This window comes from Shewanella sp. Isolate8 (assembly GCF_022398495.1).
In the GTDB taxonomy this organism is placed as follows: Bacteria; Pseudomonadota; Gammaproteobacteria; order Enterobacterales; family Shewanellaceae; genus Shewanella; species Shewanella aquimarina.
Genome location: NZ_JAKEVI010000003.1, coordinates 805,354 through 863,024, shown reverse-complemented (window position 1 = coordinate 863,024; position 57,671 = coordinate 805,354). Strand labels below are relative to the sequence as shown.

The following is a 57,671-nucleotide window of genomic DNA, read 5'->3' as shown; positions in this document are numbered from 1 at the left end:
GCGCCAGGCTCTGCACTGCCAGCTTAGGCAGGCCGAACTTGAAGCGGATCATCTCGCCTTGTTCCGTTACCCTGATGCGGCCATCTACCGAACCCGGTGGCTGTGACAGGATCGCCTTGTGGGCTGGTCCGCCGCCACGGCCTATGGTGCCGCCACGACCATGGAACAGGGTTAGCTTGATGTCGGCTTGGTTGCAGACCTTAACCAGTTTCTCCTGCGCGCTGTATTGTGCCCAGGCGGCCGCCATGACCCCGGCGTCTTTGGCCGAGTCGGAGTAACCAATCATCACCTCCTGGCTGCCCTTGCAGTAGCCGCGGTACCAGTCGATGTCGAATAGCGCCGAGATGCAGGTGGCGGCGTTGTTGAGATCGTCTAAGGTCTCAAACAGTGGCACCACCCGCATCGGATGCTGACATCCTGCCTCTTTCAATAGCAGGAGCACAGTCAATACATCCGAAGGCTGACTGGCCATGGAGATGACATAGGAGCCCAGGGCCTTAGGCGACTGGCTGGCGATCAATCTGACCGTGCTGATCACCTCGGCGACCTCGGCACTCGGTTCCCAGTTATGAGGGATCAGCGGGCGTTTACCGCTTAGTTCCCGCAGCAGGAAGGCCTGCTTCTCATGCTCGTCCCAGTGGTCGAAGTCGCCAAGGCCCAGGTATCGGGTCAGCTCGGCGATGACATCGCTATGGCGCTGGGCATCCTGGCGGATATCCAGGCGCAGCATATGGATGCCGAAGCAGGCCAGACGACGCAGCATATCCAGCAGTAGGCCGTTGGCGATCAGGCTCATGCCCGATTCGGTCAGGCTGCGGTAGAGCAGGGTCAAGGGCTGTTTGAGGTCATCCTCATGCCAGATAAGGCTATCGAGATCCACCTCGGGTGAATGCCCCTCGAGGCGGGCATTTAGGTAATCTATGGTGTCACGTAGTTTCTGTCTTAGTTCCCGCAGCACCACGCGGTAAGGTTCGTGGCTGTTGTCTGTGAGGGCCAAAAGTTCCTCATTGGCCTCCTCCATCGACAGTTCGTTCACCAGCAAGACCACATCCTTGAGATAAAGGCGCGCTGCGGTGTGACGGTTGCGATCCAATACTTCCTGGGTGACCTTGGCGGTGACGAAGGGGTTGCCGTCGCGGTCGCCGCCCATCCAGCTGGAGAAGCGGATGGGGGCTATGTCGCTGGGTAGCTGCTTGCCGGTGCGCTCTTCGACCTGCTCGTTGAGCTGGCGCAGAAAGTCGGGAATGGCTTGCCAGAGCGAGGCCTCTATGGTGCTTAGTCCCCAGCGGGCTTCGTCCACCGGTGTTGGGCGCTCGTGGCGTATCTCGTTGGTGTGCCAGATCTGGGCGATAAGCTGTCTGAGTCTGAGGTGATTCTGTTTCTTCTCGCGCTCGGTGAGCTGCGGGTTTTCCATGGTGGCGAGACAATCGACCACGGCGGAGTATTTCTGGATCAGGGTGCGACGCGAGATCTCGGTCGGGTGCGCGGTGAGTACCAGATCGATATCCAGTGTCTGTAGGCACTCGAGCATCTTGTCTTGATCTATGCGTCCGTTGAGCATACGTCCGAGGAGCTGATCCACGGGATCGGGCACACATACCAGCTCGTCACAGTTACGGCTGATGGTATGGAACTGCTCGGCGATGTTGGCCAGGTTGAGAAATTGGTTGAAGGCCTTGGCAAAGGGGACCAACTCTTCGTCGGGTAGGGCCGCCAATAGGGTAAGCATCTGTTCCCTGGCGGTATCGTTGCCTTGGCGAGAGCTCTTGGCCAGGTGTCTGATCTGTTCAATCTTGTCTAAAAAGGGCTCGTCCATGTGTGTGCGAATGGTATCGCCTAATATTTGGCCTAACGTGCCCACATTGGATCGCAGCGACGCGTACATATCTGTCATAAATGCTCCATACCCACGAGTTAATCAATCACCTTACCTAGGCTATCAGGTTTAGGTCAATACGGCATATCTTCATATCGTATGCTTATGTGTTCTATATCACCCTGCGTGAATTTTTTAAGTGATCCTATGAGGTTTTGATGCAGGCGTGGTACATCAACTGTTTGAGTAAGTCGACGGTTTTGTTGATATAGGCGGTGTCCAGGTACTCGTCCGGCTGGTGTGCCTGCTCTATGCTGCCAGGCCCCCAGACCAAGGTTTGACACCCAAGTTGCTGAATATAGGGCGCCTCGGTAGCATAGTTGACCACCTCGGGAGCCTGGTTCGACAGTTCGGCGACCAGCTGGGACCATTGGGCATCGGCCTGCCCCGCGAAAGGTTGCGAGCCGGGATAGAGCTGGCTAATGCTGATGGCACCAGGATAGCGCTGGCTCAGCTCGGCCAGATATTGGGTCAGTAGTTGCTCCAAGGCCTCTAACGGCAGGCCGGGCAGGGGGCGGATATCCAGGTGCAGATCGCAGCAGCCGCAGATGCGGTTGGCGGCGTCGCCGCCGTGGATATGGCCAAAGTTCATGGTGGGATAGGGCACGCTGAAGGCTTCTTCGCGGTAGTGCTCTGCCAGGTGTTGCTTCAGCTTAAGGAGCTGGCCGATCACCTGATGCATGATCTCTATGGCGTTGAGTCCCTTGGCCGGATCTGAAGAGTGACCGCTGCGCCCCGTGATGCGGATGCCCTGTGCCAGGTGTCCCTTATGCATGTAGACAGGCTTTAGGCCGGTGGGCTCGCCTATGAGCGCATATTCAGGCGCGATGGCCTTAGACTGGGCGAAGGCCTTGGCGCCATTCATCGTGGTTTCTTCATCGGCGCTGGCGAGTATGTAGAGCGGCCGCACGAAATCTTGGGTCGGCATCTGGCGCACCGCCTCTATGACCAGGGCGAAGAAGCCCTTCATATCGCAGCTGCCTAGCCCATACCAGCGATTATCCTTCTCGGTCAGGGTAAAGGGATCCTGACTCCAGCGTCCCTCGTCGAAAGGAACCGTATCTGTATGTCCCGCCAGCAGCAGTCCACCGCGTCCCTGGCCGATCTTTGCCAACAGGTTGTGTTTACCACGGGTGTCGGGGACGGCCTGCATCTGGCAGTCGAAGCCCAGATCGGTGAGCCACTGGCTCAGAAGCATCACCACGCCTTGGTTGCTCATGTCGAGTTCGGCTTCGAGGGCGCTGATGGACGGCGTGGCGATCAGCTCGCGGAAGGATTGCTTGATATCGGGAAAGGTTTTCATCATTTGACTCAAATCACCAACTTTATTTAAAAATATCTATTCAATATTATTGCATAATTAGTTTGTTGTGTTAGTCTATCAAACAGCTAAAACGAGCGCCATTATTAAAGGCTTAACTTAGAGATAAAAAATGAACAATTTCTTCTTACTTTTTGCATATAAGGTTAGCTGTAATCACTTCCTGCGACGATAATCTTGTCATATTGGTATCTATACCAGGGCTTAAGCAGTGCCCCTCTCTTTTTTACCGTTAACACAATATAGAAGTCATAAAGTATGAAAAGCATAGCGATAATTGGCGCCAGTGGTTACACAGGTGCTCAGGTTACTTCACTGATCCAGGCCGATGATCAGCTTAAGATTCAAGGCCTCTATGTTTCTGAAAACAGTCTGGATAAGGGCAAAACTTTGGCTAGCCTGTATCCGGTTTACAGCCATATCGATCTTAGCCTGGCACCGCTAACAGAGCAGGCCAAGCAGACCATAGTCGATGAGGCAGATGCCGTGGTGTTGGCGACCGATCATGGTGTGAGCCTGCACCTGGCGGCCTGGTTTTATCAGGCGGGTCTGGCGGTGTTCGACCTTTCCGGCGCCTACCGTTTTGCCGATAGCGAACAGTATCCCAAATGGTATGGTTTCGAGCATATCTACCCAGAGGTGTTGGCCGAGGCTGTCTATGGTCTGGCGGAGTGGAACGCCGAGGCGATTGCCGCGAGCAAGATGATTGCCGTGCCAGGGTGTTATCCCACGGCTTCACTGACGGCACTGAAACCCCTGAAAGATCTGATGACAGACAGCCTGCCGGTGATCAATGCCATCAGCGGCGTGACCGGTGCAGGCAGAAAGGCGCAGCTGCACACCAGCTTCTGCGAGGTGAGCCTGACGCCCTACGGTGTCCTGGGTCATAGACATCAACCCGAGATAGCGACTCACCTAGGACAGCAGGTGATCTTCACTCCTCACCTGGGCAACTTTAAGCGTGGCATCCTGGCTACCATTACCGTGCAGATGAAGCCCGGAGTGAGCGAAGCCGATATTGCCAAGGCCTATGAGGTGTATGAGTCGGCGTCTCTGGTGAATGTGTACCATAATCAATTTCCTAAGGTTGACGACGTGGTGCATACCCCTAACTGCCTGCTGGGATGGAAGTACGATCCCCTCAATGGCTACCTGGTGGTGGCAAGCGCTATCGACAATCTGATGAAAGGTGCTGCCAGTCAGGCGCATCAATGCATAAAGATTCATTTCAATTATTAATATTGTCACCTGTGAGAGAGAAGTAGCTATGTCGGCAAATAAGAAAACCTTAGTGCTTAAAGTGGGTGGCGCCCTGATGCAGTGTGAGATGGGGCTGGCGCGCCTGATGGCAAGCGCGGCCAACATCATCAAGTCGGGCCAATCTGTCATCTTGGTTCATGGTGGCGGTTGCCTGGTAGACGAGCAGCTCAAGGCCAATGGCATGGAGACGGTCAAGCTGGATGGTTTGCGTGTCACCCCCGAAGAGCAGGTGCCGATTGTGGTGGGCGCGCTGGCGGGTACCTCTAACAAGATCTTGCAGGCCAGTGCCATCAAGGCGGGCATCACGAGTGTGGGCATGAGCCTGTGTGATGGCGCCATAGTCAATGGCAGCATCAAAGATGAGCAGCTCGGCTTCGTGGGTGAAGTGTCGCCCAATGACCCGACTTACCTGAACTTCCTATTGGCCCAGGGCTGGATGCCGATTGTCAGCTCGATTGCCGTAGATGATGCGGGCAACTTGCTGAACGTCAACGCCGATCAGGCGGCGACCGTGATCGCCAAGCTGGTGGAAGGCCAGCTGGTGTTGCTGTCCGACGTGAGCGGCGTGCTCGACGGTAAGGGGCAGCTGATCAAGACCCTGGATAAGGCCCACGCCGATGAGCTAACCAAGTTAGGCGTTATCGAGAAGGGGATGAAGGTCAAGGTCGAGGCGGCACTAGAGGTTGCGCAGTGGATGGGGCAGCCGGTACAGGTGGCCTCATGGCGCGACTCCGAGCAGTTGAGCGCGCTGGAGAAGGGCGAGTCTATCGGCACGCAGGTTATGCCACATTAATTAAACGGAACATGAGAAGAGTATTCATCTAGGAGTAGATATATGAATCACCTACTATCGATAAAAGAGCTTACCCAGCAGCAGCTGATCGACTTACTTGCCCTGGCGAAGACGATCAAGGCCAACCCAGAAGACTATCGCAAGGCACTCGACGGTAAGAGTGTGGTGATGTTATTCGAGAAGCCATCGCTGCGAACCCGCGTAAGCTTCGATATCGGTATCAATAAGTTAGGTGGTCATTGTCTCTACCTAGATCAGCAAAATGGTGCCCTGGGCAAGCGTGAGCCGGTATCTGACTTTGCCGCCAACATCTCCTGTTGGGCCGATGCCATAGTGGCAAGAACCTTCGCCCATTCGACCATAGAGCAGCTCGCCGAACATGGCACTGTGCCTGTGATCAACGCGCTGTCGGACATGTATCACCCCTGTCAGGGGCTGGCTGATTTTCTGACCCTGGCGGAGCAGTTCGATGATGTCAGTAAGGTAAAGTTGGCCTATGTTGGCGATGGTAACAACGTGACCCACTCGCTCATGTATGGCGCGGCGCTGCTGGGTGCCAAGATGACGGTGATCTGCCCGCAGGGCCACTTCCCCGACGGCAAAGTGGTGCTCGAGGCACAAGCCATTGCCGAGGCCCACGGTGGCGAGTTGGTATTGAGCTCAGATGTCGAGGCGATCGCCGGCCATGATGCCATCTATACTGATACTTGGATCTCCATGGGAGACAACGCCAGTCTAGATGAGATCAAAGCCAAATTTGCGCCTTATCATGTAGATACCGATATGATGAACAAGGCGGGAGCCAAATTCTTTATGCATTGCCTACCTGCTTACCGTGGCGTCGAGGTAGCTGCCGAGGTGGTCGATGGGGCCGGCTCACTGATCTTGCAACAGGCAGAGAACCGCATGCATGCGCAAAATGCCGTGTTGGTGACCCTACTGAGTTAACGAATCTTCCCAATGGTGATTGGGCCAACGAATTGAGTATTTAGGAAAACGAAATGTCTATCGAAAACAACAAAGCATCGGTGAAAAAAGTGGTACTGGCCTATTCGGGTGGTCTGGATACATCGGCGATCATTCCTTGGCTGAAAGAGACCTATGATAACTGTGAGATCGTTGCCTTCTGTGCCGACGTGGGTCAGGGCGAGGCCGAGCTTGAGGGGCTACATGAGAAGGCGATCGCCTCGGGCGCATCCGAGTGTCATATCGTTGATCTGAAAGAGGAGCTGGTGGCCGATTATATCTATCCCACCATAGCCACAGGCGCAATCTACGAAGGCACCTATCTGCTGGGCACCTCTATGGCGCGACCGATCATCGCCAAGGCTCAGGTAGAAGTTGCCCGCAAGGTGGGCGCCGACGCCGTATGTCACGGTTGTACCGGCAAGGGTAACGATCAGGTGCGTTTCGAGGGCTGTTTCGCCGCCCTGGCACCGGATCTTACCGTTATCGCCCCTTGGCGTGAGTGGAGCATGGTGAGCCGTGAAGATCTGCTGGATTATCTGGCGGAGCGCAACATCAAGACCACAGCATCGGCCACTAAGATCTATAGCCGTGACGCCAATGCCTGGCACATCTCCCACGAAGGTGGCGAGCTGGAAGATCCGTGGAACGAGCCAAGCAAAGAGGTGTGGACCATGACGGTCGCGCCGGAAGATGCTCCCGATGAGCCAGAGTATGTGTCGGTGGAGATGGAAGCCGGTCGTATCACTAAGGTGAACGGCGAGGCGCTGACGCCTTACGGCGCCTTGATGGCGCTCAACGAGATTGCCGGCGCCCACGGTGTGGGACGTATCGACATCACCGAAAACCGTCTGGTGGGCATGAAGTCCCGTGGTTGCTACGAAACCCCGGGCGGTACAGTGATGTTTGCCGCACTTAGGGCGATCGAAGAGTTGGTACTGGACAAGACCAGCCGCGAATGGCGTGAGCAGGTTGGTGCCAAGATGGCGCATCTTGTTTATGACGGTCGTTGGTTCACGCCTCTGTGTGAATCCCTACTGGGCGCCTCCAAGCCGCTGGCAGATCTATTGAATGGTGAAGTCGTGCTGAAGCTGTATAAGGGTCAGGCACAGGCGGTGAAGAAACGTTCACCTAATAGCTTGTATTCTGAAGAGTTTGCGACTTTTGGTGAAGACGAAGTCTATAACCAGAAAGATGCGGAAGGCTTCATTCGTCTCTATTCTCTGGCGAGCCGCATCCGGGCGCTTAACGTTAAGTAGAGTCGACTAGGTAATAAGGGGCGGCGAACGCCCCTTCATTTTTAGAACAGGTTTTAGAGCAGATTTTAGAGCTTATTTAAGAGGATAGTGAGATGGCATTATGGGGCGGAAGATTTAGCCAAGAGAGCAGCGCACTGTTTAAACTTTTCAATGACTCTCTGCCGGTCGACTATCGTCTGGTGGAAGAGGATATTGTCGGTTCCATTGCCTGGGCCGATGCCATCACGGGCGTGGGTATTCTCACTCAGGAGGAGTGCCAGGCGCTCAAACAAGCGCTACAAGCGTTGCTGGCCGAGGTGAAGGATCAGCCTGAGACCATATTGGCCTCGGGCGCCGAAGATATTCATAGCTTCGTCGAGCAGGCCTTGATCGCCAAGGTGGGCGATCTGGGTAAGAAGTTGCATACCGGCCGTTCGCGTAACGATCAGGTGGCGACCGATTTGAAACTCTGGTGTAAGAAGGAAGGCCAGGTGCTGCTTGAACTGCTAACGCAACTGAAAGGGGCGCTGTTGTCACTGGCCAGTCGTGAGCTGGATGCCGTGATGCCGGGTTACACCCATCTGCAGCGGGCGCAGCCTGTGGCCTTCGGTCACTGGTGTCTGGCCTATGTGGAGATGTTTGAGCGTGATATCAGCCGTCTGCAAGACTGCTTGCAACGTCTCGATACCTGTCCGCTCGGCACCGGCGCGCTGGCCGGTACCGCTTATCCCATGGACAGACATGCGCTAGCCAAGTCTTTGGGATTTGCCTCGCCAACCCTTAATAGCTTAGATACTGTGTCTGACCGTGACCATGTGGTCGAGTTATGTTCCGATGCCGCCATCAGCATGATGCACCTGAGCCGCATGGCAGAAGATCTCATCTTCTTCAACAGTGGCGAGGCGGGCTTTATCGAGCTGGACGATCAGGTCACCTCGGGCTCTTCGCTCATGCCACAGAAGAAAAACCCAGATGCACTCGAGCTGATCCGTGGCAAGACGGGCCGGGTCTATGGCAGCCTGATGGGCATACTGACCACCATGAAGGCCCTGCCACTCGCCTATAACAAGGATATGCAGGAAGACAAAGAGGGTCTGTTTGACGTAATGGACAGCTGGTCTATCTGTTTGGAGATGGCTGCGCTGGTGCTCTCAGGCCTAAAGGTCAACAGAGAGAATACCCTATCGGCGGCCCAGCAGGGCTATGCCAATGCAACCGAGCTGGCTGATTATCTGGTGGCCAAAGGCATGCCCTTTAGAGAGGCGCATCATGTGGTGGGTGAGGTGGTAGTCGAGGCGATTGCCCAGAAGAAGCCTATCGAAGAGTTCGAGCTGGCTAGCCTGCAGGCGTTCGCCGCTGTCATTGAGGAAGATGTATATCAATGTCTGACGATCGACTCTTGCCTGGCAAAACGTGAGGCCTTGGGTGGCACGTCACTGACTCAGGTGAAGGCGGCGTTAGCGGCTAAGGCCTAAAATGATAAGATCTGCTTAATCAATTGATTAAAAAACCTGCAGTCGCAGGTTTTTTTACATCTAAAGTTTTATCCGCTTCAAAAAATTGGCGCTATGAATTCACTAAAAAATGGCTTAAGGCTAGTGAAATTAACTGGGCTGGTGGCGAGTGGCACCAGCCCAATTGACCGTTATTGGAAGAGATCTTCCACCGAATCGTCGATAAAGATATCTTCCTGAGTCTGCGCCTCGGTGGCAAACTCCTTAGGCTCGGTACCCTGAATGAAATACTCAAACTTGGTGGTGTAGTCTGTCTTACGGCTCAACTTGCCTGTGCCCAGGTCGATACGGGCCGACACTATCCCTTCCGGTGGCGGAGAAGGTAGCTCAGGCGTGCCTTGGAGGGCATTCTTCATAAACTCGTTCCAGCCTGGGCCGGCTGTCTTGGCACCGGCCTCTGCACCCGAGATCTGATCTTTCGCGCCATTGGTGTTCCATGCGGTGCGGCCCAGTTCGATGCTGTGATCATCGAAGCCCACCCAAACTGTGGTGGCCAGCGTCGGCGAAAAACCACTGAACCAGGTATCTTTCGATTCGTTGGTGGTACCTGTCTTACCGGCGATATCGCGGCGGTTGACGACGCGTGCGGCGCGCCAGGCGGTGCCGTTCCAGCCCGTTCCTTTACTCCAATCGCCGCCGCCCCAGATAACACTCTTGAGCGCTTCGGTGATCAAGAAGGCGGTCTGTTTGCTGATGATCTGCGGCGCATGGCGAGCCGTGCTCGGACACCTAGGATTTTCAGAAGCTATCTTCTGGCTGGCGATCTCCTGACTCGCGTCCTCTTGGCTTGGTAGCTCCTGTGCCATGGCGGCAAACGGATCGTCCGCTGGAAGCGTCTGCGGTTCGACTAGCTCGGGTGTACAGGCTAGGGTTGGGTTGGCTTCTTCTATCGTCTGATCGTAGGCATTATCGATATGGTCGATAAAGTAAGGCTCTACCCGGTAACCGCCGTTAGCAAATACCGAGAAGGCGGTGACTACTTGTAGCGGCGTGACCGAAGGTGACCCCAGGGCCAGGGATTCGTTTTGCGGCAGATCTTCGCGGTCGAAACCGAATTTCACTAGGGTGTCGATTGCGCTTTCCAGCCCCGTATAGCGCATGGCGCGTACCGACATGACGTTGATCGATTGTGCCAGTCCCACCCTTAGGCGTGTCGGCCCCGTATACTTATCGGGGGAATTCTTTGGACGCCACGCCGTGCCCTGACGAATATCGGCATTGTTGATGGGAGCGTTGTTGATGAGCGTCGCCAGGGTATAACCTTTTTCCAGTGCGCCTGTGTAGATGAAGGGCTTGATGTTGGAGCCTAGCTGACGTTTGGCCTGAGTAACACGGTTGTACTGGCTGGTGTGGAAGCTGTAGCCACCGACCAGGGTCTTGATGGCGCCATCCTTAGGATCCAGTGAGACGATGGCGCTGGCCACCTCGGGGATCTGAGACAACTGCCAGATGTTACCATTGTTGCGGATCCAGACCTGCTCACCGGCTTTGAGGATCTCGCCTGCTGTCTTGGGGGCCTTGCCCTGGCGCTTGTTGCTGATGAATTTACGTGCCCACTTTAGTCCTTCCCACTCGAGGGTGAGGGTCTCCCCCTTGGCGTTGATAACCTTGACACTCTGCTCGGCGACCTCGGTGACGGCAGCAGGCTCGAGTCCCTGGAAGCCTTTAGTCTGCTTAAGCTGCGCAACGATTTGAGTCTCGTCTAGCTCGGTTGAGGCTTCGGCCTCCCATAATACTTTGGTGGCGCCGCGATAGCCGTGGCGCTCGTCATAGGCGTAGACGTTATTGCGTAGTGCCTCCTGAGCCAACATCTGCAGGCGAGAATCGACCGTGGTGTAGACGTTGTAGCCGCCGGTATAGGCTTCCTCTTCACCGAGTGTATCAACTAGGTAGTCGCGGGCCATCTCTGAGATATAGGGGGCGTAAAGCTCTACCTCGGCGCCATGATACTTGGCGGTGATCGGAGCCCTTATCGCCTCTTGGTACTCGTCCTGAGTAATGTTCTCTTTCTCCAGCATACGGCTGAGTACCCAGTTACGGCGATTCATCGCTCGCGATGGATTACGTATCGGGTTGGCCGCAGAAGGTGCCTGGGGTAGGCCGGCGATCATGGCCATCTCTGGCAGGGTGAGCTCGTGGAGTTCCTTACCATAGTAGACTTGAGCGGCGGCGCCGACACCATAGGCACGGTTACCCAGGAAGGAGCGGTTGAGGTAGAGGGTTAAGATCTCTTTTTTGCTCAGGGCCTTCTCAATTTTAAGAGCCAGAAAAATTTCTTTGATCTTACGAATATAGGTCTTCTCTCTGGAGAGAAAGAAGCCGCGGGCAACCTGTTGGGTGATGGTACTCGCCCCCTGGCTCTTCTTACCCGTGGTGGCCAGAATCACGGCAGCACGTATGATGCCGATGGGATCGATACCCTTGTGTTCGAAGAAACGGGCATCTTCTGTATCGAGTACCGCATTAATCAATTGTTGCGGCACCTGCTCATATTCGACAGGAATGCGGCGTTTTTCGCCAAATTGTGAAATTAATTTGCCGTCCATGCTGTAAATTCGTAATGGAGTTTGCAATTTTACGGTCTTAAGAGTGGTAACATCGGGGAGGTCCGGCAGCACATAAAAATAGGCCGCAGCAATTGCGCCTATTCCCAAAAGGGCTAGGCTGAACAGAGCGATGGTAATTCGTTTAAACCACTTCACCAGATAATTCCAATAAATTTAGCAGGCACAATAGTATATAAGGCGAGCAGCTATTGGTGAAGCAAAAATGGTTGTCAAAAAAATGGCAATTGTAAAAGTTACAAACATTTTGTACAAATATCTATAACGAGTTGATTTTGTGCTAATCTAATCCCTGAAACTATAACAAAAGTGACGATGGACTATGCTTTCAAATTTATGGAAGCGTCAGGCTCCGCAGATGGTTGGGATCGATATCGGTTCCCACGAGATAAAAGCAATACTGCTGAGTAAGACTGCTGATGGTTATAAAATTTTGAGTCACGCAGCGGTGCCCGTTAAAAAAGGCGCCGTTAATGATCATGAAATAAGAGATTCAGACGCGGTGTTGGAGTCCTTAAGATTGATCAAACGATCTTTGCCTAAGAGCGTAAAATATGCGGCAGCAGCGGTTTCGGGATCGGCTGTGATGACCAAGGTGATCTACATGGATGCCGCCCTCAGTGAAGAGGAGATGGAGACGCAGATCGAGATCGAAGCCGACAACCTTATCCCCTATTCGCTCGATGAAGTCAGCATAGATTTTGAAACTCTCAATGTTAACAGTGCCGACCCCTCCAAGGTGGATGTGCTGCTTAGCGCGTGTCGTACCGAGAATATCGATGCCAGGGTCGATAGCTTGGACGACATCAATCTAGAAGCCAAAGTGATTGATGTTGAAGGATATGCCTTGGGACGCTCCTTCGAGTTGGTCGCCGCCCAGTTACCCGATGGTGCCGAAGATAAGGTGGTTGCGCTGGTGGATATCGGTGCGAACATGACAACTTTTGCCGTGGTGGAGAAGGGCGAAACGACCTTTATTCGCGAACAGGCATTCGGTGGCGAGCAGTTCACTCAATCCATCTTATCTTTCTACGGCATGTCTCATGAGCAAGCGGAGAAGGCCAAGCTCGAAGGCGATCTTCCCCGCAATTATATGTTCGAGGTGCTCTCGCCCTTCCAGACACAGTTACTGCAACAGATCAAACGTACCTTGCAGATTTACTGCACATCTAGTGGCAAGGACAAGGTCGATCATATCGTCTTGTGCGGTGGAACCTCTAAGCTGGAAGGTATGGCTAATCTGCTCACCAACGAACTCGGCGTTCATACCATTATTGCCGACCCATTCTTGGGTTGTCTGCATGCGGACGAGCAAGTGAAGACGCAACTACAGCCCAAAATTAATAAATACATGGTCGCGTGTGGATTAGCGCTGAGGAGTTACTCTCAATGGCGAACATAAACTTATTGCCCTGGCGCGAAGAAGCAAGAGAAAAACAAAAACGCGATTATTTGGGGATATTAGCAGCCGTATTTATCGGTGCAGCATTAGTCGTTTATTTAGCCTTAACCGTTATCGATATGATGACCGAGGAGCAGAGAGGAAGAAATGCCTATCTGCAGGGCGAAATTCAGCTGTTAGAAAAACAAATTGCCGAAATTAAAAAGATTCGCGAGCGTAAGAAAGATATCGAGCGCCGTACCGAGATCATATTAAACCTACAACAGGCGCGAAATTTACCGACCCACGTACTGGATGAGTTGGTGCGTGTTGTGCCCCCAGGAATATACCTTTCCAGCATAGAAAAGAAGGGCAGTTTGTTGTGGATAGAGGGGCGTAGTGAGTCTAATAATAACGTCGCCAACATGATGCGTAAGATCAAGGCCTCTATGTGGTTACACGATCCTAATATGCAATCGATCGTCTCGCAGAATGATGAGATGCGCCAGTTACAGCGTTTTAGTTTAAGGGTCTCTATCGGTGAAGAAGATGCAGATGATGCCAAGACGACACAAGGAGCGAGCAAATGAAACTCGATCTGAGTGAATTCAATGATATCGATTTTGAGAACATTGGCGGTTGGCCGACCCAGGTTAAGGTAGTATTCGCCTCTTTCTTGGCCATCATCATCTTCGTGGCGGGATATTTCCTGTTTGTCTCTGATGCCATCGATGTCCTCAAAGGTGAGCAAGATAAAGAGATCACCTTAAGAGATGATTTTAAAGCGAAATATCAATTGGCGGCTAATCTTAAGTTGTACCGAGAGCAGCTGGCGGTCATGGAAGTTCAGTTTGCTGAGCTGTTGAAGATGTTGCCGTCGCAAAATGAGATGCCAGGCTTACTGGATGATTTGACCTTCGTTGCCACCGATTCGGGGCTGGGGATTCAGAGCCTGGAGTGGCAAGAAGAGATACAGCGCGATTTCTATATCGAATTCCCTATCAGCATGTCGGTGACGGGTGATTATCATGAGATGGGGCATCTGGTCAGTGGTGTCGCTAAGTTGCCACGTATCGTGAGCCTGCATGATTTCGTCATAAAGCGAAGTGATAGCGGTGAACTTGCCATGGAAATCTTGGCTAAGACCTATCGTTTCAAAGAGGGCGCTCAGGTTCCTAAAGACAAAGCGGCGAAGGGGGCGAAGAAATGAAGAAGCTACCTTTGCTAATTCTAGGCTTGATGCTAACGGGTTGTATGGGAGATCGCAGCGATCTTGAGCTGTTTGTAACCACCACTAAGGCTCAACATGTCGCGCGTGTGCCTCCCCTGAAAGAGCCTCCTAAGTTTGAACATTTTGCCTATCAGGCAGAGTTGATGCGCAGTCCCTTCGTACCACCTTCAAGAGAGTTGACCGAAGAGGTGGTCGACACGACTAAAGATTGTCTGCAGCCAGATCTGAAACGACGCAAGGGGCGTCTAGAGACTTATGCCCTGGACAACTTAAAGATGCGTGGTACCTTGAGCGAAGATAAGAATATTTGGGCCTTGATCGAGACTAACGATGGTAGCGTTTATCGTCTAGGTGTTGGCGAATACGTAGGTTTGTATCACGGGCGAATTGCTAAAGTTACACAGCAAATGGTCGAAATAGTTGAATTAATTCCAGATGGGACAGGTTGCTGGGCTGAAAGAATGAGCAACATGGAACTGACTGGTGAATAACAAAGCGAAGGATGAGGGAATAATGGAATCTTCTGCCGCGAAAAGCGTTTTATTAAAAAAGTCGCCCCTGTTTAAAGTGGCCTTTGGCTTGGCTTTATTGTTGGGTGTGGCGCCGTATTCTTCTGCTGCGAACCGTCTGATTGATGTCAAATACCACTCAATTGTCGACCATCAGTTAGAGTTACAACTGGTCTTTGAGGAGGCTGTGAAGGAGCCTGAGATTAATCTCAATGCCTCTCCGGCACAGATCATCCTTGGGTTCGACGATAGCCTGTCTGGGCTGGAAAAAGATATCCTACCGATCAACAACGTTGGCGTTAAGTCCATGTCCACTCTGCAGGAAAGCGAGCAGCTTAAGGTGCTGGTGGATCTGGCTAAGGTCAAGGCCTATCAAGGTAAGGTACTGGGTAATACCTATCGCTTGACCATTAACGATGAGGTCGCCAGTCGCAGCGACACGGCCGCGAATCCTTTCGTTAACGGCATCAAGAACATAGATTTCCACCGTACAAGCGATGGTGGCGGTGAGTTGTTGGTTAAATTAAATAACTCGTCGGTTGCCGCCAATGTGCAGCAGGTCGGTGCCAAGCTAGAACTTAAACTTTACAACACTGACATAGGCTCAGATCTTCTCTATGTCATGGATGTTCAAGACTTTGCGACACCGGTGAAGAGCTTTGAGACCTTTAAGGATGAGTTGACGGCACGTGTATTGGTGGATGTCTCGGGTCAGTACGAGTACAACTACAAGCAGGAAGGCAACCTATTCAGACTCAACGTGCGTAAGGCTGAGCGCGCAGCCGTCGTCAAGGAAGAGAAGAAGTATGAAGGTCGCTCGCTTTCTCTTAACTTCCAGAGCATCTCGGTACGTACTGTGCTGCAGATCATTGCCGATTATAACAACTTCAACCTAGTGACCAGTGATACGGTCGAAGGGGACATCACCCTGAGACTCGACGATGTGCCTTGGGACCAAGCCCTGGATCTAATTCTGCAGACTAAGGGACTGGATAAGCGCATCGAAGGCAATATCTTGATGGTGGCACCAGCCGAAGAGATCGCTATTCGCGAGAGCCAAGAGCTGAAAAACCAGCAGGAAGTGAAAGAGCTCGCGCCGCTATACTCTGAATATCTGCAGATCAACTACGCCAAGGCAACAGACATTGCCGAGCTGCTAAAAGGGGAAGATGCCTCTCTGTTATCGGCTCGTGGCACGGTTGCGGTGGACGATAGAACCAATACCCTGTTGGTTAAAGATACCGAAGAGAGTCTGGAGAGTATTCATCGTCTGGTGGAAGTCTTGGATATCCCTATTCGTCAGGTGTTGATCGAATCTCGTATGGTTACTGTGAAGGATGATGTCTCTGAAGATCTCGGTATCAAGTGGGGCATTACCGATCAGCAGGGCAACAAGGGGACTTCCGGTAGCCTGGAAGGCGCGAACGATATTGCAAACGGTGTCGTGCCGGATATTGGCGACCGACTGAATGTTAACTTGCCGGCGGCTGTGGCGAACCCAACCAGCATCGCCTTCCATGTGGCTAAATTGGCAGATGGCACCCTGCTGGATCTTGAGCTGAGTGCGCTGGAGCAAGAGAGCAAGGGTGAGATTATCGCCAGCCCGCGCATTACCACCTCAAACCAGAAGGCGGCCTATATCGAGCAGGGTGTTGAGATCCCTTATGTCGAATCGGCTTCCAGTGGTGCTGCCACTGTGCAGTTTAAGAAGGCGGTATTGTCGCTGCGCGTGACACCACAGATCACCCCTGATAATCGTGTGATCTTAGATCTTGAGATCACTCAGGACTCTCAGGGTAAGACGGTCGATACGCCACTGGGTCAGGCGGTGTCTATCGATACCCAGCGTATCGGTACTCAGGTGTTAGTGGATCACGGTGAGACCATTGTGCTCGGTGGTATCTATCAGCAACAATTGATCAATCGTGTCAGCAAGGTACCCGTACTCGGTGATATTCCGTTCTTGGGCTACCTTTTCAGAAACACCACAGATAAGAACGAGCGCCAAGAGCTGCTGATCTTCGTGACACCTAAGATTATCTCCGAACAGCTGTAGTTCGAAGCATATCTGAGATAAAGCCAGCGTTTCGACGCTGGCTTTTTAATGCCTGAGTATAATTTCACAGAATTTACTCCCTCTACTTGCCTTTGAGGGGAATTAGCTGAGATAATCCGTGGTCAAGTCTCATTAGAGCAAGGTAACATTTAAGGTCGGCCTGATTTTTTGGCTGGCGTAGGCAAACTTTCCATATAAGATTCAGACGTAAAGCAATGGCTGAAAAACGTAATATTTTCCTAGTAGGTCCTATGGGGGCTGGCAAAAGCACTATAGGCCGTCATCTGGCGCAGATGCTTCATTTAGAGTTCCACGATTCAGATCAAGAGATTGAAAACCGTACCGGTGCTGATATCGCGTGGGTATTTGACGTTGAGGGCGAAGAAGGTTTTCGTCGTCGCGAAACACAAGTTGTTGCCGATTTAACTGAAAAACAGGGTATTGTTTTAGCCACTGGCGGCGGCTCCATTCAGAGTAAAGACATTCGTAACAACTTGTCTGCCCGTGGCATAGTGGTCTATCTGGAAACCACTATCGATAAGCAGGTTGCGCGTACCCAGCGCGACAAGCGTCGTCCACTACTTCAGGTTGAAGACCCAAGAGAAGTGTTAGAAAAGCTTGCTGAGATCCGTAATCCACTGTACGAAGAGATTGCCGATGTCATAGTCAAGACTGACGAGCAGAGCGCAAAAGTTGTTGCAAATCAAATTATTGACCAATTAGGCTTCTAAACATTAGGCGGTAGAATGGAACAGATTCAGGTTGAACTTGGTGTACGCAGTTACCCTATTTTTATTGGCCAGAATCTCCTCGAAAATAGCGATTACTTTTCAAGCTATCTTCAAGGCAAAAAAATTCTAATCGTAACTAATGACACAATAGCGCCTCTGTATCTGGCTAAGGTACAGGCGCTATTGGCTTCCTACCAATGTGCCGATCCTGTCATCTTACCCGATGGCGAACAATACAAGACACTGTCGCAGATGGATGCGATTTTTACCTCGCTGCTGGCGCAGAATATGGGGCGTGATTCCGTATTAATTGCCTTGGGTGGTGGTGTCATAGGCGACATGACGGGCTTTGCCGCCGCTTGTTATCAACGCGGCGTAGATTTTATTCAGATCCCAACGACCCTGTTGTCACAGGTCGATTCTTCCGTGGGGGGCAAGACGGCCGTCAACCATCCCATGGGCAAGAACATGATAGGCGCCTTCTATCAACCTAAGATGGTAGCCATAGACACTGCATGTCTGCATACCTTACCGGCCCGTGAATTTGCCGCCGGCATGGCCGAGGTGATCAAGTATGGCATTATCTGGGATGGCTCATTTTTCAGTTGGTTAGAGCAGAATGTTGCGGCGCTCAAATCGTTGGATGAGGCGGCGCTCACCTATGCTATCGCCAAATGTTGCCAGATTAAGGCCGACGTCGTGGCGCAAGATGAGACGGAGCAAGGCGTACGCGCCCTGTTGAATCTTGGGCATACCTTTGGTCATGCCATAGAGGCCGAGATGGGCTATGGTGTCTGGCTCCACGGTGAAGCCGTGGCGGCTGGCACAGTACTTGCTGCGCAAACTGCATCTAAGATGGGGCTGGTGGATGAGTCAATTGTTTGTCGAATCGCAGCGATATTCGAGGTATTTGACCTACCAACACAGGCCCCAGAGGCGATGGACTTCGAACAGTTCATCAAGCATATGCGGCGTGATAAGAAAGTGCTGAACGGAAAACTCAGACTCGTGCTGCCAAAGGCTATAGGCCAGGCAGAGGTGTATGGCGAGGTTTCTGAGTCCCTTCTGCAAGGGGTCATTAGCCGCGCCTAGTTTGTGTGGTGATTAAGTGACAATTCAAACAGCTATTCTCTTACCCAGTCAGGAGTCTCTGCTACATAGATTGCAGCACGTGGTCTTGTATGGCCAGCAGTTGACTGTGTTGACGGGGGAAACCGGCGCAGGAAAGACCACACTCACTACGGCGCTCGTGGACACATTGGATGATGTCAGCTCGGCCCTGGTCGTTTGTCCACAGCATGTCGATAGCGCCGAGATCCGCCGTAAGATCTTAGTCCAACTCCTAACCGAACCGGTTTTCGACGACGAATTGCCGCTGCCTGAAACCCTGTTGCGCCTCGGCGATGCCTTGCCCTCACACAGCCATATTGTGCTCGATGATGCCCAATATCTGCCTCTAGAGCTGTGGGCGGAATGTATCGTCTTGAGCCAGCTGAACATTGCGGGCAAAAAGCTTTCGCTGACACTAACGGCCCCGGCTGATTACTTAAATCAGATCTTGACCCAGCTACCAGAGACACAGCGTCCGCTCTTGCTGCCTGTCGCCATATCGCCTTTAACCTTGCCGGAACGTGAGGGTCTCTATTATACCCTGTTGCATCGCAGCGAAGAGACGCCTTTTACGCCGCGGGATATAGTCAAAGATCAACTTCAGCGTCAGCAAGGAACACCAGCCGAAGTGGTGAATCTGCTCTATCTGGCATTGCATGGCGAGCCAACCACTCCTAATAAAAGGCCATGGCCTGTCTATTTGGCCATCGTAGCCTGCGTGGCGTTTCTGCTCGCCAGTCTCTATTGGTTATGGGCTGAACCTGAAGAGATCATGACCAAGTCTAAGGTGCAGACAGTTGCGGCGGTGCGCGCGGCCGCGTTTAACACTCAATATGGTCAGCGCCTGTTGAGTGCTTATTTCGAGCAAGGCTCACAATTGCGCAAAATGTTTGCTAAGTCTGCTGTGCTGCCTGCGACCGAGCCGAAAGAGGAGTCTGGCGATCAGGTTGAAACGCTGATGCAAGCTCTGCCAGATGCTCAGCCAAGTGCCTCGCCCAGATCTCAGTCAGCTCCTCAGTTAAAAGAGGTGAGCGAAGAGCAGCGGCCCCAAGCTGAAGCAGCCACTCACCAAGCACTATCTGCTAATCAGGAAGTACCCGCTCATCAAGAAGCTTCCGAGCCAGAGGTGGCTGAGCAACCGTCGCAAGTTGCAGGAGAAATAGAGCAAACGCAACGGGGTGAGGTATCGGATGAGACTAGGGCTGCTAAGCCAGTGGAAACATTTGCCCTGGTGCCGGTAAGCGAACCCAAGGAATCTCGTAAGTTGGCGGCATCGCAACCACACCCTGCGGGCTTTACGCTGCAGCTGGCGACGGTGAAACGCCTTGAGTCGCTCGATGCGACGATCGCCAAGCTGCCCGACGTTAATCAGGTGCAGATTGCCCGCTACAAGAGCTACTGGGTACTTCTCTATGGGCAATACACAGATAGGCAAGCGGGGCAGCAGGCCGCCCACGAGTTAGCCCAGACGAGTCAATTCGCCTCTCCATGGGTGAGAGCCTGGGTAGATTTATCCGGCTATGAGCTGCAACAAGGGGTAGTGAGTCGTGAAATTCATTAATAAACAGAGTACAATCGACAACTTGTTTTCATTGTGCACTCAATCGATTTAGATGATTAAAAAACAGAGAGCCTTCTTAAAATGGGCCGGCGGAAAATTTAAACTGGTTGATGCGCTCACCCAGCATCTGCCCGAAGGCGACAGATTGGTGGAGCCCTTTGTCGGCGCAGGCTCGGTATTTCTAAATACCCATTACAAGCGCTATCTGTTGTGCGATATCAATCAGGATCTGATCAATCTCTATCAGATAGTGCAGTCCACACCGGAAAAATATATCACCGAGGCCAAGGCGATGTTTGTCGAAGCCAAGAATGATAAAGAAGCCTACTATCAGGTGCGCAGTGAATTCAATCAGACCCGGGATCCCTTCCTTCGCTCTGTCTATTTTCTCTATATGAACCGCCATGGGTTTAACGGTCTGTGCCGTTACAACTCCAAGGGCGGCTTCAACGTGCCTTTCGGTTCATACAAGAAGCCCTATTTTCCCGAAGAGGAGATCAAGGCCTTCGCCGAAAAGGCGCAGGTGGCCGAGTTTAAGTGTATAGGTTACGAAGAGGCCTTCGGGCTGACTCAGCCAGGCGATGTGGTCTATTGCGACCCGCCTTATGCACCACTCTCCACCACCGCAAGCTTTACCACCTATGTGGGATCGGGCTTTAGCCTGGACGATCAGGCACTGCTGGCGCGTAAGTCTCGTCATACGGCGATCGACAGAGGCATCCCTGTGCTCATCAGCAACCATGATATTCCCCTGACGCGGGAGCTGTATCATGGTGCCAGGTTCGATACCATTCAGGTGCAGCGCAATATCAGCCAAAACGGCAGTAGTCGTAAGAAGGTCGATGAGCTGATGGCGTTGTATGATGACAGCTATCATAGCGAAAACGATTAAGCCCAGGCTAAGGCATTAGTTAAGGCATTAGTTAAGGCATTAGCTAAGGTTTAGTTAAGACGGTTAACTGAGTGCTAGGCCAGCACGAGTTTCACGATAAAGATGAGTGAAGCGACCAGGGCGATGGCCAATAGAATCCCCATCACTATAAAGGGCAGCGGCGAGCGCGACTGAAAGTCACGCACGCGGTTTTGCTCTGTCTGCACGCCAAAGAAGGCGGCAAGGGTGCTCAAAAAGAGTTGCAGCAAGAGGTTGCCTAGAGGCGCTGTTTGCTGGTGGGGGTGACATCATCCATGGGCGTGTCTTGATGACCATGGAGCAGTTCGAGCAGATCGACAAAGTGCAGTTGATTAGAACGGCTTCGGCCCGTCAGCCAATTGCTCCAGCTGACATTATCTGCCTGTTCGGCACAGCGGTTATTTGGGTGGCTGGCTGGGAGAGAGGAGTTGTAGCTGGTGTTGCTATCGCACACGCAGGCCAGGTTGGTTTCATTTTCACTGAGACTCTGAACGCCAATGGCAGTAAAACCAACAATGGCGGCTGTGACGGTAAATACCGTTGCCGATTTCATCTTGGCTGAAGCTTTGGCCTTATCTCTCATCTCTACATCCTGTGAACATGGAAACCCCTAATCAGCGCATTATAGCAAAGGCGTTTATATTTTGAACATAATTTTTCGCTGAGGCGATTTGCCGCCAGTGAAATTTACTCAATTCTGAACCAGAACACGTTTAATCCTGCATCGCCTATAGAGGCTAGGCTTGGCTATAAGGTAGAATAGCGTAATTCTTATTCAGATTAGTGAGTTTATCATGCGTCCATTTCTAATTGCTCCCTCTATCTTATCTGCCGATTTTGCCCGTCTTGGGGAAGATGTCGAGGCGGTACTCAAGGCCGGTGCCGATGTGGTTCACTTCGACGTGATGGATAACCATTATGTGCCTAACCTGACCATAGGCCCTATGGTGTGTAAGGCGCTACGTGATTACGGTGTGACAGCCGATATCGACGTGCATCTCATGGTGAAGCCTGTGGATCGCATCATTCCTGATTTCGTTGATGCCGGTGCCTCTATCATCACCTTCCACCCAGAGGCCTCTGAGCATATCGACCGCACTCTGCAGCTGATTAAAGAATCTGGCTGTAAGGCGGGTCTGGTATTCAACCCGGCTACATCGCTGCACTATCTGGATCATGTGATGGATAAGCTGGACGTGATTCTGCTGATGTCGGTTAACCCTGGCTTCGGCGGTCAGTCATTCATCCCGTCGACGTTGGATAAGCTACGCCAGGTGCGTGAGCGTATCGATGCCAGCGGTTTCGACATACGTTTAGAAGTCGATGGCGGCGTTAAGGTCGACAACATCGCCGAAATCGCGGCGGCGGGTGCCGACATGTTCGTGGCTGGCTCGGCCATTTTCAACAAGCCAGACTACAAGGCGGTGATCGACGAGATGCGCGGCGAGCTGGCTAAGGTCGATGCCTGAGTATGAAAGCCCAATCTATTAAGGCTATCGCCTTCGATCTCGATGGCACGCTGATCGACAGTGTGCCGGATTTGGCGGCTGCCACCCAAGGCATGCTCGCAGAGCTTACCTTGCCCCTGTGTGACGAGAATCAGGTACGCAGCTGGGTAGGTAACGGCGCGGCCAAGTTGGTCGAGCGTGCGCTGACCTTCGCCCGTGATGAGCAAGCTACACAGGCCGATATCGATGCGGCCATGCCGCTGTTCAGCAAGCATTACGAGGCAAATCTGCAACAGCATAGCCGCCTCTACGATGGCGTTAAGTCTGCGCTTGAGCAGTTGGTTAAGCTGGGATATCAGCTGGCGATTGTGACCAACAAGCCCTATCGCTTCACTGTGCCTCTGCTGGAGGCGTTCGGTATCGCTCACCTGTTTAATCAGGTGCTGGGTGGTGACTCGCTGGAGAAGATGAAGCCGGATCCCCTGCCGCTGACTCACCTCAAACAGACATGGCAGCTCGATGATGAGCAGCTTTTGATGGTGGGCGACTCTCGAAACGATATTTTAGCGGCGAAAGCGGCCGGTATTTCCTCGATCGGCTTGACCTACGGGTACAACTACGGTGAAGATATTGGGCTCAGCGGCCCAACGGCCGTTTGTAACACATTTAGCGAAGTATTGGCGCAGATAACAGACAGCCAAATAGTATTGGAGCAATAAATTTTATGACTAAACCTATTGTGCTTAGCGGTGCCCAACCGTCAGGTGAATTGACCATTGGTAACTACATGGGTGCACTTCGTCAGTGGGTTGCGATGCAAGATAGTCATGATTGCCTATATTGTGTGGTCGATCTGCATGCCATTACCGTACGCCAGGATCCGCAGAAGCTGCGTGACGCCTGCTTAGATACCCTGGCCCTTTATCTGGCCTGTGGTGTGGATCCTAAGAAGAGCACAGTCTTTATCCAGTCTCAGGTGCCTCAGCACACTCAGCTGGGCTGGGCGCTGAACTGCTACACTCAGATGGGTGAGCTAAGCCGCATGACACAGTTTAAGGACAAGTCGCAAAAGCATGCCAACAATATCAACGTCGGCCTGTTCGGCTATCCGGTATTGATGGCGGCAGACATACTGCTGTATCAGGCAAACGAGATCCCTGTGGGTCAAGATCAGAAACAACATCTTGAACTGACTCGTGATATCGCGACACGCTTCAACAACGCCTACGGCGAGACCTTTACCATTCCCGAGCCTTTCATCCCTGAGCATGGGGCCAAGGTGATGTCGCTGCAGGATCCGCTGAAGAAGATGTCTAAGTCTGACGACAACCGTAATAATGTGATCGGTCTGCTGGAAGATCCTAAGGCCGTCATGAAGAAGCTGAAGAAGGCGATGACTGACAGCGACGAGCCGCCAGTGGTGCGCTTCGACGTCGAGAACAAGCCGGGTGTCTCTAACCTCTTGAGCCTGATGTCGGGTGTTACCGGTCAGAGTATCGCCAGCCTGGAAGCCGAGTTCGAAGGTAAGATGTACGGTCATCTTAAAGTCGCTGCCGGTGAGGCCGTGGTTGGTATGCTAGAGCCGCTGCAGGAGCGTTTCAAGGAGTACAGAGCCGATCAGAGCTTCCTCAATCAGGTGATGCATGAAGGTGCCGAGAAGGCCCAGGCCCGCGCCGAAGTGACCCTGAAGAAGGTCTACGAAAAGATAGGTCTTCTGCTCTAATCGAATGTGTGAAAAAGCCGGCAGCAGCCGGCTTTTTTTATGGGTGAGGTTAAGGAAAGCCGCTAGTGCTGCTGGGTCAGCCAGTGAACGAAGGCGGCGATCGCGGGTTCCTGCAGGCGACGCTGCTTGCACAGGAAGTTAAATTCGAATCCCGTGTCGATACCCGCAAAGGGCAGGGCCACCAGACGCGCCTTGGCGATATCATCTAGCACCATGAAGTCTGACGCTAATGCCACACCCTGGCCGGCGATGGCGGCCTCGATCGCCATCAGTACATGGCTGAAGAGCTGCTGCTGTTCCTCCTCGGGTTGAGACACTTTATGATGTTCAAACCAGCGTTGCCAATCCAGTCCCAAGGGGCCCTCGTCGACGGTAAGCAGCTGTTGGGACTTGAGCCAGTCGAGATCCAGCTTGTCACCGCTATTGATGAGTTCAGGGCTGCAGACGGGGATCAAACGCTCGGCGTGCAGTAGCTGCTGCCAGTAGCCTTTCTGGTTCTGTTGACCCGTGATGAACATGTCGGCGCTGCTGTGGGACAGCACAGGGTCTTCGGTGATCATGTCCAGGCGCACCTGAATACCTGGGTGTAAGCGGCGAAATCCGCTGAGTCTGGGGATCAACCATTTCACCGCAAAAGAGCTGTAGACCGCTAGACGCAGCGCCTCGGGTTTCTCGCCCAGCAATCTTTGGTTCAACTCGCCCAGTTCGTTGAAGATCCTCGCCGTTTCCTGGTACAGCTGCTCCCCCTTGTCGGTGAGCCTCAGGCTGCGTCCCTCTCGCCTAAACAGGGGTAAGGCGAAATGCTCCTCCAACAGGCGAACCTGGTGAGACACGGCACTCTGGGTAATGCACAGCTCCTTTGCGGCACGGGAGAAGTGCTGCAAGCGGGCAGCAGCCTCGAAGACCTGCAAGGCTCTCAGCGGGGGGATCTTTCTCATCGTCTGTCTCGTGTCTCGGCAATCAATAGATGAATTTAATTCATCTATGATAAGAAATCATCATTTCAGCTACAGTATTTTGCTCGCTATCATGCCGCCAGATGATTCTTGATATTGGAGCCTGAGATGCAACGCAATCTGATGTTGGGCCTTGGATTACTGCTGCTGGGCAATGTGTTTACCGCCCTCTACGATGTGTCGATCAAGTGGTTGCCGGCAGAGAGCGACGCGGCGATGTTTCTGCTGCTGCGCCAGGTGATGGCGATTGTGATGATGCTGCCACTCTGGTTTTGCGCCGGACGGCCGAAGACAGCCTTTCTGAAGCTGCATATGATACGGGCCAATAGCGGGGCGATCGGCGGACTCATGCTGATCCTGGGCCTGATGTCCCTGCCACTGGCGACCGTCAGCTCGCTGTTTTACTCCGCCCCCTTGATGATCATCGTCATGGGCATGCTGTTTCTCAAGGAGCGGCTCAGTGGCGATCAGATCTTGGCAAGTATCCTGGGGTTTATCGGCATCCTCATTATTCTCAGGCCGAGCGAGATGAATTTGGCGGCGCTGGCCGTGCTGGTGTCGGCCATCATCTTTGCCGCCAATCAGCTGATGCTCAGGTGGTTGCCAAGCAGTGAGGCGGCGAGTGTTACCCTGATCTGTTACAACCTGTTGAGTCTGCCGCTAGTGATAGGCTTTGCCGCCTGGCAGGGATTCGCGGGCTTTAGTTGGCCCGTATTGGGTATCGCAGTGCTGAGTAATATTTTCCTGCTCGCCTACCAGCTCTTTAGCGTGCTGGCCTATCGTAAGGCTCAGGCGGGAGAGATAGCCATAGCCGAATACAGCGGTCTGCTGTTCTGTGTATTGTTTGGTTGGCTCTGGTTTGACGAATGGCTGGACGCCTTAGGTTGGCTGGGTGCCGCGCTGATTGTGCTGCCCACCATGATTCTGCCTGTGCTGGCGCGAAGATGGCGTAAGGTAAGGCAGGCAGAGCTCGCCTAGGCGTTATGCCGCTTAGGCGAACTAGCTGTTGGGGGTATCGAAGACCTTAATGACCTTACGTACTCCGGCTGTGTTGCGGGTGATATCTACCGCCAGATCGGCCTGTTCACGGCTCACGACGCCGAGAAGAAAGACCTCGCCATTTTCGGTGATCACCTTGATGCGGGTGACATCCAGATCTTTGTCGTTGAGCATACGCGTCTTCACCTTGGTGGTGATCCAGGTGTCGTTGCTGCGGGTGGTAAAGGAGGTCGGGTTACCTATGCGGATCTGATTATGGATCTTACCGCCCAGGTTAAGTTTTTGCACTGTGTTGATCGCCTTGTCCCGCAGCATTGAGCTGGGGGCCTGGCCTATCATCAGCACGTTGCCGTTCATCGCCACACCAGTGATATTGGTTTGGTTCTTAATATCTTCGTGTGCTGCCAGGGCACTGGCGATCTGAAAGTCGGCGTTGGTGTCGTCCAGCTGGGTCGAGAAGCTGCGTTCATCGTTGGCCATCATGGCCCCACCCACTGCGCCGACCATAACGGCCCCGGCGCAGCCTTGTAACAGCAAGAGTACGGCTAGGATTGGGAGCAGTGCTCTCATGCCTGGTCATCCTGCGGGAAGAGGGTGCGGTCTATGTTGTCGCACAGGCAGTGGATCACTAACAGGTGCACTTCCTGAATACGCGCGGTGACATTTGAAGGCACACGTACTTCCACGTCGTTCACGCCCATCAGGCCCGCCATGGCGCCACCATCTTTACCCGTGAGGGCGACTATGGTCATGTCACGGCTCAGCGCTGCTTCCATCGCCTTGATCACGTTGCCAGAGTTGCCACTGGTAGAGATGGCCAGCAAGATGTCGCCAGGTTGACCCAATGCCAAGATCTGCTTAGAGAAGATCTCGTCATAGCTGTAGTCGTTACCTATGGCGGTAATGGTCGAGGTATCGGTAGTCAGGGCTATGGCCGGTAGCGGCGGACGCTCTATCTCATAGCGGTTCAGTAGCTCGGCCGAGAAGTGCTGGGCGTCGCCGGCGCTGCCGCCGTTACCACAGGCTAAGATCTTGTTGCCGCCAAGCAGGCACTGCACCATCATCTCGGCCGCTTTCTCAATAGACTCAGGTAGCGCCTCAGCCGCATCGATCTTGGTCTGGATAGAGTGGGTAAAACTGTCTTTAATACGTTCTAACATGGATTTATCCTTCAAAAATAAAACTGTTTAACAAGCCTTCATTTACCTAGTCGTGGCTGAGTGGAGCACTAAAAGGCGTTGGTGATCCACTGAATGTTATCGCCATCTATGGCCAGGAGATCGAAGCGACACTGCGCATCTATCTGATTGAGCTGCATATAATGGCTTGCCGCTCGATTAAGCCTTGCTATCTTGCCTCGGCTAACTGCCTGTATCGCACCGCCAAACTGTTTCGATTGGCGGTATTTTACCTCAACAAAAATCCATTTGTGACCTTGGCGCATTATGAGGTCAATTTCGCCAAATGGGTAGCGTACGTTTCGTTCGACCAGTTTGAGCCCCTGTTGTTCCAGATAGGCCAGCGCGCGATCTTCCGCCTGCTGCCCCTTGGTGAGGTGCTCGGCATTCGTCATAGGGGTCTCAAATTGCCTCGCTGGTAACGTCCCCAGCTGAGCTGACGGTTAATCGTACCATCGGGTGATACAGAAAGCAGACCGCTGCGACCCGAGTACTGGTAGCCGGGCAAAGCGCGCATCTGGGCCAGCTTGCTCACCAGTTGTAGGGCATCGAAACCCATTACATAGAGGCGCTTCTGGCTGTTGCCCCAGGTCGGCCACAGGCGGGCAACCTCATTGGTCTCGGCGTTAGACTCGAGCAACCAGGGAATGTCGCTGATGGTTAGGTTATTCAGCTCCTGGGCAGCGGCGCGAGACTGGCTCTCGATACGGCTGCGGCTGGTGGTGTATAGCGGCACAGGCTCGGCAAACACGCTGAAGTTGACGTCGATGAAGGGCTTGAGCAGCGGCAGATCTTGGTTGCTGGCGATCATATAGATGGCGTCGATATCGCGGCGAGAGCGGAAGTCGGCCTCGATCTTACTACCCAGCAGTGTCTTGATGCGGGCGATACGCTCCTTACTGTCGATCACTCCGAGAGACTTCTGTACCGTGACTTTCATTTCGTCGCCGCGCTTGTAGTAGTGGATCTCGGCCGCCTCATGGGTCAGCTCCTGCCACTTAGCGTTAAAGGCCTCTGCCATGCGGCGTCCCACGGCGTCGTCGCTGGCCAGTAGCAGCGGCTTCTCTATGCCGTCATTATAGAGTTTCTGCGCGGCATCTAATGCCTCGTCCGTGGGCGAGAGCGCGAAGAAGAAGCGATCATTAGACGGGGTGAAGCTGTCCACATGGTTGAGAAACAGCTGAGGCACCTTAGGCTGTATAGCTGTTTGAGCGAGCGGCTGCGTCTGGCCATCGGCTTGCTGCTCGGCTCTGGCCTCCGCCTGCATCAGACTCTCGACTTCGGATTGCAGCAGCGGGCCTATGATGAAGTCGGCGCCGGCGGCAATCGCTTGCTGCTGGGCAACCTCGGCGCCTTGGGCCGTGTCGAAGAAGTTGACCGAAACCGAGTCGTCTGGATTGGTCAGATAGCTGGAGATGATCCCCTGCTTGACCGTATCGGCAATGGCGGCTCTGGGGCCGGTGAGCGGCAGTAGTACGGCAATATTTTTCGGCTTGTAAGGCTTAGTATTAAGCGCCCGCTCCAGATCCGTCGGCAGCTTCTTGGCCCCAGGATGGCCTAGATTGTCCTGTTGCCAGTTGCCCAGTTGCTGCACCAATAGTTGCGGGTCTATGGCATAATGCTTGGCGATATAGGCCAGCTGCAGCCAACCGGCAAAGGTAGGGTTACTGCTATCCTGGCTAAAGGAGAGTAGTGTCTGTTCGTGCAGGGGCTGCAATATGCCCCAGATCTCGTCGTTAACTTCACTTGCCTCCATGCTCGGCAGGTAATTGGCCAGCAGGGTGAGTTCTTTTGCTTGCTCGATTGGCGATTTGCTCAGCTGAAACAGACGCGCCTTGAGTTGATGGTAGGAAACCATCTGCCAGTTGGCGAGTCGCCACTGGCTGGGATAATTGAGTTGGGCCAAGGCCTGAGCATAGTTGTCGGTCTGCTCCAGTACTCTGGCGCTCAGGTATCTGTGCTCGGCCAGGATCTCAGGCTTGTTGACCAGGCTAGGTTTAACGGCGGCCAGCGTCTTACCGGCATTGCCCGTATCGCCTTGGTTGATAAAGGCGTGAGCCGCCAGCAGCATGAGACGGTTCTTGTGTTCGGCATCTTTGGCCTGCTTGGCATCTGCCAGATACTGTGCAGGGCTTTGGGTGGCATTCACCAAAGAAACTTGGCTGCTGGTTTCTTTCACTGGGGTTGGCGCCGTGGCACAACCGAATAACACTGTGGCCAACACAGCGGCGGAGATTAATTTAGTTGTATTCAGTCTTTTTAACACAGGACTTCACTCTGGTAAGATGCTGGCTGTAGTTTAACCTTCTCTTACGCCTGACGAAAGTCTTGTGACAATCATTACAGAGGTAGATATGGACCTGTCGGTCGCACTTTACATAGTTCCTACGCCAATCGGTAACCTTGGCGACATCAGCAGCCGCGCCCTGGAGGTATTGAATCAGGTCTCCCTTATCGCCTGTGAGGACACACGCCATAGCGGTAAGTTGCTGAGCCATTTCGGTATCGAGACCCGCAAGACGGCGCTGCATGATCACAACGAACGTGACCGTGCCCAAGGAATCATCCAGAAGCTGGCCGCAGGCGAGTCGGTGGCCCTGATCTCCGATGCCGGAACGCCGCTTATCTCAGATCCCGGCTATCATCTGGTGTCTCAGGTACGTGAAGCTGGTTTCAATGTGGTGCCTTTGCCTGGCCCCTGCGCCGCGATCACCGCGCTGAGCGCCTCGGGCTTACCGTCGGATCGCTTCTCATTCGAGGGTTTCCTGCCCGCCAAGGAGAAGGGACGTATCGATAAGCTGACCGAGCTAAAAGAGGACCCTCGCACCTTGATCTTCTACGAGTCACCCCATCGTATCCTTCATAGCCTCACCTCTATCGTGACAGCATTGGGAGCCGATCGTCAGGTGGTGATGGCCCGTGAAGTCACCAAGACCTTCGAGACCTTCCTCTCTGGCACTGCAGCCGAGGTGCTGGCGACCGTGAGTGAGGATCCCAATCAGCAGAAAGGCGAGATAGTGCTCATGTGTCATGGGCACCGCACCGACGAAGATGCAGGTGTGCCAGCTCCGGCGCTGGAGACACTTAAGTTGCTGAGTCAGGAGTTGCCGCTGAAGAAGGCCGCGGCGCTGGCAGCCCAGATCCATGGGTTGAAGAAGAACGCCCTCTATAAGATGGGTCTCGAACTGGATCTCTAGTCGTGTGCTTAGGCCAATATAAGGTGGTGCGCCGCGGCGCATTAGGCTATAATCCGCGCCGAGTTGGCCAGACAGTTGCTGCGTTCGCAAGAACGGGGAGGAAAGTCCGGGCTTCAAAGAGCAGGGTACCAGGTAACGCCTGGGCGGTGTGAACCGACGACAAGTGCAGCAGAGAGGAGACCGCCAATCTTCGGATTGGTAAGGGTGAAAGGGTGCGGTAAGAGCGCACCGGGCGGCTGGTAACAGTCCGTTGCAAGGTAAACTCTACCCGAAGCAAGACCAAATAGGGTCCCGTATGGCGCTGCTCGCGTTGGGACCGGGTAGGTCGCTTGAGCCTGTGAGCGATTGCAGGCCTAGATGAATAACTGTCCACGACAGGACCCGGCTTATCGGCCAACTCAACCTCTTTATTTGAAAGGCCTCACAGCGATGTGAGGCCTTTTGCTTTTATGAGCCATTAGGGCTGAGTCCCGTCTTTAGAATTCGCGGGCTGTTGATTTAGTACGGAATATTCATCTCCTGATACATGGCGGGATCTAGGTAGGCTGGTTTGGCATGCCATTTGGTATAGATGGTGTCTAGCTTTCCTTGCAGGAGCATTGCGGCGAAAAGCTGATTGAATTGCCTAACGGTTTGGTGAGTGACGTATTCTTTGTTGAAGGCGATGCTGTAGTAGATTTGGCGGTCAGCGCTGAAGAAGTTGAGATCTTTCAGGCCTATTTTGGCGGCATAGAAATATCCTCCCTCCCGGTTAGCATAGTATGCGTGAAAGCGCTTTTTTTGCAGCATCTTAAGGGGGAGTTCATTACCCCTGACATACACCTCTGTATCGAAAGGGATCAGCTTAGCATCGAGCAGCTTTTGCTTTTGTAGGTTAAGAGAGCGGGCGGTATTTGATGGTCCGTAGACACCCACAGTACTCTTGGCGAGTTGGCTAAGCTCGGTAATAGGATAGGACTTGAGGGAGAAGAAACCGTACTCTGTTTGTACCAGTGGTACAGAGAACCACATGGTCTTAGCGCGATCAGGATTCCAGGCTAAGAAGCGTGCCGGCACCTCACCTGTGTCGAATAAGAACTGGGCGCGTCGATTGGGACGAATTGATACCTCACAGGGTCCCGCCCACTCCTTGCAGACCTGCTCGACCAGTTCGACCAAAATTCCCTGTGCTTTTCCCGATTGGCTGAGGTAGCTGTGTGGCGCAAACTCGTGAAACAGGACTTGAAGTGGTTCAGCATTCGCCTTGGTGACAGGACAAAATAGTAGTTGAACTAGAAGCAGTAATTGTATGCAGCGGTTTTTCATTGGCACCCGACCCTCTCATCGGCAAGGTAGAGATAAGTATAGGCGCCTCATGTTTTGACTGCGTATAAATTAGTGTTGTCGTTAAAACCGGCTCCTGACCTGGAAGCGCCACTCCCAACTGTTGACCTCTTCGCCGCTGGTAAAGGGCAGGGTCAGGTCGATGTGGGCCACGTGGCCATAGCTGGAGCGAGAGGAGTAGATACGGGCGCCTATGCCTATGCTGCCGATGGGGCCCGAAGTCTCATTGTCTTGATCCGGACCGCCGCTGGCCTGGCCGATGTCGGTAAAGACAGCCCAGCCTAGTTCGGCCAGTTGATACAGGTTGATGTTGGGATAGTTTCTGATCTCGGCGCTTATCAGCCATTGATTGTCACCATGCTGATAGTCGTTGGGATAGCCGCGCACGCCCGTGCTGTCGCCTAGGGCGAAGGGGGCATCTAAATAGTTATTTTGCGAGGTGCTTAGGCGCACCTTGGAGTAGGCAGTCCACTTGGGATTGATCTGGTAGAAATACTCGGCGGTGGCGTTGACCTTAAAGTAGTCTGGCTGGCTGGTGGCAAATACCCCCTCACCGTCCAAGCTCAGCAGGATCAGCTGGTCATCGCCCTGATAGCCACGGGACGAATACCAGTTGAGGTGGTAGCCCAAGGGATCGCTGCCGGTCGTGTCCTGGGTTTCCAGGCCGAGTTTGATATAGTGTTGCCAGCCCAGGTTGATATCTTCGTTATAGTTGATCAGATAGACGTTATTGAGCACCTTGTAGTCGTCTTCGATAAATTGATAGGCGACCCAGGGATAGAGGTAGTCCCTGTCCTTCGGCAGCTCGCTGGTGGGAAATTGCGGAATATTGGTGAAGCTGTGTTTGTCCTGGGTTACCCCGACTATGATGCGCGAGCGCCAGTCTTCGACCTTATTCAGGCGCCAGCCATACTGGGCATTAGCGTATTCCACCTTGTGTTCAAACTCATTCACGTCGAAGCCGTTTTGCTTGATGGTGTCGGTGCGTAAGTCATCGATAAAGGTGCCCGAATACATGTTTTGGGTATCGAGCCTGTAGAAAGGCTTGGTAAAGTCCAGGTAAGTGGCCTGGCCGTCGCTGTTATCGTAAAAGTTTGCCGTGAGGGTCGAGTGTTTCACCCACCAGTCGGTGGGGACACGAAAGGCCAGCTGATAGCCGGTACGATCGACACTGGACTTATATTTCAGACGGGTGCGCACTCCAAGCCCCAGCAGGTTATCTTCTTTGATGCCGATAGAGAAGGTATTCTCGCCGCCGCTGTGGCCGGCGCTAAAGGTGGGCAGCAATGACCAGTTGTCCCAGGTCTCCACCAGTATGGTGTCGCCCTCCTCAGTCTCTTCTGGACTGGCATCGGGATCGCGCTGGGTAACGCTGATTCGGGCGTCGCGAATATAGGGTTCCTGGCGCAGGATGCGTTGGGCCTCGTCGAGATCTTTCTGCGATACTTTATCCTGCTCGTCGAAACTGAGCTTGCTGAGCACGGTCGATTCCCGCGTGTTGATATGTAGGTAATTGGCCCAGCGATGGATAAAGAAGGCGTCGGGATCCGACTCGTCGAAGATGGCGTTGCTCACCACCACTATCTTGTTGATCGGCTTCTTATCGTTGTGCCTTGCCTCTTTGTCGAGGCGAGTTTCGTCATCTGTGCTCTGTTGTGTGCTTGCCGCTTGCTGTAACTCTGTTGTTTGCTGTGGGTCGGCCACGCAGAGGCCGCTCGCCAATAGGCAGCTAAGCAGCAGAGAGTAGCGCGCACCAGTCAGCATAGCGATCATCCTTATCTTTGCTTTTATCGTTAAGGAGAACTCTGGGGATTAAAAAGTAGACACAATTTAATAACACACCCGCAACACCAAATAGTCAAGCGGCGAAGATAAAATAAGATGATGATTTTACTTGCGCAAATCCTGATGCAGGCCCGGAAGCCGCATCAGGACTTGATTGGTCAATTAGAGGGTACGACGGGGCGGCACGGCGACGTTGGCAAAGATGAGACCGGCGATGAGTGACATGAAGATCAGGAAGATCTGCGTGCCAATATGCGACTGGTTGAGCATGGTCTCGCCGAGGATCAGGGTGTTGAGACCGATATAGGTCTTACTGCCGGGAACCAGGATCACTATCCCTTGTAGCAATGCGATGGAGGCGGGCGATTTCATCCAGCGGGCATAGAGGTTGGAGTAGATCCCCACCGCCAGGGCGCCGAAGAAGATACCGATAGATTCGCCTAGGTAGATGCCGGCCAGCATGGCCGAGAAGAAGGCGACGATACCGGCAAAAATGCCCCAGGGAGAGTCTTTCAGCCTGGCCTTGAAGATAATTACCAGCGCGGTGGACAGCAGAGGCACGGCCGACCAGATGGCCCAACGCGGCAGCGGCTCTGGCTCGAAATAGATGGCTTCGCCAAACATGGCGTTGCCTATTACCATGCCGAAAATGGCGCCGAAATAGAGTTTAAACAGCAACATGGAGGCATCCATGATGCGCGCCGTACCCGAGATAAGATCTCGCGCCGACAGCTCGGCCAGCCCCAGGGTGAGCGCCAGCCCGGGGATAAAGACAATGATGCCCGAGAGGATCACCACAGGGATATTGATATAGGGGTCGAAGTAGGCGATGCCGCAGGCGGCGATGGCGCACAAGATGGCGGCCAGGGGTTCCAGGGTCTCGGCTATGCGCTTGGAGTGCTCGGCGCGGTAGACCAGACCATAGACCATGAAGCCGAGTATCGCCGACCAGAAGACGTCGTTCCAGCTGGTACCCATCAACATGGCAAAGGCGCCGGCGGAGCAGCCGAAGGCCAGCAGGGTCAGCAGGGGACCATAGGGATTGGGCTTGTTGGCGATCTCCTCCAGGCGTTCCAGTGCCTCGGTCAGGGTGCGCTTGCCAGACAGTACCTCTTCCACCAACTCGTCGGTACGGGCCAGGGAGCCCAGATCCATCTCGCCAGGCTTAACGCGAGCCATATGGTTGTATTCCTGATCTGTGTCGTGTTGCAACACAAAGGTCATGGAGGTCGGTGAGATGAGAAAGTAGCCTTCGATGCCTAAGACTTTAGAGATCGATTGCAGATGGGCCTCTAGACGGTAGGCAGGGGTACCAAACTTGTGCAGGGCCTTACCTAATTTTATGATAAACCTGCGTTTTTCAAGAAACTCTGCGTTATCCAATTGTACAGTCCATGATGGTGAAATCTGGGGGTGATGCTCAAGCGAGCGCATCTTAACCTATCTTGTACCAAAAAGGTTAATGGCTTGGGAATTTTTTTAAATTCGGGTTAAGTTAGCCAAGGATAGAATCTACCAGCGCGTTTCGCTGGTTTGTTAGGGCCTTATTTAGGGCTTTTATTTGTCGGTGTTAAAGACTGACTGCCATAAGTTGGTGTCATTAAGGATAGAGATATGTCGGTAAGCGTTTCGGGATTTTATATTGCTCTCACGGCCATCATGGCGGTGTTTTTTACCTATCGCGTGGTGCGCCTCAGGCGCGGACTCAAGATAGGCCTGGGCTCAGGTGGCAGTGACGACCTACGCCTGGCGAATCGGGTACATGCCAACCTCATTGAGAACGCCCCAATCGCGCTCCTCTTGTTGCTGGTGGCCGAACTCAACGGCCTGGCGCCGGTTTATCTACACGGGGCGGGCACCCTATGGCTGGTGGCGCGCATCTTACATGCTATCGGTCTGACTCAGGGGCGTGGCGGCTATCACTTCGGTCGTTTCTGGGGCGTGTTGCTTAGCTGGCTGGTGATACTGGCCCTGGCGGTGGTGAATCTGTTTTATTTCATCTTGGCATAGAAAATCGCCATCATTGCTGTTTTTTTGTTCACACCTGAGCGGGTTTCGCTGTTATACTCCGCCTCCTTTTAGTGGTCGTCACGCCGAGCCGCATGGCGACTACACTTACTCTTTGGTTTGAAAGTTAGGCAGTATCATACATGCAGGTCGAATCCACACTCTTTTCCCATCCCAAGTATCTGGGCCGCAATGAGAAACCGGCGCCCTTCTTGCCCATGTCGCGCAAGGAGATGGCCAAGCTGGGCTGGGATAGTTGTGACATTATTATCGTCACGGGTGACGCCTATGTGGATCATCCCAGCTTCGGGATGGCGGTGATTGGCCGCATGCTGGAGGCCCAGGGCTTCAGGGTGGGCATCATCTCTCAGCCAGACTGGTCGAGCAAAGAAGACTTCATGAAGCTGGGTAAGCCCAACCTCTACTTCGGGGTGACCGCGGGTAACATGGATTCGATGATCAACCGCTACACCGCCGAGCGCCGTCTGCGTCATGACGATGCCTATACGGCCGGTAACGTGGGCGGTAAGCGTCCGGATCGTGCCGTCACCGTCTACACCCAGCGCTGTAAGGAAGCCTTTAAGCAGGTGCCCGTGGTCATTGGCGGCATAGAGGCCAGCCTGCGCCGCATCGCCCACTATGACTATTGGTCGGATAAGGTGCGCCGCTCGGTGATCTTAGACGCCAAGGCCGATATCTTGGTTTACGGCAACGCCGAGCGTCCGCTGGTGGAGCTATCTCATCGCCTCGCGGCGGGTGAAGATGTACGTGACATTCATGACGTGCGCGGCACCACAGTGATACGTAAAGAGCCTATGCCAGGCTGGAAGGGGATGGATTCACGCAAGCTGGATCAGCTGCATAAGATAGATCCTATCCCCAACCCCTATGGTGCCGATGACGTAGGCTGCCAAAACCTCTCGGGCCCAAGTGACGTTAAGGTGTTCGACAACGACGCACCTAAAGCGATCTCCGTGCAGCCGCCAAGGCCCAAGCCCTGGGAGAAGACCTATGTGCTGCTGCCAAGCTTCGAGAAGGTCGCCGGGGATAAATACCTCTACGCCCACGCCTCGCGCATTTTGCACCAGGAACAGAACCCGGGTTGTGCCCGCGCCCTGTTCCAGCCCCACGGCGAGCGCGCCATCTGGGTCAATCCACCGGCCTGGCCGCTCAACACCGACGAGATGGATGGGGTATTCGATCTCGCCTACAAGCGGGTGCCGCATCCCGTCTATGGTAACGACAAGATCCCTGCCTATGACATGATCAAGACCTCGATCAACATCATGCGGGGCTGTTTCGGTGGCTGCTCCTTCTGCTCCATTACCGAGCATGAGGGTCGCATCATCCAGAGCCGCTCGCAGGACTCGATCATCAAAGAGATCAAGGACATTCAGGAAAAGGTGCCTGGCTTTACCGGGGTGATCTCCGATCTTGGCGGCCCGACCGCCAACATGTACCGCCTGGGCTGTACCTCGGTGAAGGCCGAGAGCACCTGTCGTCGACTCTCCTGCGTGTTCCCCTCTATCTGTGGTCACCTGGATACAGACCATCAGGCGACGATCGATCTCTACCGCGCCGCCCGCGACGTGCCGGGGATCAAGAAGGTGCTTATCGCCTCGGGGGTGCGTTACGACCTGGCGACCGAAGATCCCCGCTATGTGAAGGAGCTGGCCAGCCACCATGTGGGCGGCTACCTGAAGATCGCCCCCGAGCATACTGAAGAGGGCCCGCTGAACAAGATGATGAAGCCGGGCATGGGGACCTATCACAAGTTTAAGGAGCTGTTCGATAAGTATTCCGCCGAGGCGGGCAAGAAGCAGTATCTTATCCCTTACTTCATCTCGGCCCATCCGGGCACCACAGATGAGGATATGGTGAACCTGGCGCTCTGGCTCAAGGGCGAGAAGTTTAAGCTGGATCAGGTGCAGAACTTCTATCCGTCGCCAATGGCCAACGCGACCACCATCTATCACACCGAGCTTAACTCGCTTAAAAACGTTAAGCACAGCAGTGAGACGGTCGAGGTGCCAAAGGGCGGGCGTCAGCGTAAGCTGCACAAGGCGCTGCTGCGTTATCACGACCCGGCCGGTTGGCCTATGATCCGCGAAGCCCTGATCAAGATGGGTAAGGAACACCTTATCGGTGGCGGTGCTAACTGCCTGGTGCCGGCGGAAACCCGCCAGGAGCGCCAGGGCTATCGCGCCAAGGGCGCTAAGACGCCGGCGGGTAAGAAGGCGGTGACCCGCTTCAGCGCCAATCAGTTTGACGAGCGTAAGGGCAATGGCCAAGGCAAGTCTCAAGCTAAGCCCGGTGCTAAGTCTGGCGCTAAGGGCAAGCCGAGCGGTCAGGCGGCAGGTAAGGGCGGTTCGGGGAAAGGTGATTCGGGCAAGGGCGGCTGGAGTAAGCCCGGCAAGCGTCCGGCGAAGAACGCCTGGGGAACCACGCCTAAGCATCAACGCTAAACTGCCGCTGGTCAAAGCGACAAAAAAAGGGGAGTATTTAACCACTCCCCTTTTTTATTGCATGGAGCTTACCATGAGCGACTCAAGAGACGACTCAAATGGCAAGGCTAAGGTCGACGGCTACAGCGACGAGAGCTTTTGGCATAAGGTCAAGCAGTTTGCCAAGTTGGCCGGGCGCGAGGTGATCGACAATGCCTTGTGTCTCTACTATGCGGCCCAAAGACCTGATACCCCCAAGTGGGCCAAGACGGTGATCTTCGGCGCCCTGGCTTATTTCATCACACCACTCGACGCCATACCCGACCTCACGCCCGTGGTGGGATTTTCAGACGATCTCGGCGCCCTAGCCGCGGCGCTGGCCATGGTCAGCATGTATGTCGATGACAAGGTGAAGCAGCAGGCCGCGGCCAAGACCTCGGCCTGGTTCGACTGAGCTAGCCTGCCAGTTTGGCCTCGACTAACCACTGATCCAGGGTTGTCGCTTTGGCACCGCCAAAGCTCAACGAGATGAGGTTCGCCGCCACCAGCTGCTCGCCGCTCAGATCTTGGCTCTCCCAGGAGAGGCTCGGCGCGGCAATGGCATCACTTATCACCTCGCACTCGAAGCCTGCCTTGACGGCGCTGCGACACAGGGTCTGAACACAGGCCTGGGCCATGGCCCCGACGACCACTAGCTTGTCTATGCCCATCTCGATCAATGTCTGAGACAGAGCTGTGCCGATGAAGCTGTCCACATGATGCTTGATGATGACGGGCTCATTGCCCTTGGGCGCGACCATGTCGGCGATCTCCACGCCCTGGGTGCCTGCCTGGAAGAAGCTCGCCTCGGGATCCTTGAAGATATGCTGTACATGGATCACCGGCAGTTGATTGCTGCGAAAATGATGTAGCAGCTTGGCCGCGTTGGCCGCCGCCCGTTCGCAGTTATCCAGCGCGAAGCGGCCACCCTTAAAGTAGTCGTTTTGCAGGTCTACCAGCACCAGGGCGCTGCGCATCTGTGGCGGCAGCGGCTCGCTCAGCTGGGTCAGCACGCTGAAATCATCCTCTTCCAGATACCACTGGCCATCGTCGGCCAGGGTCCACAACTCCTTGCTGATAAAACCGCTGGCGATATTCATGCGCCAGTTGGCCGACAGTATCGCCTGCCTGTCGCTGAGCACCTTGATCTCTACATTGCGGTAGACCAGCTCCCCGGGATTCTGCTGGGCGAAGCCGAGCCAGAACTGGCTGATTGCCTCGATGCCATCGAAACGGCCGAAGGGCGAGACCTGCATCTGCGCCTCTGGCAGGTAGCGGGCGATGCAGTCGGCAAAGGCCTGACGGTTGAAATCGGCAATCCAGGCTTGGCTGGCTTGCATGACGGCTTGGCGGATAGATTGACTCATGTTGGCTCCTCGTTAGCTACTCGAATTAGTCGTTGGAACTAGTTGTTAGGACTAGTCGCTTGAATCTGTTGAGGCGCCAGTCTATTGTTATTTCTTATTGTGATATTTAGGTCTTGATTGATAAGAATGTTCAGAAAAAACGAACAAAAGCGGCTGGCATATCAGATGCTGGTCTTCGACGAGGTGGTCAATCAGGGCTCCTTCACCGCCGCGGCCGAGGCGCTCGGTCATACCAAGTCGGCGGTGAGCCAGTATGTGAGCCAGCTGGAGCAAGATCTCGGCGTCAAGCTGCTGACCCGCAGTACCCGCCAGCTGCATCTCACCACTCAAGGGGAGGCGATGGCTCAGCGCAGCCGTCAGCTGTGGCGCCTGCTGACCGAAACCCTGGAGGCGGCCCATGACCAGCAGGCGGTGCCCGGTGGGCGCATGGCTATCACCGCGCCCCTGGCCTTCGAGGCGCCGCTGCTCACCCCCATCATTGCCGAACTCTGCCGCGAGTTTCCGCAGCTGCTGCCAGAGATGCACTATGACGATGCGCGGCTGGATATCTTGCAGCACAACCTAGACATGGCGATCTCCGTCGGGCCGCAGAAAGACAGCGGCTATCATGCGATTCCTATCGGCCGACTCGACAGCGTTCTGGTGGCTGCCCCCAGCTATATTAACCGTAGCGCCCTCATCACGGCGGAGAGTCTGCGGGGCCACAGCTTAATAGTCCTGCCCTGGCAGCGACCTCTGGTGCTGCAAGGCCCTAGCGGTCTGGCCTTCGAGGCGGTTAAGGAGATCAAGGTCAACACCTCCATCAGCGCCATCAACAGCGCCATTGCTGGTGTTGGCATTGCCCTGGTGCCCTCTATCTTTATCGAGGCTGAGCTTGCCCAGGGCAAGCTGCAGCGGGTGCTACCCGAGCACAGCGGCCCGTCGCGAGAGGTGTTTGCCATTCACGCCTACCAGCAACAGTTGCCCCTGGCGCTGCGTCTGCTGGTGGAGAGGTTGAAAGAGGCCTTCAGACAGAAGGCCCCGGTGAGTGGTTAGTGCTTGAGACTTAGTCGAGTTTGAACTGTCCAACTATCTGTTCCAGCTGCTGATTGGCGGTAGCCAGGTTGACAGCTTCGTTGCGGCTAGACTCGCCGCTGCGAGCCAGTTCGTTGGCCATGTCGCAGATGGCGCTCATGTTGCGGGTGATCTCGGCCGAGACAGAGCTTTGCTCTTCGGCGGCGGTGGCGATCTGGGTGTTCAGGTCGTTGATCTGATTGACAGAACCGCCTATGGCGTCGAGATCCGTGGCGACCCTCTCTGTGGTGCTGGCGGTTTCCAGGCAGGTCTGCTTGGTCACCTGCATCGAGTGGATCGCGCTGTTGGAGGCGTCTCTGAGATTGCTTAGTGTCTCCTCAATTTCCGCCGTGCTGTCCTGGGTGCGCGCGGCCAGGGCCCGCACCTCGTCGGCCACCACGGCAAATCCCCGTCCCTGTTCGCCGGCTCGAGCGGCCTCGATGGCGGCGTTTAGGGCCAGTAGGTTGGTTTGGTCGGCGATGTCACCAATCACCTTGAGTACCTGGGTGATATTGATGGTGTCACGATCGATCTGGCCTATCTTGTCGGCGGTATGTTCCACCTCCCTAACCAGGCGGTTGACCGTTTCTGTGGCCTGAGCCACTACCTGCTTCGATGCCAGCGCCTGTTCGTTGGTGAGTTGGGTAAAGGAGGCGGTCTCGCTGCCATTTTGGGCGACGTCGTTGGCGGTGGCGCTCATCTCTTCCACCGCGGCGACTATCTGCTCTGTCTCTTTGGTGTGAGCCGACAAGATGTGACGATTGGTCTCTGTCTCTCCATTGAGTCGCTCGACACTGCCTGAGATATGGGCCGAGGCCTGTAGCACCTCGCGCATCATGGCCTGCAGGTTGGCGATAAACTGATTGATCCCCATGGAGATTTGCCCCAGATCGTCCTCGCTATGTATCTCGAGTCGTTTGGTGAGATCGCCGTTGCCCTTAGACAGTTCGGTAACCATGGCCTTGAGCGACAAGATAGGGCGATAGAGGAGGTACAGGACCCCAAGCAAGATGCTGATGGCGCACAGCAACATGACGGCGGAAGAGACGAGGGCGCTGGTAAGGGCCTTATCTACCACGGCATAGGCGTTCGACTTATCCAAGCCAATGAAGAGGAACCACTGCTTGCCATTAACCAGGGGAATGGCTTTCGAGAAGCCCAGCTTATCGACGCCGTCGATGCGATATTCCTGCATCACCTCGTCGCTGCCGATGATTTTCTGCTGCACCTGAGGCAGACCGAAGTCGCTGAAGCGGCTGCCACTGACCAGGGTAGGGGACTCTGACGCCAATACCTTGCCGGTTTGATCTGTGATGAGAGCGACCGCCCCAGGATAATCTATGGCGCTGACAACATCATGAAGATAGGTGAGTTCTATATCACCCAGCACCACGCCGTTACCCAGATTCTTCAGGATGGAGATCACCTTGTGGCCCGTACCGTCGTCTATGTAGATGTCGGTGACGTCTAGCTGATTGGTGCCCTTACCCTGCTGATACCAGGGGCGGGTTCTGGGATCGTACTTGCCGGGAATCGCCTTGCCGTTGAGCCACTTGTCGCCGGTTTCGGTGGAGTAGGCGCTGCCGTCATCGAAGCCGAAATAGATGCGGGCGACCCCGGAGAGATCTGTGGCGAGACGCGCGGTGTTGACATAGTTGTCTTGGTAACTCCCCAAACGATAGTGCTGGGCCAGTTCATCCATGGCCTGGGCCTTGGCGCCAAACCAGGTGGCGACCTTGGCCGACTCGTTACGGGTGACGCCGGTGAGTTTGTCGTTAACCCTGGCGATGGTGGCCTCTTTAATCTGGACGTAGGAGAGCCAGTTCGAGATCAACAGGCAGAGGGCGACTAAAGTGACCATGGAGGCCACGAGTGATTTCTTGAATCCCATCAATTACTAACTCCATGAGGTGTGGAATAGAAGAGGCCACAGATGGCCTCTTCTGGAGGGAGCCTGGTCGGGGGGTTAGCCTTTCCAGTTTAAGTTGAAGTCATAGCGGAAGCCGACGGTAACGGCGCGATCGTCGTTTAGGTTGTCGTAGTTCTTATCCAGGTACTCAAGGTGTACGCGCACGTTGGCCAGCGGGTTCCATTCCAGCGTGGTGTTGAAGCCGTCATAGTCCATAGAGCTGATATCCTCGATACCGTCTTTAAACTGGAAGTAGCCCAGCTTGATCTTGTACTCGTCGCTCAGTGGATAGGCCAGGGCGGTATCTAAGGTGCTGCCGCTGCGATCGCCATGTTGCACCTGATTGTCGAAGTTGTATTGCTTGTCCTGGTAGCTCGCGGCCAGGTAGAGACCGTTATCGAAGGTATAGGCGACCACACCACCCAGGATCTGGTTGTCGCCGTTTACCTGGCCGTTGTCCAAACTGTCTTGAGTGACATAGCCCAGGCCAAGATGCAGGGCTCCGACATCGTAACCTACGCCAAGGTTGACCAGATCGGCGCCTGTGTCGCCCTTATCGCCGTCAAACTGGGCGCCGGCCATCCAGGTGAAGCCGCCAGTGACCAGCTTGTAGGTGACGAAGTTGTCGACGAAGAAGGGACTTTCATGGTCGTAGGCGTAAGGGCTGTTGCCGTGGTTGAAGATATCCACGTATTCGGCGATCAGGCTGTATTGGGCCGGACGCTGTTTACCTATGCCCACCTGGCCGTAGGGGGATGCGATGGCCACATAGGCCTGTCTCGCCTTGCCGAAGTTGCCTGAGTTGGCGATATCGACGCTCCATTCACCCTGGGCGATGGCGCGCCAGCCATCGGCAAACTCAGTGCTGGCCTTGATGCCGACCCGAGAGAGGGCGTCTCTCACGTCCCAGGTTTCATCAGTGCTGTCGTCGAGGTAGCTCAGTGTCGGACGGATAGAGCCGTAGAGGCTGACTTCGCTATTCTTGAACTGTGAGGGAGCGGCCTGAGCCTCTAGTTGGGCGATGCGCTGGTTGAGTGCCTCGACCTGTTCACTCAAGGGCTGCTCGGCGGCATAACCCTGAGTAGAAGCGAGTGCCGTTGCGGCGGCGATCATTGAGGTGCGAAAAACAGTATTATGATTTTTCATGGCTTTCTGCCTTCAATTGGTTTTCTTAGGCATGCGAGTCTCCCTCCTGCCATCGGGACGATGGAGGATAGGGGCGCCGCAGGCGTTTAAAAAAAGGGAGTTAATAGGCCCATGACATCTGCCATGGGCCTGGTTTTGGTTAAACCTTGCCAGCCTTCTTCAGGTCGGCGAACCAGAGGTTGTGATGCTGTTTGGCCCAGTTTTCGTCACAGTAGCCAGAGGTCATGTTTGACATGCCGCCTTCGGACATCACAGTCGCCATGAAGATATGCACCACAGAGAAGGCGCTGATGATGACGGTTGAGGCAATATGCAATACCAGCATCAGGTTGGCCGTGTTCTTGGTGACGCCATAGGTCTCGGGGAACATCATCGCCAGGCCTGAGACCACCATGACACCGCCGAACAGGGCGAAGACCCAGAACCACAGCTTCTCACCCGCGTTGGCAAAGCCCGCATCGGGGTGCTGTTTCTTGCCAAAGTTGATGTAGCCGCCCAGTACGGCAAACCATTTCAGGTCATAGCTTGCGGGGAACTGCTTAGGCGCCCACATCAGAACCATAAGCACATAGCCGAGAATGAAGGGGAAGGCCATCAACTCATGTAGGCTGCTGGATAGACCCACCAGGGCCGACCAGGAACCCGCGTTCATGCCGGGCTCGAAGTAGAAGCGGCCGCCGCCTAGTACTAAACCAGTAAGGATCAGCAGGATGCAAGGGATGGCACCCAGCCAGTGCACGCTGACGCTAAGGCCTGACCAACGCTTGATCAGCTTACCCGAGAAGCCATGGTCCAGCTTAGAGACGCCGTTCACTACTACAAACAGAATAAACAGTGCAATGACGCCAAATAGGCTGGCAAACAGGGCGAAGGCGATGGTATCGGTCGCGCCCAGGTAGCCAAGCAGCGACTCGTCGGCCTGCTGTGGAATGGACGCCGGCATCAGCAGCTCAGGCTGAGTCGGCATGCCACGGATCTCAGGAATATCGCCTGGAATGGCGTGCTCCTGAATGGTTTGCCACTGCTGCGGCTGCAGGGTGGCGGTCTCTTCGGCTAGCGCATAACTGGATGCGAATAGACCGAGCACAATAAGGCTTAACCATCTTATTGCTTTACTCATTGAAAACTCCTTGCGACATCGCTTGTCGCGTTGGAATCTGCCTGTCGCCAGGCAGATTCGTCGATCATTCGGCGCCGCCTAGGCTGGGCGCCGCTTGAAGTTGTTGATTGATAAACTGCAGTAGCTCCTGAGCCAACAGTTGCCAGAAAGGTTGTTTCGCATGTTTGGCTATGCCCTCGCAGAAGGGAGTTATCCAGCGCCCTAGATGGGTTTGGAGAAACTCCGCCGCGAGCTCATTGAGTGCCTCGACATGTTCACTGTTTTCAAGCGTTTGTTGCTCGGCGGCCATGGCATGCAGGCAGTAGAGGAACTCGAGTTCGTTACCAATAAAGTCGGCCGGCTCGTTGAAGCTATCGTCGATGACCAGACCAATTTGTTGGTAGAACTCGCCCACACGAACGGTTTCTTCGGTGAAGATCTGATGATTGCCACTGAGGTAAACCGATTCGTAGGGGGCGACTAACAGCTTGTATGGCCCAATACACATGCGATTAAAATCAAATTCCAATTCGGATGCGTCGTCACTGAACTTGCGTGCCTCTATGAGTAGCGGACTGTCTGGCGACTCCTGCTCCAGGTAGGCGATTAAGCCTGCGAGAGCCTGAGTATCCGAGGGCGCGAACATCATAGATTTGAAGGCATGGTAAGCCATTGCCGTTGGGCCATATTCTGCTGTCATTATGCGCGTTCCTTAATGATCACTAGGTTCGGTTTGGTGATGCAATCGCCGTAGCCTATGCCTTGTTTGCTTGCCGATGGACGCTTGAGCACCTCTTGCAGATTGCCGACATCCAGGCACTCTACCGGGCAGCCACTCACACACGCGGGTTTCATGCCGCGGTCCAGCAGTTCCACGCACATGTTGCACTTGTCTGCCTTGCCGTCGTCCTCGCGGATACTTACAGCCGCGTAAGGACAGGCGCTGGCACACAGGCCGCAACCGGTACACTTCTCACGGTCCAGTACCACGATACCGTCATCGCGCACATGGTAGGCTTTCGCCGGACAGACCATGAGGCAGGCTGGGTTTTCACAGTGCATGCAGGCGTGGGACAACCAGACATCGATTGCACCATCGTCACGCTGTACTTCATAGCGATCGACTTTGCGGAATCTATGGTTCTCGGGCAGTTCATTGTGGATCTGGCAGGCAACGGTACAGGCACCGCAACCGACACAGTTCTCTTGTCTGAACACAAAGCCCACTTTCTTATTTAACGACATCGTTTACTCCTTAGGCTTTGGCAATCGCGACGCGAGTGGAATGATACGCAGAGCATCCACCCATATCGGTCAAGGTGTCGGTGGTGAGGTTGTTGGTACAGCTGTCTTTGCCCTGTGGGTCCATGCGACGCCAGTTATTCTTCGGCGCCATGACAGTTCCTCTGACCACCTGGGTAGAGACCTGAGCGATAAAGTGGGCCTCACCACGTTGGTTGCTGAGCCTGACGCGATCGTTGTTCTGAATGCCCAACTCTTTGGCATCTTCGGCGTTGATCTTGGCGAAGTAGGCCGGGAAGTTACGAATGTACTTCACGTTGTAGAAAGAGCTGTTGGCACGCTGCGGAATGGCAGGAGACAGCAGACGGAACGGCAGTGTCTTCTCTTCCTGTACCATCTCATCTTCCGGCAGGCCGAAGTCGATCACTGGGTGGTAGCCGGCTTCTTTCATCATCTCCGAGTAGAATTCGATCTTGCCGCTTGGCGTCTTATATTTGCCATCGCCGAAGTAAGGGCGTTGGTCATAGACGGTGACAAACTTGTCGCGAATGATCTGCTCATAGGTGATGTTGTTATGTCTGAAGGCAGGCTCTTCCGTGTCGAGGAAGTCACGCAGGATCTGCTCATAGTCCACGCGCATCTCAGGGAAGCGGTCCAGACCCATGCGGGCGCCCAGTTCCTTGAAGAAGATCCAGTTGTCTTTAGACTCGCCGAGTGGCTCGATCACCTTCTCAGAGGTCTGCATGTGATAGCAGTTGTAGTCGGTACCCATGTCTGGGAACTCGAACTGGGTCGCTGCCGGTACGATAATATCGGCCAGCTCTGCGGTGTCTGTCATCAGGAAGTCGTGAACCACCAGGAAGAGGTCATCACGCATCGCGCCGCGGCGACAGGCATTCGAGTCCGGTGCAACCGAGACGAAGTTACCGTTGTAGTTGATCACCGCCTTAATCGGCTTGATGGGCTTGCCATAGGCCGTTGGGTTCTCTGGGTCGAGCGCCTTGGCGATCTCCGTCATGTTGACGTGGCCAACCGTGTCTGGGTTCGGGTGGATATGATCCGCACGGCCCTTGCTGTAGTTCAGGCTGTCATCGGCCTGAGTGTTGTCATAGATGAAGCCGTTACCTATCTTGCCGTACTGGCCGGCAACCGCGTGCATCATGGCGATGGCACGAGACATACGGGCACCGTTGTAGTTACGCTGCATACCGTAACCCAGGCGCAGTACAGAAAGCTCTGACTCGCCATAGACGCGGGCGAATTCGAACATCTTGGCCTTAGGTACGCCGGTGACACGCTCGATCTCTTCGTAGCTCATGGTGTTCAGGCGCTCGAGCAGCTGGTCGTAGCCAAGGGTGTTGGCCTTGATGAACTCGAGATCCGCTAGGTCATGCTCTATCAGGTACTTCATGATACCTGTCGCCAGGTGGGTGTCGGTACTCGGCTTAGGCTGCAACCAGATATCGGCCTGAGAGGCGATAGGGGTGCGCACTGGGTTGACCACCAACAGCTTGGCACCTCGGTCACGGGCCTGGTTGATGAACTTGATGCCGTGCACGTTGGTGGCCGTCTCGTTCTGACCCCAAGAGATGTAGCAGTTGGTGTAGATGTTGTCGTAAGGATCCGGGCCTTGGTAGGTACCAGTCACCGACTTCAAGCCTTCATAGGCGGCGAACACACATACCTTACGGTCGAGCTTGCGGGCACCGACGGCGTTGAAGAAGCGGCTAGGTCCGCCGTATTTACCGATAACCCCTTCGTGGCCCGAGTAGCTGTAGGGCAGGATAGAGTCGGCGCCGTGATCTTTAATGATCTGCTGCAGACGGCTGGCTATTTTGTCATAGGCCTCATCCCAAGAGATGCGGCGCCATTTGCCTTCGCCCTTCTTGCCCGCGCGCTCCATCGGGTGCAGGATACGGTCGGCGGCATAGGTGTATTGCACATAGGCATGGCCCTTCACGCAGGGAGAGGTGCCCATCTTCTTCAGTTCTGAAGCGCCTTCCACGTAGGTCATGCGGCCGTTTTGTACCGTGAACTTCAACAGACAGCGGTCGGCGCAGTTACGTTGGCAGGTGTGGTACTTAATTTCTCCTTGGCGTTTCAAGAGTTTGTCGGGCGCGCCGCCTTTTTCGCCTGCACTGGCTATGCCGGGCATAAGACCGGATAGCGAGCCGACGACGGAGCTGGCTCCGACACCTTGCAAGAAGGTGCGTCTGTTCATTTTCATAAGTGTTCCCCATCTTGATGCGTCTTAAGACGCTTTTTACAGACATTGCTCAAATGTTTGTGAGTCAAAGACTCGCTGCATACCTGTTTTGTTATCGTTTTTCGATTTAAAAAGATGGCAAGACCAGCTGCGAAAGGGGTATGCAAGAGTGCCTCTAGTAGCTTGTCGGTCTCGCCATCAAAATCCTTGTCAGCGTTCTGCCGCCCTGCGCCAAGCGCTTTCCAGGCCGCAGATGAGCTTAGACTTGACCCAGTTAAAGGCGGCCGACTGATTCACGTTGCCATACAGGAGGTAATTGCCTATCTCGCGGTTTTCACGGCGACGAATGCGGCAACGCTTGGCCAGCTCTTCGGGCAGCTTGACCCACTGCACAGCGGGCAACATGTCGACGAACTGGCGGGTAAATTCGTTGCAAACTAAGGTGATGGCGTCAGACTCGCTCAGCAGGCGCATGGCGGTGGCCACGCTGTCTGTGTAGCCGTCGACCTCCATGCACAGATCCTCTTCGCGGCAGAGGTTCACCAGCAGCGGGCAGCTCAAGTCGTCATAGTTGTCTATCTCAAGACAGGCATATTGGGTGATGTTGGCGAGGGTGAGTTCCTGCTTAAGGATCGGATGGCCGCTGCGCGCCAGGATGTAGAGATTGTCGGTGGCGGAAAACATCTCGGCGTTGAGGTTTTTACCGTTGAAGCCTTCATAGACCACCACGAAGTCGACATCGCCATTGGCGAGATCGCTGCTGCAGTCATGGGTCAGCACCCTGACATCGAACTTCATGTTGGGCGCCTCGGTGAGGATCTCGTTGCGGATCACCTGTTGTACCGGGTAGATAAACTCATCGTAGGCGTGAATAACATATTGGCCGCCCGATTCTTCCGGGGTAAATACCGAGTGCTGCATCTCGAGTTGCTGATAATGGGCCACCAACTCTCTGGCCAGAGGGATCAGCTGGTGGGTCTTCTCGGTTGCGACGAAGCCGGAACAACGACGAATAAAGAGTGAGTCTTTAAATATGTCTCGTAAGATCTTAAGGGTGCGACTCACGCCTGAAGGAGTTATACCCAGTTCATTGGCAGCCTGATGACTCTGCCCGTGTTCATAAACGGCGATGAACACTTTTAGTTGATTGTAATTAAGCTGGTCAATCTTATTCATGGTTGTGAACTAGGTAAATATATTGAGTCATTATCATCTATATATATCTACACATGTTCAGTGTTGAAAGTCACACTTTTAATATGGCTATTATTTAAAGTTTGCATTACTTCTCATGTTTTAATATCTGCATTTTGCAAAATGCGATATTTAAAATTTGCAGACTTTATATATCTTTCATCATAACTGGTACGGACGAACAACTTCTAGGTGGAGAACCTGCCAGGCCTTGCTATCACTGGTATAGTGGTAAGTGGCTGTTTAGGTTGGGTAAGTGTTCGATTTGTGAACTTTCGATTTTATTTCATCAAAATTAAATTTATTTTTAATATGAGACGTTCGTCTTTTTACGGTGACTATTATACCCGCTGTTCATAAATAATTTCATCGAATTTATATTTTTATTTGATTCGTGATCTCTATTTTAATTTCAATTTATAGCTTTATTGTCTGTTGCAAGTTTTATTGTTGCGTGTGTATTTTAAATAATAAAGAAACCTTCCAGAAGTCATGTTTTTATTTCAGAAAAACATAGTTAAGGATCTCGTTATGTTAGATCGGCGCTCGATATTAAAAATGGCGGCAGGAGGAGCACTGCTCTCATTGGTGCCTGCCAGCACGCTGCAAGCGAAAACCCTTGGAAAACGTTATGCCATGGTGTTTGACGTCAGACGTTGTACCGGTTGTCTCTCCTGTACCGTCTCATGTTCCGTTGAAAATCAAACAGATGTGGGCAGATGCCGTACCCGAGTCAACCAGGCTAGCCTGACCTTGGGTGAGCGCATCGCGACGCTTGCGGTGCCGAACCAATGTAACCAGTGTGATAATCCTGTCTGCACTCAGGTCTGTCCGGTTGAGGCGACTTATAAGCGTAAGGAAGACGGCATAGTGGTAATAGACCACGAAGAGTGCATTCATTGTCAGCTGTGTGTCGATGCCTGCCCTTATGGGGCGCGCCGTAAGGATGAGAGCCTGGATAACCCGCCCGAGAAGTGTAATTTCTGCATTCACCGTGTAACTCAGGGTCTGCTACCCGCCTGTGTCGAGACCTGTATCGGTGGCGCCCGCACCTTTGGCGACCTTAACGATCCCGATAGTCAGGTATCTAGGCTGGTGCGGGACAACAAGGTCTACGCCATGCTGTCCGATGCCGGCACCTCACCCAACATCTTCTATATTGGTTTGCCAACATCGACCGATGACCAAGCCATTTTGAATCTCAATTATCTCGATTGGCAGCGCTAGGAGTCAAAGATGGATAGACGTAAGTTTTTAACTCAGGCGGGTCTGGTGTCTGCCGCGACCATCACGGGGGCGGCCTGCAGTCGAGTCGATGCAGAGTCTGAACCGCAAAAGACCCAGGACATTACACGTTTCGGTCATCCTGTCGCCGCCGAGGGGGGCTTCGATTCCGAGGGTAAATGGCATAAGACAGAGGGGGTACGCACCGCCTATTCCCGCTGCTTTAGCTGCTACAACATCTGTGGCCTCAGGGTACGTGTGGATGAGAAGACAGATAAGGTCTTGAAGGTAGGCGGTAACCCCTACTGCGAGAACAACTCAGGCTCGCCGCTGCCGTTGAGCACCGAGGTGAAGCAGAGCTATATCGCCCTGGCGGGTGAGGCAGGGCTGAAGAATCGCGCCACCACCTGTGCCAAGGGGGCGAGCTGCGTCGACTCGGTTGACGATGAGCGCCGGGTGACTCGGGTGCTGAAACGCGCGGGCAAGCGCGGCAGTGGCGAGTGGGTCACCATCAGCTATGAACAGGCACTTGCCGAGATCATCGAGGGGGGCGATCTCTTCGGCGAAGGTCATGTCGATGGCCTGCGCGCCATTCGCCAGCTGGATCAAGAGGTGAAGCCGGGCCATAGCGAATTTGGCAGTAAAGCTAATCAGCTGTTTGCCACCTTCTGCGCGGAAGACTATTTGCGCGGAAGCTTCTATTCTCGCTTCATGATGCAATCATGGGGCACGGTTAACCTAGGGACCAAGCATGCCTACTGCGGCGCCGCCCAGGCAACGGGTTACAGTCTGGGCATGGCGGCGGGTTTCGAAGAGTGGCTCAACGATGTCGATTGGGAAAATGTCGAGTATGGCCTGTTCATGGGCACCAGTCCTGGCTCGTCAGGCGTGAGCCTCAACCGTGTTGGCCGGGGGCTGGCCAATAGCCGTGTCGATCGCGGCTTTAAATATGTGTGTGTCGATCCCCTGCTGCGTACCACGGTCGCCGCCGATACCAATGCCACCTGGCTACCGGTCAAACCCGGTCAGGATGCGGCATTCTCCTTTGGGGTGATCCGCACCATGCTCGAGGAGCAGTGGTTTAACAAGTCGCACTTGGAAAATCCGAGCCAGAAGGCGGCCGAGGCCTCGGGTGAGCTTAACTACACCAACGCCGGTCACCTGGTGGTGATGGATCCTAAGCATCCAGAGTATCGCAAGTTTGCCAAGGCGCAAGACTTCGGCCTGGGCGGCGATGAGGCGCTAATCATCAAGGCGGGCACTCAGACCTTAGCGTCGGCGGAGTCAGGCGACAAGGCCGAGCTGTTTGTCAGTAAACGCCTCACCGACAGCCGTGGCCGTAAGGTGACCCTGATGTCGTCTCTCTATCTGCTGCGGACCTCGGCGCAAAGTACCAGCATGGAGGAGTATGCCAAGCGCAGCGGCATTGCGATCAAAGAGATGCGTCAGGTGGCGAAAGACCTGGCGCACTATGGCCGAAAGGCCTGTGTGGCAGGCAACGGCGGCACCAACTCATCTGATGGTTTCGTGATGGGCTGGATCTGGGCGACGCTTAATACCCTGGCGGGTTCCCACGATGCCAAGGGCGGCGCCATCTATGGCAATGGCCCTATCGGCGGCATGGAAGGCTTGTATGATCTGGCCAACATCGAAGGTGGCGTGTCGCTGGACGGTATCGTTAACGCCTGTCGTGATGGCGCCTACGAGGCCTCGACCGAATATCGTCTCAAGGTGGAGCAGGGCAAGAACCCTTATCCCGCCAGCACCCCTTGGCATGAGTTGCTGCCCGCCATGAATGCGGCCGAACAGTGGACCAGCCATGCCAACGGCGACCCCTACAGCGCCAAGGTGCTATTCAACTGGCGCAACAACTTCCTCTACAGTGCGGCGTCTATCAGTCAGGAGGTGGTGGCCAGCATCGCCGATCCTAAGCGCTTGCCGCTGGTGGTGGGAATCGACTGCCACATGAACGAGACCAACCGCTACGCCGACTACCTGATCCCGGACCGTTCCATGCTCGAAGAGTATGCGGCGGATCGCATGTGGGGCGCCCATAAACTGGGCGTGGTGGCGGCATCGCCAGTGGTGACCCCGCGAACCGAGAAGAATGAGGCGGGTGAGCATATCTGTATGGAGCAGTTGCTGATCGATATCGCCCTCAAGCTCGACTTGCCTGGTTTCGGTAAGGGCGCTTTGACGACCAGCGATGGCCGTAAGGTTGACCTGTTAACCTTCGAGGATTGGCACGCCAGATACCTGGCCAACGTGGCGGCGCAGTGTGAGCAGCTGCCTAAGGTGACCGAGGAAGATCGCCTGTGGGCTGGGCTGGATTATGCCATGAAGCCGCTTAAGCCAAGGCTTACCGCCGACGAGGCCGCCAAGGTCGAGGCCTTGCTGTCACGCGGTGGCTACTACCAGGAGGATGACCGTTATGAAGGCGACTTCATCAAGGGCGCCGGGCCTAAATGTCTGCAGATCTATCATCAGGAGGTGGCGCAGCTGCGTCATGCCTACTCGGGTGAGTTCTATCCGGGCACGCCGACCCTGCAGGAACATAAGTTCTGGAACGGCGACACCTGGGAGAGCCATTGGCCCCAGAGCGAGTACCCGCTGCTGTTCTCCAGTTACAAGGCGACGGTGCGCTCAAACTATGCAGTGGCCTTCAAGCGGATCGGTGAGATCAGTCCCACCAACTTCGTCTATATGCACACAGATACCGCCAAGGCCCAGGGGCTAAAGGATGGCGATAGCGTGCGCATAGTGACCGCCAACGGCAAGCCCTGCGTCGGCACCCTGCAGACAGATATGGGGGTCGCCAAGGGGGCTGTCTGTGTTTCCCATGGCTTTGGTCATAGTGAGGGCTTCGGCGGTGACGATCGCATCATCAACGGCGAGAAGTTAGCGGGGATAGCCAGTCGCGCCGGCGGTACGGCGGTGAACCAGATGATCCCTGCGGATCCGACCCGTAACGGTGCCGCCAGTATGCTCAACGATTACTGGACCGGAGCCAACTGTCGTCACGGCATTCCGGTGCGGGTGGAGAAAGCCTGATTCGAATCATTAACCAAGCATAGTTTTAACCATAGCTTTTCTAAACATAGTTATCCTGTAAACCTTTCCCCCGTCGCCTCGGCTTCGGGGGCTTTTTTTTATTCAGCTTCAATTTATCTCTTCGTGCTAGTGTGAAGGTTCAATTTGATGGAGCATAAAAAGAAGATGACTCATTCCCTATCACTATCCCTTGGCGCCAAATCACTTGGTGTTAGCGCCGCCCTATTGTTAGTCGCCCCCGCCATGGCGACCACGACCGAGCAGAGTCAATTTTTCGATGCGATTGCCGCCCATTGCGGCCAGGCCTTCGAGGGCAAGGTGACGGCGGGCAACAGCGCCGACTCGGCTTTTTCAGGCAAGCGTCTGGTAATGCATGTGCGTGAGTGTAGCGACAGCGAGCTCAAGGTGCCGTTTCATGTGGGTGAGGATCACTCCCGTACCTGGGTGATCACCAAGACAGACACAGGACTGCGCCTCAAACATGACCACAGACATCAAGATGGTAGAGAAGACAAGGTCACCATGTATGGCGGCGACACCCAAGATGGCGGCAGCGCCGAGCTGCAATCCTTCCCCGTCGATGCTTTCTCTATCGACAACTTCAAACAGAATGGCCTGACCCAGTCGGTCACCAATGTGTGGCACATGGGGATCACTGACAGCCAGTTTATCTATCGCCTCACCCGGGAGAATCGCGACTTTAAGGTGACGTTTGATTTGACCAAGCCGGTTGCCTTGCCGCCTACTCCATGGGGCCACGAGTAGCCTTGCAATGAAGGCTGGGCATTTTGTTTGGTGTCTGGCCGAGTTGGTATTTGATAGGGTTTTGAAGGTCTAACCTTCTCTGCTATTTAGCGCCTGCACCGGCGGAGGCTGGTTCTTTAGGCTTTGTAGCCTCTGAATGCATTTGGCATTTGATGAATTTTTGAAGGCCTAACCTTCTCAGATATCTAGCGCCTGCCCGGCGAGGGATGTGCAGATACGCCTGTGAGACGCCGTGAATAAGTCTCTTTAGGCTCTGCCGAAACATCCCTGTTTCGGAAGCTCACCGGCGTATCTACACTCGGTATCCATCGTCTCTTCGATTTAGCGGTTTTTGTTGCCGTTGCGGATTAAGTCTTACTGGTTTCGGTAGAGGGAGAGCGGTGTGAATGTTTGTGGGTGTAGTGCTTGCAAAGGGGGGGTAGAGGAGTAAGCTGGTGGGCTTTTAAAATGGAGTTAGGTGATAACCCTTATCTCATCTTGCCAAGGATTGCGTCCCTCATTTCGCATAAGGACATCATGAATACGCTGTTTACCTACATCAAGGCTATCCATCATCAAGCGAGTGATGTGGCCATCATAGATAAGTTCACTAAAACAAACCGTTATTGCGATGATGGTGTGCAGATCAATGAAGAAGAGACGAGTTATCGCTTCGATAATGACGTGGTGATCCGCCACCGGGTCGAGCGTGACAATGCGCCGAGCGAGCAGCTGTGCGAAGAGTGCTGGATAAGCTATGAGGTGATCGATAGCGCGCAGTATTCGATAACCCCCTGTCGAAAGACTTTCCACAACGCCTGCCAGGAAAGCTTCTGGCTAAAGATGCAGGCGAGCATCGCTTAACCACACTAGGCTTTAGTGTTTCCCTCTTTGAGTAAGACTCTCCCATGACGACAGAATTGACTACCGCTCGTACCCACATAAGGCTTCTATCCCATGGCGAAGCCGATCTGCTGCTGCGTTATTATCTTCAAAACCGTGAACATCTGGCCCCCTGGGAGCCCGAACGCAGTGACGATTTCTTCACGCTTGCCCATGCCCAATCTGTCGTGGCTGAGAATACCCGCCTGTATAAGGCGGGACTCGCCTTTAGATTTGCCATCCTAAACCCAGAGCAGACAGAGATCATAGGGCTGTGCAATATCACCAACCTGGTGATGGGGATTTTCAAGGCGGCAAACCTCGGCTATTCGGTCGCCGAGCGCTATCAGGGGAAGGGCTACATGAGCGAGGCGCTGCGGGCGCTACTCGACTTCGTTTTCGACGAGGTTGGGCTGAACCGCGTGATGGCCAACTACATGCCGCACAATGTAAGCAGCGCCCGCTTGCTTGAGAGGTTGGGATTTGAGCGTGAAGGTTATGCTAAGGCCTATCTTAAAATCGCCGGTCAGTGGCAGGATCATGTTTTGACCGCCAAGTTGAATCCCAATCGGGATAAAGTTTAGGAGGTTATGTCTCTGCGCTAGCATCCGCTGGAATTCTTGTTGGGTGGATTTCTGAAGGTCGAACCTTCATTGCTTTCGAACACCTGTTCGGCGGAGGATGGATTTTTAGGTTTTGTAGCCTCTGACCGCATTTGGTATTTGTTGGGGTTTTGAAGGCCGAACCTTTATTGCTATCTATCGCCTGCCCGGCGAGGGATGTGCAAGCACTCTTTTGGCACGCCGAGATTCCGTCCTTGGAGGCTTCACGGCGGCGTCCATGCCGCCGAGAGCCAAAAGCGTGCTTACACTAGGTATCTATCGTCTCTTCGATTTGGCCGCGTTGGGGAGAGAAGGGAGTAAAAATGCTAACTTATTTATGCCCCAAAATGAGTTAACACTTTGTCGGTGGAGCAGTACCTAACGGACTTTCTGGCCTGGCAATTTGTCATCGCTACACCTGCGTGATCTAATTCACTACTCCCCAACCTAAAAAACTGGATAACTATACAGTCATATTCAAATCATAAGGATTTTGAACGACTTTTATCCTGTATTTGTGCGCGTTTTCTCATTTCGGCATAAATAAATGGCTTTAAAATTAACTACTTATGACATTCGTTAAGTAGATAATAGGTTTGGAAAACGCGCATGCGCGTTTTTCCAGATGGTATATTTGGCAAAATGCTGATAAGTTCATTACATACAGATAGTTAGCTATGCGCGTATTCACTGATCCAGTGAGGTAAACGCGCATGCGCACTAATAAAATGTTATGTATTTTAAGGAGTAGACAGATTGGCTGAATTATTAGGAGTTTTATTGCCGTCCTTAGTTGTGCTATATCTGATTGTTAATACGCAACTTGATACTTACCGGAAAAGAATTCGCTTTTTGGAAGTTAAAGTAGACGCTCTTATCAAACATACGGGTATTGAATTTGACGATAGCACCCTAGTTCCGGTTGAAGTTCATTCTGCGGTAAAAGCTGGTCATAGATTAAAAGCTATCAGGCTGTATCGCAAAATTACAGGTGCTGGTTTAAAAGAGGCATCAGAGGTAGTAGATGGTTTGGTTAAAAACACATAACAAGGCGCATCACTCGCAGCCTGCGGCTGCTGGGACGTCAAACGCTGTCGCGTTTTTCCGCCCGTGTGCTTAGCGTTAGAAGGCAACAAACCGAATGGACGAGGAAAAATATGTTGAATGTGGTACTCATGGAAAGCAGCAAGCTACTTTCGTGTGTCAACATATAATTCAAACACTGCATGATGGAAAAGCTAGAGGTTTCTGGTGGGCCAATGATCCCGAAAACCCTAGGCCAGATGCCTGGTGTTCCGAGTGCGAAGTTAAAGTTCAAGAAACAAATGGCGAATGGAATGATGAAAGTGAGGCATTTGCCGGAGTTAAACTCTTATGTGGCGCATGCTATGACAGAGTGAAAGAAATTAATCTGGGTCCAAATAAACAATGGTGGCAGTTTTGGAAATAATGCCTTCTAACAATCACATCAAGATCGCTCACTGTCGTTCCCTGGGACGCTCCGCTTTGCTGCGCGCCCCTTATGTGAAGCGTTATCCCATAGAAATCTTTATCCGAAACTGACAGGTTAGAGTAAAGGTTTTAACTCGAAAATGTCTAAAAATGATTTTGATTTTGACTTTCCTGTTAGGTTCAAAAGTGGCTAAATCGAAGAGACGATAGATACCAGTGTAAGCACGCTTTTGGCTCTCGGCGGCAAGGACGCCGCCGTGAAGCCTCCAGGGACGGAATCTCGGCGTGCCAAAAGCGTGCTTGCACATAAAGCCTGCCGCAGGCAATTGATACACCATAAGGCCATGGTTCAAAATTAACCTTCCAAATATCAAAATAAG

At 53.9% G+C, this 57,671-nt stretch carries 51 protein-coding genes and 1 other RNA gene (1 of these 52 running past the window's edge); 31 read left to right on the top strand and 21 right to left on the bottom strand.

The features are described 5' to 3' along the window. Together ppc and argE are read right to left on the bottom strand one after the other, a co-directional pair. Positions 1-1,894, bottom strand: the 5' portion of a protein-coding gene (gene ppc, locus L1D43_RS16260; RefSeq protein WP_239853197.1) for a phosphoenolpyruvate carboxylase. Its footprint begins 743 nt before the window's first position; 1,894 of the gene's 2,637 nt are visible here — the first part of the coding sequence; it begins with the start codon at positions 1,892-1,894; its stop codon lies off the left edge, out of view. 127 nt (positions 1,895-2,021) lie between these two features. After that, positions 2,022-3,179: an acetylornithine deacetylase gene (argE, locus tag L1D43_RS16255; RefSeq protein ID WP_239853195.1), complete on the bottom strand. Its 1,158-nt coding sequence runs from the start codon at positions 3,177-3,179 to the stop codon at positions 2,022-2,024. A 276-nt stretch (positions 3,180-3,455) separates the two neighbouring features. Here argE and argC point away from each other — a divergent pair, with 276 nt between their 5' ends. The 5 genes from argC (at position 3,456) to argH (ending at position 8,929) form a co-directional block, all read left to right on the top strand. Then, complete coding sequence (argC, locus tag L1D43_RS16250) at positions 3,456-4,436, top strand: N-acetyl-gamma-glutamyl-phosphate reductase (RefSeq protein WP_239853193.1); 981 nt, start codon at positions 3,456-3,458, stop codon at positions 4,434-4,436. A gap of 28 nt (positions 4,437-4,464) precedes the next feature. Further along, the gene (argB, locus tag L1D43_RS16245) at positions 4,465-5,250 is read left to right on the top strand and encodes an acetylglutamate kinase (protein WP_239853191.1); all 786 of its coding nucleotides are present in this window, start codon (positions 4,465-4,467) and stop codon (positions 5,248-5,250) included. 42 nt (positions 5,251-5,292) lie between these two features. Continuing rightward, a complete protein-coding gene (locus tag L1D43_RS16240; RefSeq protein WP_239853189.1) occupies positions 5,293-6,198 on the top strand; it encodes an ornithine carbamoyltransferase in 906 nt (301 codons plus the stop codon). Between the two features lie 53 nt (positions 6,199-6,251). Beyond that, positions 6,252-7,475 (top strand): argininosuccinate synthase, encoded by a 1,224-nt coding sequence (locus L1D43_RS16235; RefSeq protein WP_239853187.1) that lies wholly within the window; start codon positions 6,252-6,254, stop codon positions 7,473-7,475. Positions 7,476-7,567: 92 nt separating this feature from the next. Next, positions 7,568-8,929 carry an argininosuccinate lyase gene (argH, locus tag L1D43_RS16230; RefSeq protein WP_239853185.1) on the top strand — a complete coding sequence of 454 codons (1,362 nt, stop codon included), beginning with the start codon at positions 7,568-7,570 and terminating at the stop codon, positions 8,927-8,929. Between the two features lie 170 nt (positions 8,930-9,099). Here the strand turns inward: argH and L1D43_RS16225 are convergent, their stop codons facing one another. Further along, on the bottom strand, positions 9,100-11,670 hold the full coding sequence (locus L1D43_RS16225) for a PBP1A family penicillin-binding protein (RefSeq protein WP_239853183.1): 2,571 nt from the start codon (positions 11,668-11,670) through the stop codon (positions 9,100-9,102). Positions 11,671-11,854: 184 nt separating this feature from the next. On the opposite strand from L1D43_RS16225, the gene L1D43_RS16220 reads away from it, so the two are divergent. From L1D43_RS16220 to L1D43_RS16180, 9 genes are all read left to right on the top strand, one after another. Beyond that, positions 11,855-12,934: a pilus assembly protein PilM gene (locus L1D43_RS16220; protein ID WP_239853181.1), complete on the top strand. Its 1,080-nt coding sequence runs from the start codon at positions 11,855-11,857 to the stop codon at positions 12,932-12,934. Then, entirely contained in the window at positions 12,922-13,503 is a 582-nt protein-coding gene (locus L1D43_RS16215) for a PilN domain-containing protein (protein ID WP_041511769.1), read from the top strand. Before L1D43_RS16220 ends, L1D43_RS16215 begins: the two co-directional genes overlap by 13 nt. Continuing rightward, positions 13,500-14,123: a type 4a pilus biogenesis protein PilO gene (locus L1D43_RS16210; protein ID WP_239853179.1), complete on the top strand. Its 624-nt coding sequence runs from the start codon at positions 13,500-13,502 to the stop codon at positions 14,121-14,123. Before L1D43_RS16215 ends, L1D43_RS16210 begins: the two co-directional genes overlap by 4 nt. Next, the gene (locus L1D43_RS16205) at positions 14,120-14,635 is read left to right on the top strand and encodes a pilus assembly protein PilP (RefSeq protein ID WP_041511771.1); all 516 of its coding nucleotides are present in this window, start codon (positions 14,120-14,122) and stop codon (positions 14,633-14,635) included. Before L1D43_RS16210 ends, L1D43_RS16205 begins: the two co-directional genes overlap by 4 nt. Before the next feature lie 22 nt (positions 14,636-14,657). Continuing rightward, positions 14,658-16,709, top strand: a complete 2,052-nt coding sequence (locus L1D43_RS16200; protein WP_239853267.1) for a type IV pilus secretin PilQ family protein — start codon at positions 14,658-14,660, stop codon at positions 16,707-16,709. A gap of 215 nt (positions 16,710-16,924) precedes the next feature. Continuing rightward, complete coding sequence (aroK, locus tag L1D43_RS16195) at positions 16,925-17,440, top strand: shikimate kinase AroK (RefSeq protein ID WP_011864020.1); 516 nt, start codon at positions 16,925-16,927, stop codon at positions 17,438-17,440. Positions 17,441-17,455: 15 nt separating this feature from the next. Then, positions 17,456-18,532 carry a 3-dehydroquinate synthase gene (gene aroB / locus L1D43_RS16190; RefSeq protein WP_239853177.1) on the top strand — a complete coding sequence of 359 codons (1,077 nt, stop codon included), beginning with the start codon at positions 17,456-17,458 and terminating at the stop codon, positions 18,530-18,532. A 16-nt stretch (positions 18,533-18,548) separates the two neighbouring features. Next, positions 18,549-20,111 carry an AAA family ATPase gene (locus L1D43_RS16185; RefSeq protein ID WP_239853175.1) on the top strand — a complete coding sequence of 521 codons (1,563 nt, stop codon included), beginning with the start codon at positions 18,549-18,551 and terminating at the stop codon, positions 20,109-20,111. A 52-nt stretch (positions 20,112-20,163) separates the two neighbouring features. Then, positions 20,164-21,003 (top strand): Dam family site-specific DNA-(adenine-N6)-methyltransferase, encoded by an 840-nt coding sequence (locus L1D43_RS16180; RefSeq protein WP_239853174.1) that lies wholly within the window; start codon positions 20,164-20,166, stop codon positions 21,001-21,003. A 74-nt stretch (positions 21,004-21,077) separates the two neighbouring features. Here L1D43_RS16180 and L1D43_RS16175 read toward each other — a convergent pair whose 3' ends face one another. Then, entirely contained in the window at positions 21,078-21,251 is a 174-nt protein-coding gene (locus L1D43_RS16175; protein WP_239853172.1) for a DUF2970 domain-containing protein, read from the bottom strand. An 8-nt stretch (positions 21,252-21,259) separates the two neighbouring features. After that, positions 21,260-21,604, bottom strand: coding sequence for a hypothetical protein (locus tag L1D43_RS16170; protein WP_239853170.1), 345 nt, complete (start codon positions 21,602-21,604; stop codon positions 21,260-21,262). A gap of 211 nt (positions 21,605-21,815) precedes the next feature. On the opposite strand from L1D43_RS16170, the gene rpe reads away from it, so the two are divergent. From rpe to trpS, 3 genes are read left to right on the top strand one after another with little or no spacing between them, the layout of a single operon-like run. Then, on the top strand, positions 21,816-22,490 hold the full coding sequence (rpe, locus tag L1D43_RS16165) for a ribulose-phosphate 3-epimerase (RefSeq protein ID WP_041511778.1): 675 nt from the start codon (positions 21,816-21,818) through the stop codon (positions 22,488-22,490). 2 nt (positions 22,491-22,492) lie between these two features. Next, complete coding sequence (locus tag L1D43_RS16160) at positions 22,493-23,188, top strand: phosphoglycolate phosphatase (RefSeq protein ID WP_239853167.1); 696 nt, start codon at positions 22,493-22,495, stop codon at positions 23,186-23,188. A gap of 5 nt (positions 23,189-23,193) precedes the next feature. Continuing rightward, positions 23,194-24,192 carry a tryptophan--tRNA ligase gene (gene trpS / locus L1D43_RS16155; protein WP_041511780.1) on the top strand — a complete coding sequence of 333 codons (999 nt, stop codon included), beginning with the start codon at positions 23,194-23,196 and terminating at the stop codon, positions 24,190-24,192. 62 nt (positions 24,193-24,254) lie between these two features. On the opposite strand, the gene L1D43_RS16150 is transcribed toward trpS, so the two are convergent. Next, positions 24,255-25,130, bottom strand: a complete 876-nt coding sequence (locus L1D43_RS16150) for a LysR substrate-binding domain-containing protein (protein WP_239853165.1) — start codon at positions 25,128-25,130, stop codon at positions 24,255-24,257. Positions 25,131-25,256: 126 nt separating this feature from the next. Between L1D43_RS16150 and L1D43_RS16145 the strand changes: the two genes are divergently transcribed. Further along, positions 25,257-26,126: a DMT family transporter gene (locus L1D43_RS16145; RefSeq protein WP_239853164.1), complete on the top strand. Its 870-nt coding sequence runs from the start codon at positions 25,257-25,259 to the stop codon at positions 26,124-26,126. A 21-nt stretch (positions 26,127-26,147) separates the two neighbouring features. Here the strand turns inward: L1D43_RS16145 and L1D43_RS16140 are convergent, their stop codons facing one another. The 4 genes from L1D43_RS16140 to L1D43_RS16125 all read right to left on the bottom strand — a co-directional run bounded on the left by L1D43_RS16140 (position 26,148) and on the right by L1D43_RS16125 (position 29,591). Beyond that, positions 26,148-26,717 carry a BON domain-containing protein gene (locus L1D43_RS16140; protein WP_041511783.1) on the bottom strand — a complete coding sequence of 190 codons (570 nt, stop codon included), beginning with the start codon at positions 26,715-26,717 and terminating at the stop codon, positions 26,148-26,150. After that, positions 26,714-27,307: a phosphoheptose isomerase gene (locus L1D43_RS16135; RefSeq protein ID WP_033540410.1), complete on the bottom strand. Its 594-nt coding sequence runs from the start codon at positions 27,305-27,307 to the stop codon at positions 26,714-26,716. Before L1D43_RS16135 ends, L1D43_RS16140 begins: the two co-directional genes overlap by 4 nt. Before the next feature lie 68 nt (positions 27,308-27,375). After that, positions 27,376-27,720, bottom strand: coding sequence for a YraN family protein (locus L1D43_RS16130; protein ID WP_239853163.1), 345 nt, complete (start codon positions 27,718-27,720; stop codon positions 27,376-27,378). After that, positions 27,717-29,591, bottom strand: coding sequence for a penicillin-binding protein activator (locus tag L1D43_RS16125; protein WP_239853162.1), 1,875 nt, complete (start codon positions 29,589-29,591; stop codon positions 27,717-27,719). Before L1D43_RS16125 ends, L1D43_RS16130 begins: the two co-directional genes overlap by 4 nt. An 88-nt stretch (positions 29,592-29,679) precedes the next feature. Between L1D43_RS16125 and rsmI the strand changes: the two genes are divergently transcribed. Beyond that, complete coding sequence (gene rsmI, locus L1D43_RS16120) at positions 29,680-30,522, top strand: 16S rRNA (cytidine(1402)-2'-O)-methyltransferase (RefSeq protein WP_239853265.1); 843 nt, start codon at positions 29,680-29,682, stop codon at positions 30,520-30,522. A 59-nt stretch (positions 30,523-30,581) separates the two neighbouring features. After that, an RNA gene (gene rnpB / locus L1D43_RS16115) (RNase P RNA component class A) lies at positions 30,582-30,927 on the top strand. A 93-nt stretch (positions 30,928-31,020) separates the two neighbouring features. Here the strand turns inward: rnpB and L1D43_RS16110 are convergent. From L1D43_RS16110 to L1D43_RS16100, 3 genes are all read right to left on the bottom strand, one after another. Beyond that, the gene (locus L1D43_RS16110) at positions 31,021-31,827 is read right to left on the bottom strand and encodes a transporter substrate-binding domain-containing protein (RefSeq protein ID WP_239853160.1); all 807 of its coding nucleotides are present in this window, start codon (positions 31,825-31,827) and stop codon (positions 31,021-31,023) included. A gap of 81 nt (positions 31,828-31,908) precedes the next feature. Next, entirely contained in the window at positions 31,909-33,609 is a 1,701-nt protein-coding gene (locus L1D43_RS16105; protein WP_239853159.1) for a ShlB/FhaC/HecB family hemolysin secretion/activation protein, read from the bottom strand. Positions 33,610-33,792: 183 nt separating this feature from the next. Next, complete coding sequence (locus tag L1D43_RS16100) at positions 33,793-35,013, bottom strand: threonine/serine exporter family protein (RefSeq protein ID WP_041511790.1); 1,221 nt, start codon at positions 35,011-35,013, stop codon at positions 33,793-33,795. Positions 35,014-35,244: 231 nt separating this feature from the next. On the opposite strand from L1D43_RS16100, the gene L1D43_RS16095 reads away from it, so the two are divergent. The 3 genes from L1D43_RS16095 (at position 35,245) to L1D43_RS16085 (ending at position 38,535) form a co-directional block, all read left to right on the top strand. Beyond that, positions 35,245-35,640: an MAPEG family protein gene (locus L1D43_RS16095; RefSeq protein ID WP_239853157.1), complete on the top strand. Its 396-nt coding sequence runs from the start codon at positions 35,245-35,247 to the stop codon at positions 35,638-35,640. 140 nt (positions 35,641-35,780) lie between these two features. Continuing rightward, positions 35,781-38,102, top strand: coding sequence for a YgiQ family radical SAM protein (locus tag L1D43_RS16090; RefSeq protein ID WP_239853155.1), 2,322 nt, complete (start codon positions 35,781-35,783; stop codon positions 38,100-38,102). Between the two features lie 73 nt (positions 38,103-38,175). Then, positions 38,176-38,535 (top strand): YkvA family protein, encoded by a 360-nt coding sequence (locus tag L1D43_RS16085; RefSeq protein WP_239853153.1) that lies wholly within the window; start codon positions 38,176-38,178, stop codon positions 38,533-38,535. 1 nt (position 38,536) lies between these two features. Here the strand turns inward: L1D43_RS16085 and L1D43_RS16080 are convergent, their stop codons facing one another. Beyond that, positions 38,537-39,487 (bottom strand): cysteine hydrolase family protein, encoded by a 951-nt coding sequence (locus L1D43_RS16080; RefSeq protein WP_239853143.1) that lies wholly within the window; start codon positions 39,485-39,487, stop codon positions 38,537-38,539. 126 nt (positions 39,488-39,613) lie between these two features. On the opposite strand from L1D43_RS16080, the gene L1D43_RS16075 reads away from it, so the two are divergent. After that, positions 39,614-40,522, top strand: a complete 909-nt coding sequence (locus L1D43_RS16075) for a LysR family transcriptional regulator (protein WP_239853141.1) — start codon at positions 39,614-39,616, stop codon at positions 40,520-40,522. Positions 40,523-40,532: 10 nt separating this feature from the next. Here L1D43_RS16075 and L1D43_RS16070 read toward each other — a convergent pair whose 3' ends face one another. The 7 genes from L1D43_RS16070 to L1D43_RS16040 all read right to left on the bottom strand — a co-directional run bounded on the left by L1D43_RS16070 (position 40,533) and on the right by L1D43_RS16040 (position 49,318). Then, positions 40,533-42,431: a methyl-accepting chemotaxis protein gene (locus tag L1D43_RS16070; RefSeq protein ID WP_239853140.1), complete on the bottom strand. Its 1,899-nt coding sequence runs from the start codon at positions 42,429-42,431 to the stop codon at positions 40,533-40,535. Positions 42,432-42,506: 75 nt separating this feature from the next. Next, positions 42,507-43,595: a porin gene (locus L1D43_RS16065; RefSeq protein ID WP_239853131.1), complete on the bottom strand. Its 1,089-nt coding sequence runs from the start codon at positions 43,593-43,595 to the stop codon at positions 42,507-42,509. Between the two features lie 139 nt (positions 43,596-43,734). Beyond that, positions 43,735-44,715 (bottom strand): formate dehydrogenase subunit gamma, encoded by a 981-nt coding sequence (locus tag L1D43_RS16060; protein WP_239853129.1) that lies wholly within the window; start codon positions 44,713-44,715, stop codon positions 43,735-43,737. A gap of 64 nt (positions 44,716-44,779) precedes the next feature. Continuing rightward, on the bottom strand, positions 44,780-45,394 hold the full coding sequence (locus L1D43_RS16055; protein ID WP_239853127.1) for a molecular chaperone TorD family protein: 615 nt from the start codon (positions 45,392-45,394) through the stop codon (positions 44,780-44,782). Beyond that, a complete protein-coding gene (locus tag L1D43_RS16050) occupies positions 45,394-45,939 on the bottom strand; it encodes a 4Fe-4S dicluster domain-containing protein (RefSeq protein ID WP_239853125.1) in 546 nt (181 codons plus the stop codon). Before L1D43_RS16050 ends, L1D43_RS16055 begins: the two co-directional genes overlap by 1 nt. Before the next feature lie 10 nt (positions 45,940-45,949). Then, positions 45,950-48,163: a molybdopterin-dependent oxidoreductase gene (locus tag L1D43_RS16045; protein ID WP_239853123.1), complete on the bottom strand. Its 2,214-nt coding sequence runs from the start codon at positions 48,161-48,163 to the stop codon at positions 45,950-45,952. 189 nt (positions 48,164-48,352) lie between these two features. After that, positions 48,353-49,318: a LysR family transcriptional regulator gene (locus tag L1D43_RS16040; protein WP_239853120.1), complete on the bottom strand. Its 966-nt coding sequence runs from the start codon at positions 49,316-49,318 to the stop codon at positions 48,353-48,355. Positions 49,319-49,867: 549 nt separating this feature from the next. Between L1D43_RS16040 and L1D43_RS16035 the strand changes: the two genes are divergently transcribed. The 7 genes from L1D43_RS16035 to L1D43_RS16005 all read left to right on the top strand — a co-directional run bounded on the left by L1D43_RS16035 (position 49,868) and on the right by L1D43_RS16005 (position 57,289). Continuing rightward, complete coding sequence (locus tag L1D43_RS16035; RefSeq protein WP_041511801.1) at positions 49,868-50,563, top strand: 4Fe-4S dicluster domain-containing protein; 696 nt, start codon at positions 49,868-49,870, stop codon at positions 50,561-50,563. A gap of 9 nt (positions 50,564-50,572) precedes the next feature. Further along, complete coding sequence (locus L1D43_RS16030) at positions 50,573-53,611, top strand: molybdopterin dinucleotide binding domain-containing protein (RefSeq protein WP_239853119.1); 3,039 nt, start codon at positions 50,573-50,575, stop codon at positions 53,609-53,611. A gap of 243 nt (positions 53,612-53,854) precedes the next feature. Beyond that, complete coding sequence (locus tag L1D43_RS16025) at positions 53,855-54,376, top strand: hypothetical protein (protein WP_239853263.1); 522 nt, start codon at positions 53,855-53,857, stop codon at positions 54,374-54,376. A 516-nt stretch (positions 54,377-54,892) separates the two neighbouring features. Beyond that, positions 54,893-55,219, top strand: a complete 327-nt coding sequence (locus tag L1D43_RS16020; RefSeq protein ID WP_239853117.1) for a hypothetical protein — start codon at positions 54,893-54,895, stop codon at positions 55,217-55,219. 44 nt (positions 55,220-55,263) lie between these two features. Beyond that, a complete protein-coding gene (locus tag L1D43_RS16015) occupies positions 55,264-55,821 on the top strand; it encodes a GNAT family N-acetyltransferase (protein ID WP_239853114.1) in 558 nt (185 codons plus the stop codon). A 774-nt stretch (positions 55,822-56,595) separates the two neighbouring features. After that, the gene (locus L1D43_RS16010; protein WP_239853112.1) at positions 56,596-56,886 is read left to right on the top strand and encodes a hypothetical protein; all 291 of its coding nucleotides are present in this window, start codon (positions 56,596-56,598) and stop codon (positions 56,884-56,886) included. Between the two features lie 94 nt (positions 56,887-56,980). After that, on the top strand, positions 56,981-57,289 hold the full coding sequence (locus L1D43_RS16005) for a hypothetical protein (protein WP_239853110.1): 309 nt from the start codon (positions 56,981-56,983) through the stop codon (positions 57,287-57,289). The last annotated feature ends 382 nt before the right edge of the window (positions 57,290-57,671 follow it).

What these genes read in the sequence shown, in the direction of transcription:
- argE (WP_239853195.1), bottom strand. Translation starts at nt 3,179, where the DNA reads ATGAAAACCTTTCCCGATATCAAGCAATCCTTCCGCGAGCTGATCGCC.
- argC (WP_239853193.1), top strand. Translation starts at nt 3,456, where the DNA reads ATGAAAAGCATAGCGATAATTGGCGCCAGTGGTTACACAGGTGCTCAG.
- argB (WP_239853191.1), top strand. Translation starts at nt 4,465, where the DNA reads ATGTCGGCAAATAAGAAAACCTTAGTGCTTAAAGTGGGTGGCGCCCTG.
- L1D43_RS16240 (WP_239853189.1), top strand. Translation starts at nt 5,293, where the DNA reads ATGAATCACCTACTATCGATAAAAGAGCTTACCCAGCAGCAGCTGATC.
- L1D43_RS16235 (WP_239853187.1), top strand. Translation starts at nt 6,252, where the DNA reads ATGTCTATCGAAAACAACAAAGCATCGGTGAAAAAAGTGGTACTGGCC.
- argH (WP_239853185.1), top strand. Translation starts at nt 7,568, where the DNA reads ATGGCATTATGGGGCGGAAGATTTAGCCAAGAGAGCAGCGCACTGTTT.
- L1D43_RS16220 (WP_239853181.1), top strand. Translation starts at nt 11,855, where the DNA reads ATGCTTTCAAATTTATGGAAGCGTCAGGCTCCGCAGATGGTTGGGATC.
- L1D43_RS16215 (WP_041511769.1), top strand. Translation starts at nt 12,922, where the DNA reads ATGGCGAACATAAACTTATTGCCCTGGCGCGAAGAAGCAAGAGAAAAA.
- L1D43_RS16210 (WP_239853179.1), top strand. Translation starts at nt 13,500, where the DNA reads ATGAAACTCGATCTGAGTGAATTCAATGATATCGATTTTGAGAACATT.
- L1D43_RS16205 (WP_041511771.1), top strand. Translation starts at nt 14,120, where the DNA reads ATGAAGAAGCTACCTTTGCTAATTCTAGGCTTGATGCTAACGGGTTGT.
- L1D43_RS16200 (WP_239853267.1), top strand. Translation starts at nt 14,658, where the DNA reads ATGGAATCTTCTGCCGCGAAAAGCGTTTTATTAAAAAAGTCGCCCCTG.
- aroK (WP_011864020.1), top strand. Translation starts at nt 16,925, where the DNA reads ATGGCTGAAAAACGTAATATTTTCCTAGTAGGTCCTATGGGGGCTGGC.
- aroB (WP_239853177.1), top strand. Translation starts at nt 17,456, where the DNA reads ATGGAACAGATTCAGGTTGAACTTGGTGTACGCAGTTACCCTATTTTT.
- L1D43_RS16180 (WP_239853174.1), top strand. Translation starts at nt 20,164, where the DNA reads ATGATTAAAAAACAGAGAGCCTTCTTAAAATGGGCCGGCGGAAAATTT.
- L1D43_RS16170 (WP_239853170.1), bottom strand. Translation starts at nt 21,604, where the DNA reads ATGAGAGATAAGGCCAAAGCTTCAGCCAAGATGAAATCGGCAACGGTA.
- rpe (WP_041511778.1), top strand. Translation starts at nt 21,816, where the DNA reads ATGCGTCCATTTCTAATTGCTCCCTCTATCTTATCTGCCGATTTTGCC.
- L1D43_RS16160 (WP_239853167.1), top strand. Translation starts at nt 22,493, where the DNA reads ATGAAAGCCCAATCTATTAAGGCTATCGCCTTCGATCTCGATGGCACG.
- trpS (WP_041511780.1), top strand. Translation starts at nt 23,194, where the DNA reads ATGACTAAACCTATTGTGCTTAGCGGTGCCCAACCGTCAGGTGAATTG.
- L1D43_RS16150 (WP_239853165.1), bottom strand. Translation starts at nt 25,130, where the DNA reads ATGAGAAAGATCCCCCCGCTGAGAGCCTTGCAGGTCTTCGAGGCTGCT.
- L1D43_RS16145 (WP_239853164.1), top strand. Translation starts at nt 25,257, where the DNA reads ATGCAACGCAATCTGATGTTGGGCCTTGGATTACTGCTGCTGGGCAAT.
- L1D43_RS16140 (WP_041511783.1), bottom strand. Translation starts at nt 26,717, where the DNA reads ATGAGAGCACTGCTCCCAATCCTAGCCGTACTCTTGCTGTTACAAGGC.
- L1D43_RS16135 (WP_033540410.1), bottom strand. Translation starts at nt 27,307, where the DNA reads ATGTTAGAACGTATTAAAGACAGTTTTACCCACTCTATCCAGACCAAG.
- L1D43_RS16130 (WP_239853163.1), bottom strand. Translation starts at nt 27,720, where the DNA reads ATGACGAATGCCGAGCACCTCACCAAGGGGCAGCAGGCGGAAGATCGC.
- rsmI (WP_239853265.1), top strand. Translation starts at nt 29,680, where the DNA reads ATGGACCTGTCGGTCGCACTTTACATAGTTCCTACGCCAATCGGTAAC.
- L1D43_RS16110 (WP_239853160.1), bottom strand. Translation starts at nt 31,827, where the DNA reads ATGAAAAACCGCTGCATACAATTACTGCTTCTAGTTCAACTACTATTT.
- L1D43_RS16105 (WP_239853159.1), bottom strand. Translation starts at nt 33,609, where the DNA reads ATGCTGACTGGTGCGCGCTACTCTCTGCTGCTTAGCTGCCTATTGGCG.
- L1D43_RS16095 (WP_239853157.1), top strand. Translation starts at nt 35,245, where the DNA reads ATGTCGGTAAGCGTTTCGGGATTTTATATTGCTCTCACGGCCATCATG.
- L1D43_RS16090 (WP_239853155.1), top strand. Translation starts at nt 35,781, where the DNA reads ATGCAGGTCGAATCCACACTCTTTTCCCATCCCAAGTATCTGGGCCGC.
- L1D43_RS16085 (WP_239853153.1), top strand. Translation starts at nt 38,176, where the DNA reads ATGAGCGACTCAAGAGACGACTCAAATGGCAAGGCTAAGGTCGACGGC.
- L1D43_RS16080 (WP_239853143.1), bottom strand. Translation starts at nt 39,487, where the DNA reads ATGAGTCAATCTATCCGCCAAGCCGTCATGCAAGCCAGCCAAGCCTGG.
- L1D43_RS16075 (WP_239853141.1), top strand. Translation starts at nt 39,614, where the DNA reads ATGTTCAGAAAAAACGAACAAAAGCGGCTGGCATATCAGATGCTGGTC.
- L1D43_RS16070 (WP_239853140.1), bottom strand. Translation starts at nt 42,431, where the DNA reads ATGGGATTCAAGAAATCACTCGTGGCCTCCATGGTCACTTTAGTCGCC.
- L1D43_RS16065 (WP_239853131.1), bottom strand. Translation starts at nt 43,595, where the DNA reads ATGAAAAATCATAATACTGTTTTTCGCACCTCAATGATCGCCGCCGCA.
- L1D43_RS16060 (WP_239853129.1), bottom strand. Translation starts at nt 44,715, where the DNA reads ATGAGTAAAGCAATAAGATGGTTAAGCCTTATTGTGCTCGGTCTATTC.
- L1D43_RS16055 (WP_239853127.1), bottom strand. Translation starts at nt 45,394, where the DNA reads ATGACAGCAGAATATGGCCCAACGGCAATGGCTTACCATGCCTTCAAA.
- L1D43_RS16050 (WP_239853125.1), bottom strand. Translation starts at nt 45,939, where the DNA reads ATGTCGTTAAATAAGAAAGTGGGCTTTGTGTTCAGACAAGAGAACTGT.
- L1D43_RS16045 (WP_239853123.1), bottom strand. Translation starts at nt 48,163, where the DNA reads ATGAAAATGAACAGACGCACCTTCTTGCAAGGTGTCGGAGCCAGCTCC.
- L1D43_RS16040 (WP_239853120.1), bottom strand. Translation starts at nt 49,318, where the DNA reads ATGAATAAGATTGACCAGCTTAATTACAATCAACTAAAAGTGTTCATC.
- L1D43_RS16035 (WP_041511801.1), top strand. Translation starts at nt 49,868, where the DNA reads ATGTTAGATCGGCGCTCGATATTAAAAATGGCGGCAGGAGGAGCACTG.
- L1D43_RS16030 (WP_239853119.1), top strand. Translation starts at nt 50,573, where the DNA reads ATGGATAGACGTAAGTTTTTAACTCAGGCGGGTCTGGTGTCTGCCGCG.
- L1D43_RS16025 (WP_239853263.1), top strand. Translation starts at nt 53,855, where the DNA reads ATGGCGACCACGACCGAGCAGAGTCAATTTTTCGATGCGATTGCCGCC.
- L1D43_RS16020 (WP_239853117.1), top strand. Translation starts at nt 54,893, where the DNA reads ATGAATACGCTGTTTACCTACATCAAGGCTATCCATCATCAAGCGAGT.
- L1D43_RS16015 (WP_239853114.1), top strand. Translation starts at nt 55,264, where the DNA reads ATGACGACAGAATTGACTACCGCTCGTACCCACATAAGGCTTCTATCC.
- L1D43_RS16005 (WP_239853110.1), top strand. Translation starts at nt 56,981, where the DNA reads ATGGACGAGGAAAAATATGTTGAATGTGGTACTCATGGAAAGCAGCAA.